Origin of the sequence: Arsenophonus endosymbiont of Crataerina pallida, assembly GCF_964020125.1 — a bacterium.
Classification (GTDB): domain Bacteria; phylum Pseudomonadota; class Gammaproteobacteria; order Enterobacterales; family Enterobacteriaceae; genus Arsenophonus; species Arsenophonus nilaparvatae.
On sequence record NZ_OZ026540.1, the window covers coordinates 1309900 to 1367570 of the forward strand.

General features: G+C 39.7%; 42 protein-coding genes and 6 pseudogenes (2 of these 48 only partly in view). 13 read left to right on the forward strand and 35 right to left on the reverse strand.

All coding sequences use genetic code 11. The features are described from left to right. The 16 genes from menD to AACL31_RS06905 form a co-directional block, all read right to left on the reverse strand. Positions 1-1024, reverse strand: partial view of a 2-succinyl-5-enolpyruvyl-6-hydroxy-3-cyclohexene-1-carboxylic-acid synthase gene (gene menD, locus AACL31_RS06830; RefSeq protein WP_339053881.1) — the 5' portion only. Its footprint begins 542 nt before the window's first position; 1024 of the gene's 1566 nt are visible here — the first part of the coding sequence; its start codon is at positions 1022-1024; its stop codon lies beyond the left edge, outside the window. 116 nt (positions 1025-1140) lie between these two features. Then, the gene (gene menF, locus AACL31_RS06835) at positions 1141-2373 is read right to left on the reverse strand and encodes an isochorismate synthase MenF (RefSeq protein WP_339053992.1); all 1233 of its coding nucleotides are present in this window, start codon (positions 2371-2373) and stop codon (positions 1141-1143) included. A gap of 285 nt (positions 2374-2658) precedes the next feature. Continuing rightward, positions 2659-4113 carry an NADH-quinone oxidoreductase subunit NuoN gene (gene nuoN, locus AACL31_RS06840; protein ID WP_310511401.1) on the reverse strand — a complete coding sequence of 485 codons (1455 nt, stop codon included), beginning with the start codon at positions 4111-4113 and terminating at the stop codon, positions 2659-2661. Between the two features lie 6 nt (positions 4114-4119). Then, positions 4120-5640 carry an NADH-quinone oxidoreductase subunit M gene (nuoM, locus tag AACL31_RS06845; RefSeq protein ID WP_310511402.1) on the reverse strand — a complete coding sequence of 507 codons (1521 nt, stop codon included), beginning with the start codon at positions 5638-5640 and terminating at the stop codon, positions 4120-4122. Between the two features lie 19 nt (positions 5641-5659). Then, positions 5660-7507 (reverse strand): NADH-quinone oxidoreductase subunit L, encoded by a 1848-nt coding sequence (gene nuoL / locus AACL31_RS06850; RefSeq protein ID WP_310511403.1) that lies wholly within the window; start codon positions 7505-7507, stop codon positions 5660-5662. Then, the gene (gene nuoK / locus AACL31_RS06855; protein WP_310511404.1) at positions 7504-7806 is read right to left on the reverse strand and encodes an NADH-quinone oxidoreductase subunit NuoK; all 303 of its coding nucleotides are present in this window, start codon (positions 7804-7806) and stop codon (positions 7504-7506) included. The genes nuoL and nuoK overlap by 4 nt, the downstream gene beginning before the upstream one ends. Then, on the reverse strand, positions 7803-8336 hold the full coding sequence (nuoJ, locus tag AACL31_RS06860; RefSeq protein ID WP_032114671.1) for an NADH-quinone oxidoreductase subunit J: 534 nt from the start codon (positions 8334-8336) through the stop codon (positions 7803-7805). Before nuoJ ends, nuoK begins: the two co-directional genes overlap by 4 nt. 12 nt (positions 8337-8348) lie before the next feature. Then, positions 8349-8891 (reverse strand): NADH-quinone oxidoreductase subunit NuoI, encoded by a 543-nt coding sequence (gene nuoI, locus AACL31_RS06865; protein WP_310511405.1) that lies wholly within the window; start codon positions 8889-8891, stop codon positions 8349-8351. A gap of 17 nt (positions 8892-8908) precedes the next feature. Further along, the gene (nuoH, locus tag AACL31_RS06870) at positions 8909-9883 is read right to left on the reverse strand and encodes an NADH-quinone oxidoreductase subunit NuoH (RefSeq protein ID WP_032114673.1); all 975 of its coding nucleotides are present in this window, start codon (positions 9881-9883) and stop codon (positions 8909-8911) included. Further along, entirely contained in the window at positions 9883-12615 is a 2733-nt protein-coding gene (gene nuoG / locus AACL31_RS06875; RefSeq protein WP_310511406.1) for an NADH-quinone oxidoreductase subunit NuoG, read from the reverse strand. The genes nuoH and nuoG overlap by 1 nt, the downstream gene beginning before the upstream one ends. Positions 12616-12701: 86 nt before the next feature. Beyond that, the gene (gene nuoF, locus AACL31_RS06880; protein ID WP_310511407.1) at positions 12702-14057 is read right to left on the reverse strand and encodes an NADH-quinone oxidoreductase subunit NuoF; all 1356 of its coding nucleotides are present in this window, start codon (positions 14055-14057) and stop codon (positions 12702-12704) included. Then, positions 14054-14548 carry an NADH-quinone oxidoreductase subunit NuoE gene (gene nuoE / locus AACL31_RS06885; RefSeq protein ID WP_310511441.1) on the reverse strand — a complete coding sequence of 165 codons (495 nt, stop codon included), beginning with the start codon at positions 14546-14548 and terminating at the stop codon, positions 14054-14056. Before nuoE ends, nuoF begins: the two co-directional genes overlap by 4 nt. Positions 14549-14604: 56 nt before the next feature. Further along, positions 14605-16404, reverse strand: coding sequence for an NADH-quinone oxidoreductase subunit C/D (gene nuoC / locus AACL31_RS06890; RefSeq protein WP_409013904.1), 1800 nt, complete (start codon positions 16402-16404; stop codon positions 14605-14607). Between the two features lie 82 nt (positions 16405-16486). Next, a complete protein-coding gene (locus AACL31_RS06895; RefSeq protein WP_026822049.1) occupies positions 16487-17161 on the reverse strand; it encodes a NuoB/complex I 20 kDa subunit family protein in 675 nt (224 codons plus the stop codon). A 20-nt stretch (positions 17162-17181) separates the two neighbouring features. Then, positions 17182-17622: an NADH-quinone oxidoreductase subunit A gene (locus AACL31_RS06900; protein WP_290608619.1), complete on the reverse strand. Its 441-nt coding sequence runs from the start codon at positions 17620-17622 to the stop codon at positions 17182-17184. 771 nt (positions 17623-18393) lie between these two features. Beyond that, positions 18394-19311 carry a LysR substrate-binding domain-containing protein gene (locus tag AACL31_RS06905; protein ID WP_310511408.1) on the reverse strand — a complete coding sequence of 306 codons (918 nt, stop codon included), beginning with the start codon at positions 19309-19311 and terminating at the stop codon, positions 18394-18396. Between the two features lie 742 nt (positions 19312-20053). Here AACL31_RS06905 and AACL31_RS06910 point away from each other — a divergent pair. Together AACL31_RS06910 and yfbR are read left to right on the forward strand one after the other, a co-directional pair. Next, positions 20054-21268, forward strand: coding sequence for a pyridoxal phosphate-dependent aminotransferase (locus tag AACL31_RS06910; RefSeq protein ID WP_310511409.1), 1215 nt, complete (start codon positions 20054-20056; stop codon positions 21266-21268). Positions 21269-21384: 116 nt separating this feature from the next. Further along, positions 21385-21966: a 5'-deoxynucleotidase gene (gene yfbR / locus AACL31_RS06915; RefSeq protein WP_032114680.1), complete on the forward strand. Its 582-nt coding sequence runs from the start codon at positions 21385-21387 to the stop codon at positions 21964-21966. 65 nt (positions 21967-22031) lie between these two features. Here the strand turns inward: yfbR and AACL31_RS06920 are convergent, their stop codons facing one another. From AACL31_RS06920 to yfbV, 4 genes and pseudogenes are all read right to left on the reverse strand, one after another. After that, positions 22032-23861, reverse strand: a complete 1830-nt coding sequence (locus AACL31_RS06920) for an SLC13 family permease (RefSeq protein WP_310511410.1) — start codon at positions 23859-23861, stop codon at positions 22032-22034. Positions 23862-23956: 95 nt separating this feature from the next. Continuing rightward, entirely contained in the window at positions 23957-24622 is a 666-nt protein-coding gene (locus tag AACL31_RS06925) for a sugar phosphatase (RefSeq protein ID WP_310511411.1), read from the reverse strand. A gap of 18 nt (positions 24623-24640) precedes the next feature. After that, positions 24641-25121: pseudogene (locus AACL31_RS06930) on the reverse strand (YfbU family protein). Positions 25122-25302: 181 nt separating this feature from the next. Then, positions 25303-25758 carry a terminus macrodomain insulation protein YfbV gene (gene yfbV / locus AACL31_RS06935; protein ID WP_032114684.1) on the reverse strand — a complete coding sequence of 152 codons (456 nt, stop codon included), beginning with the start codon at positions 25756-25758 and terminating at the stop codon, positions 25303-25305. A 418-nt stretch (positions 25759-26176) separates the two neighbouring features. On the opposite strand from yfbV, the gene AACL31_RS06940 reads away from it, so the two are divergent. Both AACL31_RS06940 and pta read left to right on the forward strand, forming a co-directional pair. Beyond that, entirely contained in the window at positions 26177-27379 is a 1203-nt protein-coding gene (locus AACL31_RS06940) for an acetate kinase (RefSeq protein WP_310511412.1), read from the forward strand. Between the two features lie 73 nt (positions 27380-27452). Continuing rightward, positions 27453-29591, forward strand: a complete 2139-nt coding sequence (gene pta / locus AACL31_RS06945) for a phosphate acetyltransferase (RefSeq protein WP_310511413.1) — start codon at positions 27453-27455, stop codon at positions 29589-29591. A gap of 181 nt (positions 29592-29772) precedes the next feature. On the opposite strand, the gene AACL31_RS06950 is transcribed toward pta, so the two are convergent. Both AACL31_RS06950 and AACL31_RS06955 read right to left on the reverse strand, forming a co-directional pair. Next, positions 29773-30549, reverse strand: a complete 777-nt coding sequence (locus AACL31_RS06950) for a DUF4832 domain-containing protein (protein WP_310511414.1) — start codon at positions 30547-30549, stop codon at positions 29773-29775. Beyond that, positions 30509-31234 carry a DUF4874 domain-containing protein gene (locus AACL31_RS06955; protein WP_310511415.1) on the reverse strand — a complete coding sequence of 242 codons (726 nt, stop codon included), beginning with the start codon at positions 31232-31234 and terminating at the stop codon, positions 30509-30511. Before AACL31_RS06955 ends, AACL31_RS06950 begins: the two co-directional genes overlap by 41 nt. An 883-nt stretch (positions 31235-32117) precedes the next feature. Between AACL31_RS06955 and AACL31_RS06960 the strand changes: the two genes are divergently transcribed. From AACL31_RS06960 to AACL31_RS06985, 6 genes and pseudogenes are all read left to right on the forward strand, one after another. Then, positions 32118-32594 carry a hypothetical protein gene (locus AACL31_RS06960; RefSeq protein ID WP_310511416.1) on the forward strand — a complete coding sequence of 159 codons (477 nt, stop codon included), beginning with the start codon at positions 32118-32120 and terminating at the stop codon, positions 32592-32594. 27 nt (positions 32595-32621) lie between these two features. Then, complete coding sequence (locus AACL31_RS06965) at positions 32622-33500, forward strand: hypothetical protein (RefSeq protein WP_310511417.1); 879 nt, start codon at positions 32622-32624, stop codon at positions 33498-33500. Then, positions 33496-34047, forward strand: a pseudogene (locus tag AACL31_RS06970) (phage tail tape measure protein); the annotation flags it as partial. The gene AACL31_RS06965 and the pseudogene AACL31_RS06970, both read left to right, overlap by 5 nt. A gap of 184 nt (positions 34048-34231) precedes the next feature. Continuing rightward, positions 34232-38572: pseudogene (locus AACL31_RS06975) on the forward strand (SpvB/TcaC N-terminal domain-containing protein). Between the two features lie 42 nt (positions 38573-38614). Then, positions 38615-40672, forward strand: a pseudogene (locus tag AACL31_RS06980) (RHS repeat-associated core domain-containing protein); the annotation flags it as partial. A 515-nt stretch (positions 40673-41187) separates the two neighbouring features. Next, on the forward strand, positions 41188-41487 hold the full coding sequence (locus AACL31_RS06985) for a hypothetical protein (protein ID WP_310511419.1): 300 nt from the start codon (positions 41188-41190) through the stop codon (positions 41485-41487). Positions 41488-41678: 191 nt separating this feature from the next. On the opposite strand, the gene yfcD is transcribed toward AACL31_RS06985, so the two are convergent. After that, on the reverse strand, positions 41679-42233 hold the full coding sequence (yfcD, locus tag AACL31_RS06990) for an NUDIX hydrolase YfcD (RefSeq protein WP_310511420.1): 555 nt from the start codon (positions 42231-42233) through the stop codon (positions 41679-41681). 852 nt (positions 42234-43085) lie between these two features. On the opposite strand from yfcD, the gene AACL31_RS06995 reads away from it, so the two are divergent. Continuing rightward, a complete protein-coding gene (locus AACL31_RS06995) occupies positions 43086-44006 on the forward strand; it encodes a TIGR01777 family oxidoreductase (protein ID WP_310511421.1) in 921 nt (306 codons plus the stop codon). On the opposite strand, the gene AACL31_RS07000 is transcribed toward AACL31_RS06995, so the two are convergent. The 11 genes and pseudogenes from AACL31_RS07000 to AACL31_RS07050 all read right to left on the reverse strand — a co-directional run bounded on the left by AACL31_RS07000 (position 43999) and on the right by AACL31_RS07050 (position 54483). Continuing rightward, positions 43999-44571 (reverse strand): UbiX family flavin prenyltransferase, encoded by a 573-nt coding sequence (locus tag AACL31_RS07000; RefSeq protein ID WP_310509439.1) that lies wholly within the window; start codon positions 44569-44571, stop codon positions 43999-44001. The two genes, AACL31_RS06995 and AACL31_RS07000, sit on opposite strands and share 8 nt — an antisense overlap. Positions 44572-44666: 95 nt before the next feature. After that, on the reverse strand, positions 44667-46178 hold the full coding sequence (purF, locus tag AACL31_RS07005; protein ID WP_310511422.1) for an amidophosphoribosyltransferase: 1512 nt from the start codon (positions 46176-46178) through the stop codon (positions 44667-44669). Between the two features lie 14 nt (positions 46179-46192). Then, on the reverse strand, positions 46193-46696 hold the full coding sequence (cvpA, locus tag AACL31_RS07010; protein ID WP_310511423.1) for a colicin V production protein: 504 nt from the start codon (positions 46694-46696) through the stop codon (positions 46193-46195). A gap of 191 nt (positions 46697-46887) precedes the next feature. Further along, entirely contained in the window at positions 46888-47505 is a 618-nt protein-coding gene (locus tag AACL31_RS07015; RefSeq protein ID WP_310511424.1) for an SPOR domain-containing protein, read from the reverse strand. Beyond that, positions 47495-48796 (reverse strand): bifunctional tetrahydrofolate synthase/dihydrofolate synthase, encoded by a 1302-nt coding sequence (gene folC / locus AACL31_RS07020; protein WP_409013906.1) that lies wholly within the window; start codon positions 48794-48796, stop codon positions 47495-47497. The genes AACL31_RS07015 and folC overlap by 11 nt, the downstream gene beginning before the upstream one ends. Before the next feature lie 4 nt (positions 48797-48800). Next, positions 48801-49754: an acetyl-CoA carboxylase, carboxyltransferase subunit beta gene (accD, locus tag AACL31_RS07025; RefSeq protein WP_310511425.1), complete on the reverse strand. Its 954-nt coding sequence runs from the start codon at positions 49752-49754 to the stop codon at positions 48801-48803. 103 nt (positions 49755-49857) lie between these two features. Continuing rightward, complete coding sequence (locus AACL31_RS07030; RefSeq protein WP_310511426.1) at positions 49858-50538, reverse strand: DedA family protein; 681 nt, start codon at positions 50536-50538, stop codon at positions 49858-49860. 58 nt (positions 50539-50596) lie between these two features. After that, positions 50597-51412, reverse strand: coding sequence for a tRNA pseudouridine(38-40) synthase TruA (gene truA, locus AACL31_RS07035; protein WP_310511427.1), 816 nt, complete (start codon positions 51410-51412; stop codon positions 50597-50599). Next, positions 51412-52422 (reverse strand): annotated as a pseudogene (locus AACL31_RS07040) (aspartate-semialdehyde dehydrogenase). Before AACL31_RS07040 ends, truA begins: the two are co-directional and overlap by 1 nt. Before the next feature lie 33 nt (positions 52423-52455). Beyond that, positions 52456-53586, reverse strand: a complete 1131-nt coding sequence (gene pdxB, locus AACL31_RS07045) for a 4-phosphoerythronate dehydrogenase PdxB (RefSeq protein WP_310511428.1) — start codon at positions 53584-53586, stop codon at positions 52456-52458. Between the two features lie 111 nt (positions 53587-53697). Beyond that, complete coding sequence (locus tag AACL31_RS07050) at positions 53698-54483, reverse strand: AraC family transcriptional regulator (RefSeq protein WP_310511429.1); 786 nt, start codon at positions 54481-54483, stop codon at positions 53698-53700. Between the two features lie 113 nt (positions 54484-54596). Here AACL31_RS07050 and AACL31_RS07055 point away from each other — a divergent pair. Beyond that, a pseudogene (locus AACL31_RS07055) lies at positions 54597-55390 on the forward strand (DMT family transporter). A gap of 86 nt (positions 55391-55476) precedes the next feature. Here the strand turns inward: AACL31_RS07055 and fabB are convergent. After that, complete coding sequence (gene fabB / locus AACL31_RS07060; RefSeq protein WP_310511430.1) at positions 55477-56697, reverse strand: beta-ketoacyl-ACP synthase I; 1221 nt, start codon at positions 56695-56697, stop codon at positions 55477-55479. 205 nt (positions 56698-56902) lie between these two features. Here fabB and mnmC point away from each other — a divergent pair, with 205 nt between their 5' ends. Next, positions 56903-57671, forward strand: the beginning of a protein-coding gene (gene mnmC, locus AACL31_RS07065) for a bifunctional tRNA (5-methylaminomethyl-2-thiouridine)(34)-methyltransferase MnmD/FAD-dependent 5-carboxymethylaminomethyl-2-thiouridine(34) oxidoreductase MnmC (protein ID WP_310511431.1). It continues 1262 nt past the right edge of the window; only the first 769 of its 2031 coding nucleotides appear in the window; the start codon lies at positions 56903-56905; its stop codon lies beyond the right edge, outside the window.

Sequence of the window (57671 nt, forward strand, 5' to 3'; positions counted from 1 at the left end):
GTGCAAGTTGATGAGCAATAGCGGCCTCTGAAAATTGTTGAGTAAACTGTTTACTGACCGTGCGATGAACGTTATTAACAATTTCTGTCAATGCATGCGCCCAAGGCAAACAGCTAATTGGCGGATGCGCAATTAACCAGTCAGATACGGTACTAACCAACCGCCTACCACGATGATGAGTCGGATCTAAACGACCGGGAATGCTATCAATAATCCAATATTCCTCTGGTTGGCATTGTGCTTGCCATTCTAATAAACGTTTACTGGTTAAACTTGAGCCAAACTGGACGACTAGCTCTACATTTTGCAGAATGTTTTTTGCCTCTGTTACGGATAGCCAGAGATCAGCGCATGGTAAAGGTTGCCCAGTTTGTGATAAAACATGCCAATCAACAACTAATGCTAGTGAGCTGGATCTGGAACCTATCAACCAGAGTGTCGAAGATTGCCACCAACTAGCCAGTGAATTTTGCCAGTCAATTTGTGCTGAGCTGTCCCCATATAAAGGTTCAGCAAATGGGCAATTGATATGCAAAGTGCCGTGAGAAAGATTATTCATCGCATTGTCAATAGTACTCACCAACCATTGTGCATTGATAGCTTGTGTTGGGCTAGGCAATGCTAATGTTTGTGCCGGATGATCAGCAAAAATAGCCGTTTGTCGGATAGCCTGATTAGCACCACAATCAATTAATTCAGCAGGTCTATCGGCGGTTAAAAAAATGATATTTTCACCGGTCAAGCCGGCTTCTATTAAAGCAGGATATAAGTTAGCTACTGCGGTACCAGAAGTGACAATAACCTCCACCGGTTTACTAATAACTTTAGCCAAGCCTAAAGCAAAATAGCCCAACCCTCGCTCATCATAGTGAGTATGGCAAATTAATTTACTATGTGCCGCAGCTGCCAATGTCAATGGCGTAGAGCGAGAACCTGGCGCAATACAAACATGACTTAAACCATGTCTGGTTAATGCTTCCAAAATGACTTCCACCCATTGACGGTTAAAAACACTATGCGACATATATTACTCAAAGCAGAAATAAGAAATAAAATAATAGCAATTTTAAGTAAAATTACGTGATTTTCCTTATTCCAGTTCAATAAAATGACGCTAAAAAATTATTTTTGTTGTTAATATCAACTTTCACAACAAAATATTTCTCTATTTAGCAATGTTTGTAAACCTGCGGCCTTATTTTCGACTTCCAGCCATTCTTGCCGCGGATCTGAATCCTTAACAATACCGGCGCCGGCATAAAGCCGAAGATGATCATAATTGATATGTGCACAACGCAAAGAAACCACAAATTCACTTTGATTTAGTGATAAATAACCGGCACTACCTGCGTACCAACCGCGGCAAATAGGCTCATTTTGCTGTAAAAAATGCTTGGCTATTTTCCTCGGTACACCGGCAACCGCAGCGGTTGGCTGTAAACGGTATAGACAGTCGCTATCGCTAGCATGATGTAACGTGACATGGATAAGACGACGCAAATGCTGAATTTTACGTAATAAAATAATATCAGGTGGGGAAACATCAATTTTTTCACTATTATTGTGCAATCTTTGGCAAATATCCTCCACCACCAGTAAATTTTCATGTTGATTTTTATCATCATGCATTAACCAATCGGAATTGGTTTTTCTGACTATGGGGTCTGATGAATTAACTACTGTTCCAGCTAACGCTTCAGTGTAAAGTTGTTGAAATTTACGATAATAAAGTCGCTCAGGGGTTGATGATAAAAAGGTATGTTGAGCGTTAAAGGACATCATAAAATGATAACATTGACCATTAACCGCTTTACTTGCCGACAGTAGACTTGCCAGATTTAACGGTTTGGTTAATTGAATATCCGTTTGACGGGCAATCACAACTTTATCCATAACCCCACTATTGATCAATTCTACTGCCTGAGTGGTTAAATCGTGCCATTGTTGATATTCAGGAAGGTGTTGAATTCGCTTAATACGGCTATTAATCGGCAAGATGGATTTGACTGATTGCAATTTGGATAAAAATTGCAGGGCATCTGGCAGATCTTGTTGATCAATAATATTGATAGCCAATATCCACTTTTCCTGACAATGACGAAACTCAATTCGTGGTAAAAACAAATAGCTATCATTACCAACAAAATCGGCATAATATTCATTATCCGGCAGTGGCTGCCAAGCGTTCAATCCCCAGATCCGCATGGTTGGTATTGCTGTTTGTTGCTGTAAAAATTGTTCAGCATCAGCAATGTTGCTAAAATGTTTTACCTCACCGAGTAAAACCGCTTCTTCATGACCATCGCGATGATACCAATAAAATTGAGGATAAAATTGCTGACTGGCTAACCAATCTAAAGCAGGAAATGTGATATCAGCGGGTAAAGGGAATTAATATTGTCGCACACTTCCTGCATCGATTTGTTGTTCAGATAAAAATTGATGAACACTTGCCATAAACTCGGTAATATTAACCACTATTACTATCCTCTTGACTTACCATCCAATAAATCATTTTATCAAGCCAATTGGCTAACCTCGTATTTATTCTGCTATTTGTATCTTTAGCAAACCATTGGTTAGTTTTTTCACTTTTGATAACATTGAGCGTAAAAAACCCAGCGATATTAGCGCTGGGTTATTAACGTATACTGATATTTATGCCGCCAAGGCAGCAACCGCAATCTCAAACAATGGTTGTGGCCATATTCCCAATAAAATTGTAATAACAGCACACAAGAGCGCAAATAAAGTTGCTAAATTAACATTTGACTGTTTGTCAGATTGATTATTTGTTACTGGCTGACGGCTATATAGACTGGCCATAAAACGTAAATAATAGTATAAACCCATCGCACTACCGACAATAACGGCAGCCGTTAGCCACCACAGCTCGGCATTGATAGCGCTAATGATGAGATAAAATTTACCAATAAAACCTAAAGTAATCGGTATGCCAGCTAACGACAACATCATGATAGTCAAAATAATCGCTAGAACCGGTTGGCGCCAATATAATCCCCGATAAGCACTAATATCGTCTTTATCATCGCCACAATAAGGACTAGATAGAATACTTACCACGCCAAAAGCCCCTAAACTAGCGAATAAATAGCCAATAAAGTAGATTGACACTGTAATTTGTGCTGCAACACTATCAGTCTGTAAAGCAATTAACGGTAGTAGCAAATATCCCATATGGGCAATAGATGAGTAGCCTAACAGACGCTTAATACTCTGTTGTGAAATAGCCATCAAATTACCAAACAGTATAGAAGCAATGGCAATAACGCTGAGTACTGACAATAATGCCTGACTTTCTGCTAGGGGTGATGTCATCAGTAGACGCATTAAAACCGCAAAAATAGCGATCTTGCTGGCAGTTGCCAAAAATGTCGCAACTGGTGCAGGCGCACCTTGATAAACATCCGGCGTCCATAACTGGAATGGGACAAAAGAGAGTTTAAAACCAATACCAACCAACATCATGCCTAAACCAACCATAAGGACTGGATAGTGAATAATATGCTCATTTAGGCTTGAACCTAATTTGGCAAAGGCTAAACTGCCTGATTCAGCATAAAGTAATGCCATACCGAACAATAAAAATGCAGAAGCAGCGGCGGATAGTAACATATATTTAATGCTGGCTTCTAATGAACGCTTTTGAGTAAAGGCATAACCAACCAAGCCAAATAATGGCAATGAAATCAATTCAATACCAATAAATAAGGTTGCTAAATGATTAGCCATTGATAACAGTATCCCGCCCGTTACCGCAATACTTAGTAATAAATAAAACTCTTCTTTATTATCCGTATACCCTGCAAGCCATCGATAGGCATAAATTGCTGTGCCAATACCGGCAATCAAAATCAGTGTGCTATAGAAAAGTGAATATTTATCGACATAGATTAATGGCGTCACTTCAATCGGCAACCTATCTCCAATTAACAAGCAAGATAGCAGGGCAATAATAAAACCGGTTATTGTTAATGTGACATTGATTAAATGATGGCGTTGCCAGGCAATGGATAACATCACATTCACCACTAATAGCCCAACGATCAAAAGTGGTGACAATGCGATCAATTGTTCAAAAGTTATGGTCATGACGAATTATGGCCTTAATGTTGAAAATGAAATGGAATATAAACTGTGGAGTGATTCCATCACATTTTTTGAAGTATCTAACACCGGTTGCGGATAAAAACCTAATACCACTAATAACAGTGCTAATGTCAATAAAACCAACACCTCGCGACCATTTAAAGCAGGCAGTGCTTTTTCCGATTTTGCAGTACCATAATAAACTTGTTGCATCATCCAAAGTGCATAAATAGATGCAAATACCACACCGAATACCATAATAATGGTCACCAATTTAAATTGGCCAAAAGTACCAAATAGGATCATAAACTCACCGACAAAATTTCCGGTACCCGGCATTCCTAAGGTTGCAACCGCAAAAAATAGTGATAGCGCAGGCAGCCACATGATCCGTTTCCATAATCCGCCCATCATGCGCATATCACGTGTTCCGGTGCGTTCATAAAGTTGACCACTAATAATGATCAAAGCCGCACCTGATAAACCATTGGCTATCATCTGTAACACAGCTCCTTGGTAAGCAAGAATGGAGCCTGCATAAATGGCGACGGTAACAAACCCCATATGCGACAAACTACTATAAGCCACCAGACGTTTGATATCTGTCTGTTTAAATGCTAACCATGCACCATAAAATATACTGATCACACCTAACGTCATGGCGATAGGGGTAAATTGAATCGATGCTTCAGGAAATAGCGGTAAAGTGAAACGCAATAAACCATAAGCGGCCGTTTTCAGCATGATACCTGAAATATCAACGGAGCCGGCCGTTGGGGATTGTTCCTGCGCGTCTGCCATCCATCCATGAAAAGGTACCAAAGGCATTTTTACCGCAAAAGCAATAAAAAACCCCAGCATCAATAAATACTGTGTCAGCGCTGACATTTTGGTATTTAACAGATCGTGATAGGCAAATGACCAATCACCCGATAATTGATAATGAATCAATGCCAATGCCACAATCGCCAGCAACATAATCAAGCCACTTGCTTGGGTATAAATAAAAAACTTAGTTGCAGCATTAACATGTGCACGTTCTTCTGAGCCTTTATGTCCCCAATTAGCAATTAGAAAATACATCGGGATCAACATCATTTCCCAGAAGAAAAAAAACAAAAACAGATCCACCGCCATGAAAATTCCCATCACGCCGGCTAAAATCCACATCAAATGGAAGTGATAAGCACCCTGATTAGGTTGATTTTCACTCCACGAACTCAATATGGAAAAAATCCCCATAATAGCCGTTAGCACTATCATTAGTAATGATAAACCATCAATGGCTAGGGCAATATTAATACCTAATGGCGTGATCCATGGCATGAAAAAGATCGCCTGCCATTGGGGTAATGCCAACGTATCAGGCAACGAATAATTTCCCTGCAACCAAAGTAATACAGAGAGGAGCAGTGTTAACCCCATCACAAGCAGTGCCAAATAGCGTGGTGCCCATTTATTGAATCGTTCGGACAGCCAACATAAGACACCACCGATGAAGGGGAGAAGTATTAGCCAAGGTAATAGCATGGCGCAATGTGTCCCATAATTAAACCAGAAGTAACAGTGCTAACATCAACACTGCCCCTAACCCCATAGAAGCCAAATACCAACGGATCTGCCCATTCTGGCTTAACGTTAAGCCTTTATTGCCCCAACGTGACATCACAGCGGGAATATTCATTAATGAATTGACAGGATCATTTGCCAATAATTGAGCAATTGCTTTAAATGGTTTTACAAAAATAAGGTTATAGAGTTGGTCAAATCCCCAAGCCTGATACCACCAAACAGTAAAGAAACGCCCTGCTGCGCTTTTAGCAATTGATTTAACAACCTTACGTTTGCCTATATAGAGGAATACCGCCAGTGCCAACCCCAATAATGCAACAATTGCTGAAATTATTTCCAGCCTAACTTTACCCGACTCATTGATTGTTTCATTGACAGGAAATATGCCCGCTAACGGTTGAACAATCTGTGCACCAATAACCGTAGATAAAACTGCTAATACAGCTAACGGCAGAGTATGACTAATACCGCCGACAGTTTGAGCTGAGGTCTGTTTTTTGCCATGGAAGACAATAAAAATCATACGGAAGGTATAAAGTGCGGTCATAAATGCACCAACTATACCAGCCCAGAGTAAAACTGTTTCTCCTTGAAGGGCTGCTCCCCATAAGATATCGTCTTTGCTATAAAAACCGGCAGTAACTAGTGGTATTGCCGCTAGCGCGCCACCGCCGATTAAAAAACAACCATAAACAAAAGGTAACGTTTTACGTAGACCACCCATCTTGAATATATTTTGTTCATGGTGACAGGCAACAATCACTGAGCCAGCGGATAAAAAGAGTAAAGCTTTAAAGAAAGCGTGGGTCATTAAATGAAAAATAGCCGCATCCCAAGCCTGAACACCTAAAGCTAAAAACATATAACCTATTTGACTCATCGTCGAATAAGCTAATACGCGCTTGATATCTGTTTGTACTAAGGCCGCAAATCCAGCCAATATTAGGGTGACTGCACCAATAATAGCGACTAAGTGCAATATTTCCGGCGCCATCAAAAATAGGCTATGCGTGCGAGCGATTAAATAAACTCCAGCAGTTACCATTGTTGCTGCATGAATAAGCGCAGATACTGGAGTTGGTCCCGCCATTGCATCGGCTAACCAGGTCTGCAAAGGCAACTGAGCAGATTTACCGACTGCACCGCCAAGGATCATTAGCGTAGCCCAATTAATCAGCGAAGAGCCTGCACTAATTTGTTGTGGTACCAGTATGCTCAATTGATGGAAATTAAGGGTGCCAAATTGGTTATAGAGAATAAACATGCCAATAGCTAAAAATACATCACCAATCCGCGTGACAAAAAAAGCCTTCATGGCTGCTTTGCCATTTTCTGGATTGGTGTAATAAAAACCGATTAGCAAGTAACTACATAACCCGACGCCTTCCCAACCCAGATACATTAGCATCATGTTATCAGCCAAAACTAAAACAACCATACTGGCAATAAACAAATTGGTATAAGCAAAAAAACGAGAATAACCTTCTTCACCACGCATATACCAAGAAGCGTATAGATGAATTAAAAAGCCGACGCCTGTCACAACTGCCAACATGGTTAACGATAAACCGTCAAGTACCAGTGTAATTGGGATGTTAAAGTCGCCTACTGCTATCCAGTGCCACAATGTTTGACGATAAGCATAACCACCGTCAGCATTATTAGCGCAAAAATCAATCGCTAGCCAAAATGTTACCAGTGCTGCCAACCCTACCGAACCAACCCCGATGATAGCGGACACATTTTCCGACCAACGTCCGCGAGAGAATGCGAGTAGTAGAAATCCCAATAGTGGCAGCAGAATGGTTAAATAGAGTAAATTCATCCGCGCATCTCACTGACTTCATCAATATTAAGGTTCTGGCGATGACGATGAAGTTGCAATAACAACGCCAATCCTATACTTGCTTCCGCGGCAGCCAAGCTAATCGTTAGAATATACATGACTTGGCCATCAGCTTGTCCCCAATAACTACCCGCCACCACAAAAGCCAATGCGGCTGAGTTAATCATTATTTCTAATCCAATTAACATAAAGAGAAGATTGCGCCGGATCAGCAGACAACTTAAACCTAAAACAAATAAAATTGCCGCTAAAATTAAATCGTGTTGCAGAAGGATCATACTTGTTCCTCCACATCCGAATGACTATCCAGAGAGTTAAGCCGCTTTTCACGCCCAATATGGAATGCCACGACAAGACCCGCCAATAACAGTAAAGAAATCAGTTCAACGGCCAATACGTAAGGACCAAATAAGCTCATACCAACCTCCTTAGCACTAATCATCTGACCTTTTATCTGGCTATGTTTTATTGAAACAATGGCATAGATAATCACGCTAAGTAAAACTGCTGAAAGGATAGCTGGGCCAATCCATGCTTTTGGTTGTAGCCAGGCACGCTCCTGATCAACGACTGATTTACCTAAATTAAGCATCATGACCACAAACACAAACAGCACCATAATAGCCCCGGCATAGACGATAATCTCTAAGGCACCGGCAAAATAAGAACCAACCGAGAAGAAAACGATCGATAAAGCTAACAGAGAAACGATCAGATACAACAGCGCATGTACTGGATTGGTATGTGTTATTACCCTAAGCGTCGCCAAAATAGCCACCAATCCTGCGACATAAAATGCAAATTCCATAAACATCGCTCCTTATGGCAACAAATCTTTAACATTAATAGGCTTAGCTTCATTATCCGCTTCACCTCTATCTTTACCACTAATCGCCATACCCGTTTTGTGATAAAAATTATAATCTGGATATTTACCTGGCCCTGAAATCAACAAATCTTGTTTTTCATAGACCAGATCTTGGCGTTTATATTCCCCCATTTCAAAATCAGGCGTTAGTTGAATAGCGGTAGTCGGACAAGCCTCTTCACATAAACCGCAGAAAATACAACGGGAAAAATTGATCTGGAAAAATTCTGGATACCAACGGCCATCTGGCTGTTCCGCTTTTTGTAATGAAATGCAGCCAACCGGACAAACTACCGCACATAAATTACAAGCCACACAACGTTCTTTACCGTCAGGATCTCGGGTCAATACAATACGCCCGCGATAACGAGGAGGTACATAAACCGGCTCCTCCGGGTACATTTTCGTTTCACGTTTATGAAAGGCATGTAGCCCGATCATACAAATACTACGTATCTGGGTGGCCAAACCAACCACTAACTCTTTTAATGTCATGGCTCAATCCTCCCTTATTAAGCGTTGCATAGAATAACTGCTGCGGTTGCTAACAGATTGATCAACGTCAATGGCAAACACACTTTCCAACCAAAAGCCATCACTTGATCATAACGCGGACGTGGTAATGAGGCGCGAACAAGAATAAACATCACCATGAAGAAAGCTGTTTTTAATGCAAACCAAATAAAGCCAGGTAAAAATGGGCCAAGCCAGCCGCCGAAAAATAAGGTCACAATTAATGCAGAAACGGTGACAATACTGATATATTCGCCGACGAAAAACAGACCAAATTTCATACCGGAATATTCAATATGATAGCCATCGGCCAGTTCTTGTTCTGATTCAGGTTGATCAAATGGATGCCGGTGGCAAACAGCAACACCCGCGATGACAAAGGTTAAAAAGCCGAAAAATTGTGGAATAATATTCCATAATCCAGCTTGCGAATTGACAATATCAATTAAGTTAAAGGAGCCAGCTCGGGCAACGACCCCCATTAATGAAAGGCCGAGAAAAACTTCATAACTTAACGTCTGAGCTGAGGCGCGCATCGCGCCTAATAAAGAGTATTTATTATTACTTGACCAACCTGCAAACAGTACCGAATAAACCGCTAAGCCAGCCATCATGAAAAAAAACAGCAGACCTATATTAAGATCGGCAACATACCAAGTTGCGCTAACCGGAATAATGGCAAATACCAATAACATGGAACAAAAGGCAATTACTGGTGCCAACATAAAAATGCGCTTATCTGAAAATTGTGGGATCCAATCTTCTTTAAATAACATTTTAATCATATCAGCAGCAATCTGTAATGAGCCTCCCCAACCTACCCGATTAGGTCCATAACGATTCTGGAACAGTGCCAATAAACGACGTTCGCCAAAACTCATTAAAGCACCGCAAATAACCACCACCAGCAAAATAACTATTGCTTGTAGAACAGCAATAATCGCTGCGGTGACTTCAGCAGAAAATAGGGTCATTATGTCGCCCTCCGTAAATTTTTCACCGCCATACCTGCCATCGTTGGTGCAATCCCAGGCATACCTAAAGGTAAACCAATCTGTCCTGGCGCCAAATGATAACTGAGACGAACTGGCAATCGATAAATTTGCCCACCATAACTGAATTCAAGCACTGTCCCAGCTTTAACAACCAGGTTTTCAGCATCCTGAGTATTGAGCATAATGTAAGCTTCTGGCATACGTTGTTGTATTGCTTCAGCTCGCTGTGAGGTTTCATCGCTACCAAATAAATGATAGTAAGGTGCTATCGTCCATTGGTTATCCTGCCGCTGCCAGGCAAGCGGAATAGCAGTAAAATAATCTAAGCGACTATCAGTTGAATCAAATAATCGGATCCCCGGATCGCCAAAACGTAAATGGCCACCGACTTCAGCTTGAAACTTATTCCACGCTTGAGGTGAATTCCAGCCTGGCGACCATGCAAACGGAATTTGCTGGCGAATAGCGGTGGGGCTATTGTTACCTTCCATCGAAAAAGCAAATGGCGTATCAATGTCACATGGTTGACCAGGTTCACTGACCTCTATATCAGCCAATATTGAGGTACGTCCACTATAACGCTGGGGCGAACGGGCTAATTTTTGTCCATGAATACGGAATGTGGCATTAGGTGCCGCATCGACAATAGCCGCAAACTGCGGCATAGCGGTTATACAGGCCTGGATAACATGATCTAACTGTGACCAATCGATTTGACGTGTTTCGAGCTCTGCCTGCAATGAATGTAACCAACGCCAACTTTCATTAATGGCAATATTAGGTTGGTAATAAGTCGGATCAAACACCTGAAAATAACGTTGCGCCCGACCTTCATTATTAATTAATGTTCCACTGCTTTCAGCAAAGCTGGCAGCGGGTAAAATCAGATCCGCCTGATCCATAATAGTAGTATGTTGATGATCCGCAACAATCAATTTATTCAGCTTTTTCAGAGCATTATTAACACTATCAACATTACTATGCCGATAAAGATCATTCTCCATTACTACCGCAGTATCAACTTCACCGGATGAAATACGCTCCATTGCGATATCTAACGATTGAGCATTCATTAAAGCCAAGCCAAAGCTATTAGCTTCAGCTGCAATATAGCTAATTCCAACTTCGACATTTTTCGCTTTTAATGAAAAAGCAATATTAGCTGCAGCCTGGATAAGTGCTTCACTACCAGAATTACTACCACTAATAATAAGTGGCTTTTTGGCCTGCAATAACGCTGCAGCAACTAATTCAACGTTTGCTTTAATATCCGCTGGCAAATCATCCACAGCTGGCGCCTTGCTGTCCAAAGCATGGGCAATAGCAAAGCCAAAGCGAGCTTGATCATCAACCGGCGCGCGATAATTTAATGCAGCAATATCATCTAAACGGCTATCATCAATATTAGTGATAAATAATGGGTATTTAGCTCGTTGGCCAATATTTAACACGGCGGCGATTTGCCAATTTGCCACTTTTTGTGCTTCAGCTATTGCCCTTGCTTTACCTTTAACCGCCTGACGAACCGCTAATGCTATACGAGCTCCAGTTTGGGTTAAATCCTCCCCCAAAACCAGCACCGCGTCATAATTTTCAATTTCACGCAATGTCGGCGTATAAACGCCTCCTTTTTGCAGAATATTAACCATTAGTTCGAGATGACGTTGTTCTGCTGTCGATATACCTGAATAAAAATTTTCTTCGCCAACCAGTGCCCGTAATGCATAATTGCTCTCGATACTAGCTCTTGGTGACCCAATACCGATAGTCTTAGTTGCTTGGCGTAAAATTTTGGCACCCGTTTGCATCGCCTCCATCACCGAAATAGTGTGTCGTTTTGCTTTTTTAACTAATTGAGGCTGACGAGGTCGATCTTTGCGATTAACATAACCGTAACCAAAGCGGCCACGATCACATAAAAAATAGTGATTTACCACCCCATTATAACGGTTTTCAATCCGGCGTAATTCACCATAACGTTCACCAGGACTTGTATTACAACCAATACTACACTGTTGACATATTCCTGGCGCAAATTGCATATCCCACTTGCGATTGTAACGTTCAGAATGGGTTTTATCAGTAAAAACCCCCGTTGGGCAGATCTCAACTAAATTGCCAGCAAATTCACTCTCTAGCGTACCGTCTTCCACCCGGCCAAAATAGACATGATTATGGGCGCTATAAACCCCCAGATCGGTGCCATCAGCATAATCTTTGTAATAACGAACACAACGATAGCAAGCGATACAACGATTCATTTCGTGACCAATAAATGGACCTAGATCCTGATTATGATGTGTTCTTTTGGTAAAACGATATTTACGCATTGTATGACTAGTCATCACCGTCATATCTTGTAAATGGCAATTGCCGCCTTCTTCACAAACTGGGCAATCATGTGGATGATTTGTCATCAACCACTCAACAACACTTGCACGAAACTGTTTGGCTTCATCATCATCGATGGAAATATAGGTTCCATCAGAAGCCGGTGTCATGCAAGACATTACCAGACGACCACGTGTGTCGTCAGCATTTTGATATTGCTTAACTGCGCATTGACGGCAAGCACCAACACTTCCTAACGCTGGGTGCCAGCAAAAGTAAGGGATATCCAGACCCAGAGAGAGACAGGCCTGCAATAGGTTTTCAGCCCCATTTACATCATATCGTTTGCCGTCTACATATATTGTAGCCATAGTCAGCATGCTTCCTAATGGCCTGCTTTTTCAGCAGGCGTTAATCAAAAATTCAGTCGACTTAAATATGTTTTTATTCAGCTTAGCGTAAGTTATCACCAACGCTGCTTTAACAAATTTGGTTGAATGCCAGTAATTGGACTCAAGTTGGTAAAATTCTGTTGGCTGATGCCCGCTTCAAATTCAGCACGAAAATATTTGATAGCACTCTGCAAAGGTTCTACCGCACCGGGTGCATGAGCACAAAAAGTTTTACCTGGCCCAAGAAAGCGACAAAGCTGCTCTAATGTTTCAATATCGCCTGGTTGTCCTTCACCACGCTCTAACGCCTGTAGAATTTTCACACTCCAGGGTAAGCCATCCCGACACGGTGTACACCAGCCACAGGATTCGCGAGCAAAAAATTGCTCTAAATTGCGAGTTAAAGAAACCATATTAATTTCATTATCAACCGCCATGGCAAGCCCGGTACCCAGACGGCTACCTGCTTTAGCGATACTGTCGAAATCCATTGCTAAATCGAGATGCGCTTCGGTTAGAAAGTCGGTACCAGCCCCGCCTGGTTGCCAGGCTTTAAGCGTTAAACCTTTACACATTCCACCGGCATAATCTTCCAGGATCTCGCGAGCAGTAATACCAAAAGGTAATTCCCACAACCCTGGATTATTAACCCGCCCGGAAAATCCCATCAGCTTAGTTCCGGCATCTTTACTTTTACCTTCGCTAAGGCCGAGATACCACTCTTTACCATGTTCAATAATCGCAGGCACGTTACAAAGTGTTTCCACATTATTGACACAAGTCGGCTTACCCCAGGCACCGGATGTTGCCGGAAAAGGCGGTTTTGAGCGCGGATTTGCCCGGCGCCCTTCAAGGGAGTTAATCAGCGCTGTTTCTTCACCACAAATATAGCGCCCAGCACCGGTATGCACAAAAAGCTCAAAATTAAAATCCGTACCCAGAATATTCTTACCTAATAAACCCGCTGCTTTCGCTTCCTCAATCGCTTTCCGCAAATGTTTGGCAGCTTCGATATATTCACCACGCAGGAAGATATATCCACGGTACGCTTTTAATGCAAAAGCGCCAATTAACATTCCCTCGATCAACAAATGCGGTAGCTGTTCCATTAAAAGACGATCTTTATAGGTTCCAGGCTCCATTTCATCCGCATTGCAAAGTAAATAACGGATATTCATGCTGTCATCTTTCTGCATCAAGCTCCATTTGAGGCCGGTAGAAAAACCAGCACCACCGCGACCTTTAAGACCAGCATCTTTAACTAAGCTAACAACTTGATCTGGCGACATACTTTTTAGGGCGTTTTTAGCACCTTGGTAACCATTTTTACTTAAGTATTCCTCTAACCAGACCGGCTGCTGATCTTCACGTAACCGCCAGGTTAATGGATGTGTCTGCGCACTACGGGTAATTTGTCGCTGTGTTGTCATGGATACTGCTCCAATAGCCGTTGAATATCAGATGGATTTACATGACTATGGGTATCCTCATCAATCATCATAGTCGGACCTTTATCACAGTTACCCAGACAACAAGTTGGTAATAAGGTAAACCGGCCATCAGTAGTTGTTTGGCCGGGCGCAATCTTTAATAATTTGATAATTTCAGCCTCAATACCTTGATAACCGGTAATATGACAAACCACACTGTCACAATAACGAATAATATGGCGACCAACAGGTTGGCGATAAATTTGACTGTAGAAGGTGGCCACACCTTCTACATCACTAGCAGGAATACCTAACAGATCGGCAATTGCATAAATAGCACCGTCTTCCACCCAACCGCGTTTTTTTTGTACAATTTTTAATGCTTCAATTGAAGCGGCTCTGGCATCTTCATAGTGATGTTTTTCTTGCTCGATCTCTTCTCGCTCTTCTGTCGTCAAGGCAAAATCATGTTTGGTGTGAGATTCTACCATGTTAGCGACATCGAGCCGCTTTTGCTGTTGATTGGGATTAAATTCATCTTGCATCATTAACGATCCACATCTGACATGACAAAATCAATGCTACCAAGGTAGACAATAAGATCAGACACCAGGCTGCCTCTGATCACCGCAGGAATTTGCTGTAAATGGGCAAAACTTGGTGTACGAACGCGGGTGCGATAACTCATAGTATTACCATCACTGGTCAGATAGTAACTATTGATCCCTTTTGTTGCTTCAATCATCTGAAAAGCCTCATTTGCAGGCATAACTGGCCCCCATGAAACTTGTAAAAAATGATTAATCATGGTTTCAATATGCTGTAAAGTGCGTTCCTTCGGTGGTGGAGTAGTTAGGGGATGATCGGCTTTAAATGGTCCTGCAGGCATATTATTTAAGCATTGCTTAAGAATACGTAGGCTTTGCCGCAGTTCTTCCACTTTTAACATCACTCGATCATAACAATCGCCATTGTTGCCGATAGGAACTTCAAATTCAAAGTTTTCATAACCTGAATAGGGTCGCCATTTACGAATATCGAAATTAAGGCCCGTCGCACGTAATCCGGCGCCAGTGACCCCCCAATCTAGTGCTTCTTTAGTCGTGTAAGCAGCGACACCAACTGAACGCCCTTTAAGAATACTATTGTGCAATGCTGCCTTGACATATGAATCCAATCGCTTTGGCATCCAGTCAAGGAACTCCTGCAATAGTTTTTGCCAGCCTTTCGGTAAGTCATGAGCAACACCCCCGATCCGAAACCAAGCTGGATGCATACGGAAACCGGTGATCGCTTCAACAATGTCATAAATTTTCTGACGATCGGTAAACGCAAAGAAAACCGGTGTCATGGCACCGACATCCTGAATAAAGGTACTGATATAGAGTAAATGGCTGTTAATACGGAATAACTCTGACAACATAACGCGGATAGTCTTAACCCGATCAGGAACGTCAATTCCTGCTAGCTTTTCTACCGCTAATACATAAGGCATTTCATTAACACAGCCACCTAAATACTCAATGCGGTCAGTATAGGGAATATAACTGTGCCAGGATTGGCGCTCGCCCATTTTCTCTGCACCTCGATGGTGGTAACCAATATCCGGTACACAGTCGATAATCTCTTCACCATCTAGTTGCAGTACAATGCGAAAGGCTCCGTGAGATGAGGGATGATTGGGGCCCAGATTCAAGAACATAAAATCTTCATGTTCGTTGCCTCTCGCCATTCCCCATTCTTCGGGTTTAAAGGTCAGTGACTCCATCTCTAAATCAAGCTTTTGTTTGGTTAAAACAAAAGGATCAAATTCAGTGGCCCTGGCCGGATAATCTTTACATAACGGATGTCCCTCCCAGGTCATTGGCATTAATAACCGTCGCAAATTCGGATGGCCATCAAATGTTATGCCAAACATATCCCATACTTCACGTTCATACCAATTAGCATTGGGAAATAAAGAAACGATAGAGGGAATATTAAGATCTTTCTCACTAAGCGCCACTTTCAACATAATATCGCGGTTACGCTCAATAGAAATAAGATGGTAAAAAACGGAAAAATCCGCTTCAGGCAAACCTTGCCGATATACTCGTTGCCGCTCATCAACCCCATGTAAGTCAAATAGCATTACATAAGGTTTAGGCTGTTTTTTCAAAAACTCTATTACGGCAAGAAGTTGTTCACGTTTGATCCATATAACCAACATTCCGGTACGAGTTGATTGAATGGTGAAAGCATCTGGACTGAATTGGTTACGCAGTGTCAAAATTATTGGATCATCACAATGATCATAAGTTTGCCATGCCGGCCTGACACTCTCTTGCGTTATCTGATCTGTTATCATTATGCACCACAACGCTTGATCAGGTTTATTACGACCGCAACACATTGCTTCTGTTACGCTGAATAGCTTATATTTTTAAGCCTTATATTTCATCGGGTGTTCGTAGCGTTTTGACCGCTATTCTTTCACCACGCTTACGCTCTTTTTCAGATTGCATATTGGCGCGATAAACACCCTGATCGCCGACCACCCACGATAATGGACGACGTTCTTTACCAATCGATTCTTGTAATAATAATAAAGCTTGCATATAAGCTTCAGGGCGTGGTGGACAACCTGGTATATAGACATCAACAGGAAGAAATTTATCAACCCCCTGTACAACAGAATAAATATCGTACATACCACCAGAGTTAGCACATGCCCCCATAGAAATTACCCATTTAGGCGCTAACATCTGATCATAAAGTCGTTGAATAACAGGTGCCATCTTAGTAAAACAGGTTCCGGCAACAACCATAAAATCAGCCTGTCGCGGTGATGCCCTTAGTACCTCAGCACCAAATCGGGCGACATCATGCACCGCAGTGAAAGAAGTCACCATTTCAACATAGCAACAAGAAAGGCCAAAATTGTACGGCCAGAGAGAATTCTTTCTGCCCCAATTCACCATATTATGTAAAGCATGCTCTAATTTACCCATATAAACACTACGATGAACATGCTGCTCTAATGGATCCCCGACAACTTGCTGTGTTTGCAAGGGATAACGGTCATTCTCACCATTTAAGTCAATGCGAGTGAGCGTATAATCCATCTTTGAATGCCTCAATTTTACTAGGGGTGACGATTGTTGGTTTTAATTATTTCACTCGGTTTTGCAACATGGCGACGTGAACGCTCTGGCGTCCAATTAAGTGCCCCAATACGAACCAAGTAGAATAAACCCACCAATAGCACCAAAATAAAAATACTTGCCTCAATAAAGCCTAACCAACCACTTTCTTTAATAGAGACTGCCCACGCATAAAGGAATAACGCTTCAACATCGAAAATAACAAAAAACATTGCAACCAAGTAAAATTTGGCTGATATACGCAAACGGGCACTACCAACAGAATTAATGCCCGATTCATAAGGGATATGCTTTGCTCTGGCTTGGGATCTACCACCGAGGTAATAAGCACCAAGTAACATTAAGGAACACAGACCAAGAGCACCGATAAGATATATTGCAAAAGCCCAATGATGAGCAAATACTTCAATAGATGTAGACATACTCGCTGCTTACTCATTATAAATAAAAACGGTGTCATTGCTTTGCTCTTGAATTAGCGCAATATTACACCACACTAACCATAATTAGATGAGAAGAAAAAATTACAACAGACAGAAATACATCAATTTTCTTCAACTTAATTCTTCTCACCACTATTTTGTTTATAGAATAACGCTCTCTTCACACCTTTTACCTTACAACTATAAATCAAAAAATCTCGCCAGCTAAAACGTGACAGCTCATTCAACTAATACTAATAGTTAGTAACTAGTGTAACTGATATTTCGTTTTTACTACACCATTATCTCAGGAAAAACCTGTTTTAAAACCGCTTCACTTCCGCTATTTTATGATCACGCGCACAATTCTGTTGAAAAAACTCAATTGATTATAAAACAATCAATTTTATTTGATTATATTAACGACTGTCATTTTTCACAAATTTATAAATAACCCTAATTATTAGATAAAACCCAAACCTTTTTAAGCCACAACAAATTTTTCCAAAATAAAATTTAGTTCCATTGATAAGAAATATTTAAATAATTTTTGTTAAACAATTCTTTTCTTTATCACAATAATAAAGAATATTTTATGTACTAATATTTTTAGCTATTGTCAGCTAAATAAAATAAGCTTCTCTAGGGAAAATAAAAATGCACTGCTATAACTATATAAAATAGAGAAACAGTGCAGGAATAATAGCAGCGCACGCGATATTTAACTTAAATAACAACGTTAACTAAAGCGTAATTTACTAATCGTCAGATTTATAATATTTCTTTATTAATTGTCTCGCTAATCGGCTGTACTATATAAGGTGTTTTCTTATTTTTAATTGCACCAAATACAGTTAAAATAGCCTCGTTTTGCTCATTAATATTACGGTATAACCAATAACGAATTTCGGGTAAACGGGGTAAACCATCACTTTCGCTTAGTATTCTTAAATCACCAGTCTGCATTTCTAGCGGACGCGCAGTGATACCGACTTCAGCATTAACCGCAGCAAGCACTGCCGATAACGAAGCTGCTTCATACGCAATACGCCATTTGATACCCGCAGCATTAAGGGTGCTTATCGCTATTTCACGAAATGGATTGGTTTCATCCATGACAACCAAAGGAATTGGCTCATTTAATTGATGCTGAAAATCAGGTGCACAATGCCAAAGGATCGGCGCAGAACGTAACAACGTACTTGGATATTGACTCAATTCTGTGGGTATTAGTGCTAAATCAATTTCACCATTATCCAGCATTTTTTTAATAAGATGGGCGCGCTTTATATAAATATCAACGGCCATACGCGGATATACTGATGCGATACGATTCAGCAGAAATGGTAATAAAGTATTGGTAGTGTCATCAGAAACACCAACTCGCAACTCACCTTCAGCATCATTATATGTTAGTGAAGCTGAAGCATCATCATTAGCCCGTAATATTTGCCGCGCATAACCTAATAACTGCAAACCATGATCCGTTAATAATTTATTACGGCCATGGCGTTCAAAAAGCTCACGACCCACTAACTGTTCTAAACGCTGCATTTGTTGGCTAACGGCTGATTGAGTACGACAAACAGCTGCAGCAGCTGCCGCAAATGTATTAAGATCGGCAACAGCAACAAAAGTCCTAAGTAAATCAAGAGCGAGATTCATAATTGGGCGATTTGAATTTATCATTTTATTCTCTTATATCATTTCTGATGTTTTTACGAATTCAATAGATATTAAAATCATTGATAGTTAAAGAAATAAAGATAAAACCTTACATATTAAAATTTATTTCTATTAATGCAGTATTTATTACTGTGTATACACTTTTATTAACTTAAATTGTTTAATAATAAGCATGTTTTACATATTGATAAACAAAATGCCAATGAGAATGTTCTTCTTCTCGTTTTTATTAGAATAATTTTTAATTCCAGTCCTATGCCAAAATAACGATTTTTCAAACAGCAAAAAAATAGGTTATTCTCAACAAAATAACTGTCAAAGATAATGCAGCTAGGAAAAACTATTAATTGATAATCAGCAACAAAACTCTATTTGCCCAGATACGGCAATAACATATTAACTTTAATTATATGTTATAAAAACAATATTTCTATCATGAAACCACCAATGGTTTGTAACAAAAAATGCACTGCCAAATCTATTCACTAAGTAATTTATTCTTTGTATACTAAAAATCATCTCACACCTAAAATATAAGACTAACTTATACGAGATTTTTGAATTTATTTATCTAATTAAGTTATATAAAAAGTTTATTTGACCTAATTTAATTATTTAAACCAACCTTTTCTACCAAAAATAAGCCTATATCTTCAAAATTTTTCCAACTAAGAGTAGAGTGTGAATATAAATATGCAGCAAAATTTCCTCATATTCTATTAACGTTGAGGTTCAAACAGAGTAAATGAATACAATAACTAAATCCAATAAATTGGATAACGTATGCTACGACATAAGAGGGCCTGTTCTTAAAGAGGCCAAACGTCTTGAAGAAGAAGGCCATAAAGTTCTTAAACTTCATATTGGTAATCCAGCGCCTTTTGGTTTTGAAGCGCCGGATGAAATTTTATTTGATGTTCTACGCAATCTTACTCACTCACAAGGTTATAGTGATTCAAAAGGAATTTACTCCGCCCGCAAAGCAATCATGCAACACTATCAGGCTAGAGGAATGCTTGACATTAATATCGAGGATATCTTTATTGGTAATGGTGTTTCTGAACTCATCGTGCAATCGATGCAAGCCTTATTGAATAATAACGATGAAATGTTAGTCCCAGCTCCTGACTATCCGCTATGGACTGCTGCGGTATCTCTTTCCGGTGGCAAAGCTGTACACTATAGATGTGATGAAGAACAAAATTGGTTTCCTGATCTAGATGATATTCGCAAAAAAATTACCCCTCGAACACGTGGCATCGTCATCATTAATCCCAATAATCCTACTGGTTCTGTTTACAGCAAAGCATTATTAATGAAGATTGTCGAAATAGCTCGTCAGCATCAGTTGATTATTTTTGCCGATGAGATCTACGATAAAATTCTTTACGATGATGCTGAGCATCATTCAATTGCCGCGTTAGCACCGGATCTATTAACCGTTACTTTTAATGGTTTATCAAAAACTTATCGGGTTGCTGGTTTTCGTCAAGGCTGGATGGTGCTTAATGGCCCGAAAGAAAATGCCAAAAGCTATATTGAAGGCTTAGAAATATTAGCCTCCATGCGGCTTTGTGCTAACGTTCCTATGCAACATGCAATCCAAACTGCATTAGGCGGTTATCAAAGTATTAACGAATTTATCTGTCCTGGCGGGCGATTATATGAACAACGTAATCGCGCTTGGGAACTGATTAATGAAATTCCTGGGGTATCATGTGTTAAACCGCAAGGTGATTTATATATGTTTCCCAAAATTAATATTAAAAAGTTCAATATCTCAAACGACCAAAAAATGGTACTTGATTTACTCTTACAGGAAAAAGTTTTATTGGTTCAGGGAACAGCTTTTAATTGGCCTGAACCCGATCACGTCAGAATTGTTACGCTACCTTATGTTGGCGAGCTTGAAGCTGCAATTAATAAATTTAGCCAATTCCTGCTAAAATATCGCCAATAGTTGTCCAATAATAGAACATTCTTAATCTACATTAAGGATGTTCTATTTTGTTATTTACTTGTTAATCTAATCAATCCACAATGCTTATCACTATAACAATCCCATGAGGACAATCTATGAGTTATTTTTTTGCTCATCTTTCTCGGATGAAATTAATTAATCGCTGGCCATTAATGCGCAATGTACGTACCGAAAATATTTCAGAGCATAGTTTACAAGTTGCCTTTGTCGCTCATGCCCTTGCATGCATTAAAAATCGAAAATTTAATGGCCAACTCAATCCTGAACGTATTACTCTGCTCGCTATGTATCATGACGCCAGTGAAGTGATCACCGGTGATCTGCCAACACCAATAAAATATCATAACCCACAAATTGCTAACGAATACAAAAAAATTGAAAAATACGCTCAGCAAAAACTTATTGCTATGCTACCAGAAGAATTACAACAAGATTTTCAGCCGATTTTGGATGATGAATATCATACTGAGGAAGAACGCGCTATCGTTAAACAAGCGGATGCACTTTGTGCCTATTTAAAATGCTTAGAAGAGCTATCTGCAGGCAATACCGAGTTTAATCTAGCTAAAATGCGACTTGAAAAAACACTTTCTGAACGTTATAGCGATGAAATGCAATACTTTATTGAAGTTTTTGTACCCGGATTCAGCCTATCTTTAGATGAAATCAGTAGCTAGTAAGTTATATAACATATAAATAGTATTATTATCTTACTGTTTGTTACATAAAATAGGCGATAACTTTAAAATGGAAACAATTGAGGAACAATAACAATAGTGATAGCCATAACTAAAACAGTAAAAGGAACACCAAATTTAACGAAATCACTGAATTTATAGCCACCAGGCGCCAAAATTAGAGTATTAACCGGTGAAGAAACTGGGGTCATAAAAGCCGCGGAAGCTGCAACACTTATCACCATAGCAAAAGGTATTGGCGAAACACTCATATGATTAGCAACAGCAATGGCAACCGGTGCCATTAATATTGCTGTTGCGGTATTAGAAATAAATAATCCAGTTACTGCACAAACAATAAATAGGCAAAGCAACATTATCCTTGGTCCCATGCCACCTGCAATATCCATTAGTAAATTAACAATCAAATCAATGCCACCGGTTTTTTGTAATGCCAATGCAAAGGGCATCATACCAACAATCAACATAATACTCGTCCAGTGTATTGCACGATAAGCGCTTTCCATATCAATACAGCGAAATTTTCCCATTAATAAACACGCAATCAGTACAGCAATAAAATTGGGAATTTCATCTATTGCCATCATAGTAACCATTAATATCAAACAAAAAATTGCATGTGGCGCTTGCGATGCAGCAGGAGCAACTACCTCTACCTCAGCGGCCAAATTTAACACAATAAAATTACGTCTATCAGTTGACAATAAGCGAATTAATTTCCAGTCACCCACGATCAGTAAAACATCACCTAAACGCATTGGCTGATCAATTAATTTATCATCGATAGTTTTTCCTTCACGGTAAATGCCAACAACATTAAGGCCATAACGCGTACGAAATTTAATTTCTCGCAATGTACTGCCTAATAAGTCAGATTGCGGCGCTAAGGAGAACTCAGACATTCCGACTTCACGCGCACGTGCGGAGAAATATTCACCTCTCAAAATCATTGGGGCCAATTTTTGTTCATGACAAAACTCATTGAGATCAACCTCACTATCCGACATATCAACTAATAACACATCATGTTCATGTAACTCTGTTGCAGCTGTTACACTTAGCATAAGTCGACGAAAACGATGCCAACGCTCAATACCAATAATATTCGCACCATAACGTGTGCGTAGATGTAACTCATCGAGTGAGTAGCCTATTAAGGGGGAACCTGGACAAATGGCTAAACAACGAGCACGACCTGTTAGCTTATAATCACGAATAAAGTCGTGAAATGTGCGCCGATGAGGAGCAGAACCCGCTGCAATTTCGCGGTTACCTAACCTACGACGAACCAGCCACATATAAATAATTGCCAGCAACAGCACCGCAATTCCAATCGGCGTAATGGCAAAAAATTTGAATCCGGCATAACCTTCTCTAACCAGTTCACTATTAACTATCATATTTGGTGGGGTCGCTACTAACGTCATCATACCACTGATAAGTCCAGCAAAGCCTAATGGCATCATCAAACGTCCTGGTGGGATTTTCATCTGTTTAGCAACATTAAGAACAACGGGAATGAAGATGGCAACAATGCCGGTTGAACTCATAAAAGCGCCTAGACCTGCGACTGTGATCATCAAAAAAATCAGCATCTTATTTTCATTATTACCGGCTGCACCAACTAACCAGTCGCCAACTTGATAGGCAATACCAGTACGGACTAATCCCTCACTAAAAACAAAAAGTGCCGCAATTAGCAGCACATTGGGATCACTAAAGCCGATTGCTGCTTGTTTAAGCGTCAGAGTTCCACTCAACACTAAAGCCACAATGACTAATAATGCAACAACATCCATACGGATCTTATTAGTCATAAAAAGAGTGACGACTATTAGTAGTAAAATTAATACCCATACCAGCTGGCTATTCAAAATGACCTCAAATTAAGTCTATTCATCTATTCATAGGGCTCATTTGCCATAAGTAGCGCAGATTTGCCGGCCTAATTTATGAAACTGACATATTTTTATCGCTGAGTCACCGTAACAATACCTTGATTATCTGGTTTTGAAATATTTAACTCAGTAAATGATTTGATAATTAATGAAATTTCTTCTCGCCGTGGCATATCTGCTGGCGCATGAACAGCGATAACCTGGCAACCCGCATCTAAAGCAGAATAGATCCCTGCCTGCGCATCTTCAACCGCAATATAGGCTTCAGGCGGTAAATTTAGTAGTTGTGCACCAAGCAAAAAAGGATCTGGCTGCGGTTTACCTTGTTCAACTCGTTCAATCGTGACCCAGTGTTTTGGTTCCGGCAAACCTGCCGCTTTACTACGATTAAAAGCAATTGGAACTGTGCCAGAAGTCACTATTGCCCATGGAATAGCAAATGTATTGAGTTGTTCTAATAAAGCAATTGCACCAGGTAGTGCTACAATACCCGAAGTATTGGCTGCTTCTAGGTTTTCCAGCCAATAAAAAATTTCATCAATTTCAGTTTCTGAGGCATTTGGTATAAAATGACGGATAGAACTGATTGCCGGTTTGCCATGAATATAGTGCAACACATCGCTTTCTGATACACCAATTCGACGGCTAAATTCTCGCCAGCAATGTTCAACATTAGGTAACGAATCAACCAGCGTGCCATCCAAATCAAATAAAAATCCCTTACATTTTAATACCATTGATGCTCCTTAGATAAGTCATGCATTAATGATTTGATTAATTTCTACTGCACAAAGATGATACTGACGCGGACAAGATGTCCAAACATTTAACATTCTTAGATCTTTATCCCACATAGGTGTCTGAGCATTAAAATCATCACTACCACTGACAAAATGACGGTAGCGACCCTCATTATTCACCAAAAAACGAACATAATTGAGATAATGTGCTTCCGTAACAGCATCAAAGCCTAAAAAGATAACTCTTCTGTCCGTAATATCGGTTTTAGACGACAAATTTTCCCAGGAAACTTGTAAGGCATGATACATTTCCATAATATCAATGATAGTCTGGCAACTCAGTAAAATTTTTCTCTAACTCCTTCATTTGCAAGCCAAAACCATTTTCAATGATAGTTTGACAGCGTTGATAGTGTTTGGCATTATCCGGATCAAGCTTGATCAGCATTTTATACTGGTTAGACAGAATTAAGCGTTGTGCATTAGTCATTTCCATTATGGTTCTCCTATACTTGGAAATTTGCTAAATCATCGCATTACCGCCCTTCTTTTTATAGTGATAACTTACCTTTTATTGATCTAAAAAGGCTTTTCAAACTTTAACCATTAATAATCTATTTTGTAATGCCTGTTATCTCTATTGCTGACTAGCTAACCCAATAACTATTCAAATTATGTTAAATACCATCAATAAAAGAGCGATCTAATTGTTTAAAAGCACGTTTTAACAATTCTGCTAATGCCTGATAAGTCGGTGTTCCTTTGACGGGTGTGATGGCAATTCCAGCTTGATTAAATTTTTCACGAATTTCATAAAACCAAGTTAGTAATGCCGACGGTAGTGGCGTAACTGAACGCTTACCTAACCACCATAATCCCTGCAAAGGTAAGCTACAAGCAAAAAGCCCTGTCGCCACAGCCGGTCCCAGCTGACCACCTAATGCAATCTGCCAGGTAAGGGTAAAAACAGCAACAGCAGGCATATAACGAATCGCAAAGCGACTAACTGTGATCACCCGATGTTCAGGAAAAATAGGCATCAAACATTTTTCTAACGGAAATGTCTTGGCATATTGCCGGCCTAGTTTCAACTTTTGTAAGAAACCTGGGGTCGTTTCTGGTGTCGTATTCATCAATACCTCACATGACTTCAATCAATTTCTCATGCAAAATTTAAAAAAAATGTATAAAGCATAAAATCTTTTTAGTAGAATTTATAGGGCAACTTTGGTTGCCTGAGGCCACGACTTCTATAATCTATAGAAAAAACTTATATCATATAAAGTTTATATTTGGTCTATTACTATGTTTTCAATCCATAATGTTAATATTATATTGCATCTTTAATATTAACATTGCAAACATAGTTATTTAGTCAATAAATACAGTTAAAATATCATAATATTGCATAAATATGATATTAATCATTCAGTATGATCCCAGGGATAAGCTAGGCTACTAGCATTCTATTGGATTGATGTTTATTAACCCTAGTCTTCCTGGTTAATCTGACAAAGAAGACTCCATGATAACGATATAGTAGGTAATTCCATGTCAAGTAAGCTGGTACTTGTCCTCAACTGCGGTAGCTCTTCCCTTAAATTTGCTATCATTGATCCGATTAACGGCGAAGAACAACTATCTGGTTTAGCAGAATGTTTTCATCTACCAGAAGCCCGTATTAAGTGGAAAATAGATGGCACTAAAAACGAAGCTGCTTTAGGTTCAGGCGCTGCCCACAGTGAAGCGATGGCTTTCATTGTCAATCAAATTCTCACCGCAAAACCAGAATTAGCGCAAGCCATTTCGGCTATTGGCCATCGTATTGTTCATGGTGGTGAAAAATTTACCAAATCGGTTATTATCAATGATGAAGTCGTTGAAGGCATTAAAGCTTCTATTCCATTTGCACCATTACATAATCCTGCTGGTATTATTGGACTTGAAGAAGCTAAAAAAGCATTTCCACATTTAAATGACAAGCATGTCGCTGTATTTGACACCGCCTTCCATCAAACCATGCCGGTTGAAGCTTATTTATATGCTCTACCTTATAATCTTTACAAAGAGCATGGTATTCGTCGTTACGGTGCGCACGGTACCAGTCATTACTATGTTTCCCAGCAAGCTGCCAAAGAATTGAATAAATCGATCGATAAACTGAATGTGATCACCTGTCATTTGGGCAATGGTGGATCAGTTACCGCGGTCGTTAATGGTCAATCTGTAGATACTTCAATGGGTCTCACACCGCTAGAAGGCTTAGTAATGGGAACCCGCAGTGGTGATATCGATCCAGCTATTGTGTTCCACCTTCACGACGCCTTGGGTATGAGTGTTTATCAGATCAATACATTATTAACCAAAGAGTCTGGCATACTTGGATTAACTGAAGTTACCAACGACTGTCGTTATGTCGAAGACAATTATGACACTAAAGCAGATGCAAAACGAGCGATGGATGTCTATTGTCATCGTTTAGCCAAATATATCGCCGCTTATTGTGCATTAATGGAAGGACGCCTAGACGCTATTATCTTCACCGGTGGTATTGGCGAAAATTCAGCTTTAGTACGTGAATTAACCCTTAAGAAGCTATCTTTAATTGGTATTAAATATGATCACGAGCGCAACTTAGCCGTCCGTTTTGGCAAATCAGGCAAGATCACAACTGACGATAGCATTCCTGCTCTGGTTATTCCAACAAATGAAGAGTTAGTTATTGCACAGGACGCGAGCCATCTAACGGCATAAATAGATTAGAAACTGTCAGTCTACTGATTGGCAGTACTGAGTTGAACATCTTGCAATTGTTAAAGAGGTACTTGTGTCCCGTACAATAATGTTAATACCGACTGACATTAGTGTTGGCTTAACCAGCGTCAGTTTAGGGGTCGTTCGTTCAATGGAGCAAAAAGGGGTTAGTCTAACGGTTTTTAAACCCATTACTCAACCCCGTTTTGGTAATAGAGATCAGACAACTGAAGTATTACGCTCCCACTCTAGTGTTCAGGTCGCTGAACCACTAAAAATGAGTTATGTTGAATCCCTACTGGCTAATGATCAAAAAGATGTTTTAATGGAGGAGATTGTTGCGCGATACCATGACAATACGCAGCAGGCTGAAGTTATTCTGATCGAAGGTTTAATGCCTACCCGTAAGCCCCCTTTTGCCCAATCGCTGAATTACGATATCGCTAAGACACTGGGGGCTGACGTTATTTTTGTCACCGCACTGGGTAACAATACACCAGAACAGTTAAAAGAGCGCATTGAGTTAGCCCGCGCAGAGTTTGGTGGTGGACAAAATAAAAATATCACTGGAGTAATTATCAATAAACTCAATGCACCAGTGGATGAGCATGGCCGTACCCGTCCTGATTTATCAGAAATATTTGATGAATCAACGAAAGCCACAATCGCAAAAATTGACAGTAAAACGTTAGCTGACAATTGTCCGCTACCAATTTTGGGTTGTATTCCGTGGAATTTTGATCTGATAGCCACCCGTGGTATCGATATTGCGAATCATCTGAATGCCGCTATCATCAATGAAGGCGCATTACAAACCCGGCGCATAAAATCGGTTATTTTCTGTGCCCGCAGTGTGCCCAATATGGTCGAGCTGTTTCGTCCCGGCACATTGCTGGTGACCTCTTCTGATCGTCCTGATGTTATCGTATCTGCCTGTCTAGCTGCCATGAATGGCATCGAAATTGGCGCGTTACTGTTAACTGGCGGTTACCCTATTGCCAAGCCGATACACGATCTCTGTCACCGTGCTTTCGAAACGGGTTTACCGGTGCTGATGGTAGATACCAATACCTGGCAAACTTCATTAAGTCTACAAAGTTTCAGCTTAGAAGTGCATGCGGATGATCATGAGCGGATTGAGAAAATACAAAATTATGTTGCTTTACATATCAACCAAAAATGGATCAATTCACTGACTGCTGATTCTGAACGACCCAAACGGTTATCACCGCCGGCTTTCCGTTATCAATTAACCGAGCTCGCACGTAAAGCTAATAAACGTATCGTGCTACCGGAAGGTAATGAACCCCGTACGGTAAAAGCAGCGGCTATTTGCGCTGAAAGAGGTATTGCCACCTGTATTCTGCTAGGTGAACCTGATGAAATAAAACGGGTTGCCGCCGCGCAAGGAATTGAATTAGGCGCGGGGATCGAAATTGTGGCGCCTAAATCAGTACGGAAAAATTATGTTGAGCGTTTGGTTGAGCTGCGTAAAAATAAAGGCATGACTGAAATTGTTGCGCGCGAACAGTTAGAAGATAATGTGGTGTTAGGCACCATGATGCTGGAAAAAAATGAGGTTGATGGTTTAGTTTCCGGCGCAGTTCATACTACCGCCAATACTATCCGCCCACCGTTGCAACTAATCAAAACTGCGCCAGGTAGTTCAATCGTCTCCTCGATATTCTTTATGCTGTTACCTGAGCAAGTATTAGTTTATGGCGACTGTGCAATAAATCCAGACCCAACGGCCGAACAATTATCGGAAATTGCCATTCAGTCAGCCGATTCTGCCAAAGCATTTGGTATTGAACCACGCGTGGCGATGATCTCTTACTCTACCGGTAACTCCAGTGCCGGCAGTGACGTAGACAAGGTACGTGAAGCAACCAGTTTGGCACAAGCGAAACGGCCAGATCTGGTGATCGACGGTCCACTACAATATGATGCCGCCATTATGGCCGATGTAGCTAAATCTAAAGCACCAAATTCACCGGTAGCCGGTCAAGCCACAGTGTTTATTTTCCCTGATCTCAATACTGGTAACACCACTTATAAAGCGGTACAACGCTCAGCTAATCTGGTTTCTATCGGCCCAATGCTACAAGGGATGCGTAAACCGGTTAATGACTTGTCCCGTGGTGCGCTAGTTGATGATATCGTTTATACCATTGCGCTCACCGCTATTCAGGCAACACAAAATCAAAAATAATGGATTTTTCTCACTAGTGAAAAAGCTGAAACACGATGTGTTTCAGCTTTTTTATTCATTAAACACTTAATTAATAACTAACTTTAATCGATGAAATTAAGTTTTACTAACCGCTAACTGAATGGAGAAAACACATTAATAGCTAAAAACTGGCTAACGCCCTCAATTTACTAGCTGAGTTTTATTCAATAACTGGTATGGTAGCGAAAACATTAAAACGATGTTTATCGGTAACGATTAAACTGAAATTACTTCCCCCATTTGCCAATTGTATATCATATTTGGCATCATCTCTTAACATAGGACTTTCATCGGGTAACCATAACGCTAGCAAATGTTTTCCGCTTTTTATATTAATAACCTGACAGGAAATACTAAATGTATATCCCCTACCCGCAGCACACATCTCAGCACCAGCAGGCAAAAAAAGCTGCCATTTGATCTCATGTTGCTCATCGAGTAACACAATAGCAATTGGCCTGACGTTTACTGGTCGGGCAAAACCATAATTTTTTAGGCTAAACTTTAAATCAAAATAATCACCGACTTTAACAAACAATGGGTAAGTCGCTTCTTCAAGTGTCAACCTATAGCCAAGATGATCTCTAATATATTCAAAGGCACTTCTTGTGGTATAACTTTCCTTTGTTTGATCCCCAAAATAATCCCGGTCACAGATAAATCCTGCATTTTCAAACCGTTTTAAATTCATAACCGCTTTGTGTAAAGCGGCTATACATAAATTTAAATTATGTATAATACTAAAAGTTGAAGCGCCTAATTCAGTAAAGCGCCAAATCGTTCCCCAGCCAAAATCAGCAGGAATAGCATTAAGGCACCAGGTATCACGGCCATCATCGCTGTAAGGCATTTCAACGTCATAGATAGAATTTACGCCAATTTTTTTCAGATCGTTATTATACTGCACTTTGCCAAGTAAAGTCATTGCCAGTAGCATATTTATGCGCATCTAAGGTATAGTAATCATTATTAAAACCAATACGAAATTGGTCATTAAACTGTAATGGGCCAAGTGAGTTAATCAACATATCTCGATTAGACTTATAACGCATGGTTACTTTTCTATTTGCCGGCATAAAATCGGTATAAAATGTACGGTAGATTTGACGCTTTTCCTCATCTTGATAACAGCTACCGTGTTGCTCACCCCAGGTACCAATCCAACCAAATTGAAAGGCATATATTACGCCATTGGCCAATAGTGGCTTTAATTGCTGCATATGTTGTTTTACTTTTTCTACCTCGGGCTCCAGAATATGGTTAGCATATTTATAGACAAATCTAACCAGCAGCTTAACACCGGCTAATTTCGCTTGGCAAAAGACATAATTAATCAGCTCAATAGCTTTATCATCAAGATCTTTATTTATATATTCTGTTAGATATATATATTGCTGAACAATTTGATAACATTCATCGGCAATTACTTTTTTATATAATTCGAATAAAACATTTCCATTTTGCTTTTCACCGGAAAAGGGATTTATTAAATCTTCATTTAATAAAATCATATTTTCATATCTAAAACCTCGCTCCGGATTCATTATTATTACTTTGCCATTCTCGTCTGATGGATAGCATCCTCGATAGCTTGTCTGCTGATATTGCATTGTGTTTTTCATTATTATTCCTTTCTAATGCTATATTTAATGTTAATTAACGGATTTATTTCCAATTAAAAAATTATAATTACTTATAAGAAATAAAATTAATTATTAAAAAATCAGATGATATATTTTTATAATTATTATTTAATTCCAATAGCTAGAATTAAACGTTTAATTTATAAATTTTAAAATAAAATCAAATTAAAAAATATACACAGAAGTTGCTAATAAAAAATTAGCACAACTAAATGTTATAACCTGAAACGTTTCAATAGAAAAAAATTCCTAGCAAAAAAATAAAAAGATTAAAAATCAACATGATAAAAAACAATAATAGTGAAAAAACATAGCGAAATAAACTTATATTTTATAATTATATAGGTGACGAAATTTAATCCTGAAAAAATAAAAATTTATAAAATTAATAACAGGATTTATAAATAATTTACTCAATTAAATATTCAGAATCAACAAATAGCTATGCAAAAAAACTTTATTAGATTAATCGTTTCAACTAATGATAAAAAATCATCTATTAATTTTAATTACAATTAGAAATTATTAACCAAAATCAACTTAACCTTTGCTTATTATTAAATGCTCATTTCTAATAAAAATGAACTCCCGCGATAATTTAAAATAGAAATAATCACCAAGCTAAATTCATGAAGCACATAATTAACTGATTTTACTAAAAAATATTTATTATAAATTTAAATAAAAAATACTAGCTTTAAAAATAAAGTATGTTATGATTTTTTTTAAATTTAATCCTAATCAATAAAAATAAATTAAAAGATATGAATATAAATAATCACATCTGATTTTTATATTCCATCGAAAGATATTCCTTTTCTTTAAAACAACGATAGAGCCATCTAATATAAGTGGGGGTTTTATGTCATACCAAATTAACGAAAATTCCATTAAGAATATTATTAATAAATTAAATATTAAATCATTCAGTGAGCTAGCTGATTACGCTAAAGAAGAACTTTATCAAGTTGCCGATAATCAATTAAGTTTGCAGGATTGTGACCAACTGTTAGCCCAAGCCAAAAAGATCCAGGCAAAAAATAATGCTCAATACCGGCAACAAATCACCCGCCAAGCCATTCCAAAACAATCAACACATCTGGTCGCGACTCAATTACAGACAAATTTTAGCAACGCAAAAGCGCAACAACTGCAGTATGACGAAGCCATGTTTTACAGTAACGATTTTATTCCCAATCGTGATAGCGATTTTGTCAATCAAGGTGATATCGCGTCCATGTTTTCACCAGCCGCTTATCTGGTAAAACTTTATCGCGAAGCACAAAAACTGCATCCGGTAAATTCACCCTATTTTATCGACAATCGTCGCCCTGACTAAGCCGATCTGGTTTTGAGTCAGGACAATATGGATACACCAGTAAGCACGCTAACCTTATCCAATCAAATACTAGCGGCCCAAATTGGCAAAAAAATCGGTGATAACGATAAACAAAAAATTCTCGACGCGTTGGCTAAAGATACGTTAAATCCTGATGGCCCCTATTATTATTACACCGATGTTATTCAGCAGGTTTTACAAAACCATAATGTCATGCTGGCGCAATTTATTCAGCCGGAAAATCGTCCGGCCAATACCGATGAAACCTTTATCTTATGTACCGATTTAAAAATATCACCGCCGATTTACACGCTATTAACCACGGAAATTACTCCAGATAATCTTGACGCTGAATACCAAAAAGTGTTTGGCACCATTCCACCACAAACCCTCACCACAGCGGTTGCACTGGCAGAACGTTACGATTTAGCGCCTGATTTTTTTGAACTATTACTACCTAATAAAGATGCGACGGAAAAGCAGCTTAAAGAACATTTACTAAAAGTGCATAAAATTGTTTTATTGCACAAAACCACTCAGCTGACGCCACTTACGCTGTCTGAATTGGTTGAAGAATTCAACAATCATATTAATAAATATTTTCTGGCTAATATTTTGCTTATCAAACAATATGAACAATTTTTCAACTTGGAAGAACAGCAAGCGCGCATTTTGGCTGGTTTAAAAATCAGTCAAACCGCCATTAATGGCCAGCTCAGCCAATACGACCAACTGTTTAATAATCCACCTTTATATGGCCAAAAATTCTTTCCAGACGATAAAGATTATGATGTAGCACCTGAGGCACAAAACGTCTTTAAATCAAATCTGAAGCAAGCATTTGGCATTAATGACCAAGAGCTATATCAAATATTTCTGCTATTGAAGGGGGATGATAATACTTGATGTTGACCGTACCGTGTCTTTGGCTGAATTCTATCTGCATATGCCCAACGGGTTTGATTTACGAGACACCATTCGAAAACTGATCAATGGCGAAAGTAGCGGCCCTATCGGCAATGACGATAATAAAGTCAGTCTGGAGCAAAATACCTTATCTGCCACCATTAAAATTGCCGATCTAAAACTGCCGGAAGATTACCCCACTGATCTCAAGCTTGGCAACGTGCGACGCATCAAACAAATTAGTGTGTCGTTACCCGCTCTGCTTGGCCCCTATCAAGATATTCAAGCCGTGCTGGAATACACAGGTAATTTGCAACTGAGTAATGGCTGTAAAGCCATCGCTATTTCTCGCGGTGTTAATGATAGTGGCCAATTCCAACTTGATTTTAACGACAGTAAATACCTGCCTTTTGAGGGGATCCCAATCGAAGATCAAGGAGGATTAACTTTACAATTCCCGAATGCGACCGAAAAACAAAAAGCCTTATTAAATAGTCTAACCGATATCATCTTGCATATTCGCTACACCATTCGTGATAACGGTTAATCACTATTTTGTATCGTTTAATTAATTTCGTTAGGCCCTGTTTAGGGCCTTATGGGAGTTTAAAATGCCTGATAATCCAAATAATCAAGATAAATTATCCATTGCGCCCCTTTCCTTACCAAAAGGTGGCGGAAGCTTACAAGGCATGGGAGAAACCGTTGGCACACCCGGCCCTGATGGTATGATGCATATTACACTACCTTTACCTATTTCCAGTGGACGTGGTTATGCACCTGCATTGAGTTTAAATTATAATAGTGGCTCCGGTAACAGTGCCTTTGGCTTGGGATGGGATACCCCTTTACTCACTATTCGTCGCCAAACCAGTCATGGCCGGCCGCTTTATCATCTAGACGATACTTTTATTGGTGTAGATAATGAAGTATTGGTTATCGCCGTTGATCAAGCAGGTCAACCGATCCGTTATCAAAAAGATAGCTGGCAAAATATAAAACTAGCCGAAAATTATCAAGTAACTCAATATCAATCACGTATCGGTACGGGTGCCGAACGGATCGAATATTGGCAACCAGTAGCAACTGAATCTTCCCAAATGCCTTTTTGGTTAATCTACTCACCCGATGGACAGATCCACTGTTTAGGTAAATCGGCTAATGCCAGAATTTTTGACCCTAAAGAACAGCAACACATTGCCGTATGGTTACTGGAAGAGTCGGTTTCACCGACCGGAGAACACATTCTATATCAATATCAAGCGGAAAATGACCAAGGAACGTCTGAGCAGGAGCGGCTACAACATCCATCAGCAACAGCACAACGATATTTGACGACGGTAAGTTACGGCAATCTTAGCGCCTATGCAGCACCATATAGCTTAACCGACACACTACCACCAGCAACAGATTGGTTATTTTACCTCATATTCGATTACGGAGAACGCAGTAATCAAATCGAACAAACACCTGAATTTCTGCCCCAACAAGCCTGGTCTATGCGACAAGATCCTTTTTCCCGCTTCGAATATGGCTTTGAAATCCGTACCCGCCGTCTGTGCCAACAAGTATTAATGTTTCATGACCTACAAAGACTACAAGGCTTACCAGCCGAAAACACCTCACCCACGCTGGTTCGTCGTTTACAGTTAGACTATGACCAACAAGCAATTGTCAGCCAACTCATCAGTTGCCGGCAACTGGCTCATGATGAAAATAATTCTCTAACACTACCACCACTTGAATTTGATTATCAACCCTTTCGTCTGCCACCTAATGGTAATTGGCAACCCTTAATCGAATTTAATAGCATGAAAGATCAACAACAGTACTATCTGGTTGATCTCTATGGTGAAGGTATTGCCGGCATTCTGTATGAAGATAATTATGCCTGGTACTACCGTGACCCAATACGCGGCCAACCGCAAACCGATGAAATTCGTTATTCGCCAGCACAGCGATTACCTAATATACCCACCCTGCTCAGTGGTGGCACTTTAATGGATATTAACGGTGATGGACGGCTGGAATGGTTTTTCAGCCAGTTCAATATTGGCGGTTATTATGCCCAACAACCAGATAGAAGCTGGAGTGACTTTATTCCACTACAGGCTATTCCTACCGAATTACAAAATAACCAAGCCCAATTTGCCGATATTACCGGTGCGGGATTAGAGGATATTACTCTCATTGGCCCTAAAAGTGTGCGTTTTTATGCCAATCAGCGGATAAGTTTTGCCACGCCAGTCAACTACCCGCAAGCCGCGTCTGTCGAGTTACCGATTATTGGCAGAGATGAGCGCCAATTGGTCGCCTTCAGTGATCTATTAGGATCAGGCCAACAACATTTGATAAGCATTCGTCATAATGAAGTAACCTGCTGGCCTAATCTTGGCCAGGGTCTATTTGGTGCCCCGATTCAGCTCAGTGGCTTTCAACAACCGCAAGACAGCTTTGATCCAAAACAACTGTATTTAGCCGACCTGGATGGCTCCGGCACCACCGATATTATCTATTTAATGTCCGATCATCTGATGATTTACATGAATCAGTCAGGCAATAGCTTCGCCTCACCGATAACCATACCGCTGCCAAACGGTGTGGCTTATGATGATACCTGCCAATTGTGGATTGCAGATATCCAAGGCTTAGGCGTCGCCAGTTTGATCTTGAGTATACCGCATATGGAGCAAAAGCATTGGCGCTATGATTTAGCCAACCAAAAACCTTACCTCCTCAATCAACAAAATAATAATTGTGGCACCGATACCACTTTTTACTATCGCAGTTCGGTGCAATTTTGGCTGGATGAAAAACAGCAAGCAATTCAACAAAATAAAAGCTATGCCAGCCACCTCCCTTTCCCGATTCAGCTGCTCAATAAAATTAACCAACTTGACGAAATTACCATGAGTTGTTTTAGTCAAAGTGTTGATTATTTGCATGGTATGTATGATGGTATAGAGCGCGAATTCCGTGGCTTTGGCCGACTTGATATTATCGATTCAACTCAAGATGCAAAAGGCAATACCGACCAACGTAGTATGCCGTCATTATTAAGACAATGGTTTCATATCGGCAATATCGATGACCAAGCAGCTTATGCGTCAGAATACTGGCAAGGGGATAAACAAGCGTTTCCAGCCGGTAAAACCCGTCTTACCCAATACCAGCAAGGCCAGGATGTGCCAATTATCTCTCCGGATGAACAGCAACGATTCTGGGCTTATCGATCATTAAAAGGCAGTCCACTGCGCAGTGAACTTTATGGTTTAGATCAGGCCGCTGACGCCAAAAATCCTTACACCGTTACCTATTACCGTTATCAGGTTAGGCAAATTCCGGCGGTGACAACGAGCAAAACCGGCTTAGCAATGGCCCCCATGTCATTAGAGCAATGAGATTACAATTATGAACGTATTGCTGAAGATCCGCTTTATAGCCAAAACGTTAATCTCGCGTTTGATGATAATGGGGCAATAATACATAATGTTGCCATCAACTATCCACGTCGAGCCATTAGTATAATTCCTCTCTCCATCTGGTTGCCAGACGGTGCTTTTGAGCAGAGTTACGATCCACAACAACTACTATTACGCATTAGCGAAAATCAAATCCGCTATCACAATTTAAAAACACCAGAACAGTGGCGATTAAATATTGCTGATATACAGCGGACAGATATGATCACCTTACCTGCCAGTAATCTGCCAGCTGAAGGATTTTCGCTTGAATCGCTGTTAAATCCTGATGGTATTTTGAGTGAAAACACACCGCGAGAATATGCCGGACAAAGTAAAATTTACTACCTGGAGGGTGGCGATAATAAACTAGTAGAAATCCCGACAATCCAAGCTTTAGTCGCTTTTACTGAGCAGGCCGAACTGGATGAGCAAAGTTTGCTCGCATTTGAACCAGTACTTAGCACAAGTCAAATTGAAGCATATTTAACCAATGCGGGTTATATCAAAACCAAATACCTGTTCCCACGTCCAGGGGAAGAAACTGCCGATATCTGGGTAGCACGACTTAACTATAGTGAATATTATGATGAAAAGGCTTTTTATTATCCTTATCGTCAGCGACACTCATTATTAACCGGCGCAACCAATTATCAATGGGATAAATATTACTGCGTCGTAATAAGTACTACTGATGCCGCTGGTTTCTATACGCAAGCGGATTATGATTACCGTTTTCTTATGCCTTATCGTATTAAAGATATTAATGATAATATCAGTTATGTCGATTTTGATGCCTTTGGGCGCATCTCTTCCAGTCGAATATGGGGTACAGAAGAAGGACAGCCAGCCGGATTTCCGCCTCCCGATGAAGTTCCTTTTATGCCACCGGACACAATTGACGCGGCTTTAAGCATGCCAACACCACAGCCGGTTGCACAATTTTACTTCTATGCGCCAACAGCGTGGATGAAACCAGCAACCAAAGATTTTGTCTCAGCAGTCACCAATTCACGGCATCAATATAACCAAGTTGTCAATGAGCTAGGTTATGTTAATGTTATTGGCTACCAACGTTGGTTACGTGATAGCAATACGCCAGTCGACAAAGTACAGTTAGCAGATGATGCTGAAAGGCAACCGCCCTATATTTTAACTGTCACTACCGATCGTTATTATCCTGATGAGCAACAACAGCAGAGACAACAGATCAACTTTATTGATGGCGCAGGCAGGTCTCTGCAAACTGCATTACGGGTACCCGCTGGTGATGCTTATATTGTGACCAAAGATGGTCGTTTAGCCAAAAATAAACTCGGTAAGGCAAAACAGGCTCTCACCAGCTCACGATGGGCAGTAACCGGTCGAGTAGAGTATGATAACAAGGGCTTAGTTGTCCGCCAATATCAACCTTTTTTCAGTAATAGCTGGCATTATATTCTCGATGATAGTGGTCGTGATAGCTACTATACCGACACCCATTATTATGATCCGCTAGGGCGAGAAACAAGAACGGTTACCGCTAAAGGCTATCAGCGACGCCAACAATACTATCCTTGGTTGACGGTTAGTGAAGATGAAAATGATACGGCCGCAGATTTAACATCTTAAGATAGAGTCTGTGATTGTATAAAACACCTATAGGAGAACAATATGAATACGTCACTATTCAGTAAAACCCCGACGATAACAGTTCTCGACAATCGTCGTTTAACCATTCGTGATATACAATACTATCGTCATCCAGACTTACCAGATCATACGGAAACACGTATTACCCGCCATCAATACGATGCCCATGGCTTTCTAATCCAAAGCATAGACCCTCGACTATATGATATTCAGCAGGTAGATAGCGACATCAAACCAAACTTTACCTACCAGAACACATTGAGTGGTAAGGTCTTGCAAACAAAAAGCGTGGATAGTGTTAATACTATCACCCTAAATGATGTCACCAACCGATCATTTCTGAATATCAATGATTTTAATGATGATGACAGTACTAATATCCTATCTCGTACTTGGCAGTATGAGGATGCTTCCTTACCGGGCCACTTATTAAGTGTCACTGAACAGGCTGCGGATGGAACATCACGCATTACCGAGCGCTTAGTTTGGGACGGTAATAGTGAAGCAGAAAAAGAGCAGAACTTAGCTAATCAATGCACTCGCCATTATGATACTGCTGGATTAGATAAAACGAATAGTATTGCCATAAGTAGTATGTTGCTATCTATCACTCGCTGCTTACTAAAAAACGCAAATGACATAGCAACAACCGTTGATTAGCAAGGTGAAGATGTTTCGGACTGGGACAACTTGCTGGACGAAAAGCAATACACTACTCAAACTACTGCCGATGCAACGGGTAAAATACTCACCAGCACAGATGCTGCAGATAATATACAACGGATGGCCTACGATGTAACCGGTATGCTAAAAAGCAGCTGGGTAACACTTAAAGAAAATACCGAACAAGTCATTGTGAAATCAATTGCCTATGCTGCTAATGGACAGAAAGCGATAGAAGAACACGGCAATGGCGTAGTGACTACCTATAACTACGAGCCAGAGACACAACGGCTTATTGCAATTAAAACTGAGCGTCCCGCTGGGCATCCTGCCGGTGCCAAAATCCTGCAGGATCTACGTTACACCTATGATCCGGTAGGCAATGTTGTCAATATCAGCAATAATGCCGAAGAAACCCGTTTCTGGCGTAATCAGAAAGTCGTACCTAACAGCATTTATAGCTATGATAGCTTGTACCAGCTGGTTTACGCGACTGGACGTGAGATGGCTAATATTACGCAGCAGAGTATGACCCGTTTTCCATTAGCAGATGATGCTGTATACAGCAACTATACACGCACTTATAGCTACGATAACGGCGGTAATCTATTTCAAATAAGACACACTGATCCAGCGACTAATAATAACTACACCATAAACATCACCGTCAGTGATCGCAGCAATCGAGCCTTGCTGAGTACATTGACAGAAAATCCAGCCGATGTAGATGCACTATTCACGCCGAGTGGATATCAAAAACAGCTACAGTTAAACCAAAATCTACTCTGGACATCACGAGGCGAACTACAATTAGTAACCCCAATTACCGATGACGGAATTGCTGATGATAATGAAAGCTATCGCTATGATGCCAACAACCAACGGGTACTAAAAACCGCCGTAATAAAAATAGCAAACCATTTTTAATCACAGTCTGTGCTTTATCTGCCAACACTAGAGTTACGTACTACACAAAATGGGGAAGAACAAAAAGAAAATTTACACGTTATTAAAATCGGCCAAGCAGGACGAGGTCAAGTGCACGTACTGCATTGGGAGAAAGGAAAACCGACGGTTATCAATAATAATCAAATAAGGTACAGTTACAATGATCTTATTGGTAGCTCAATACTAGAAGTAGATAATGCCGGCAATATTATTAGTCAGGAAGAGTATTATCCATATGGCGGAACAGCAATCTGGTCAACCCGCAACCAAACTGAAGCGGACTACAAAATTATTCGCTACTCAGGCAAGGAACGTGATGCAACAGGATTATACTACTATGGTTATCGCTATTACCAACCATGGGCGGGCCGATGGTTAAGTGCTGATCCAGCAGGAACAGTAGATGGCTTAAATCTATACCGGATGGTCAGAAATAATCCAGTGACACTGCATGATATTGAGGGCATGGCGCCTACTTATCAAATGCAGCTAGAAAAAACTGTATCTATCTTTCGTGAACATGGACATCAGGAAGCTGCACGGATATTCTCTTTACCTAATAATAAGCAAAATAGAATATTACCACCACTGCCGTCATCTGAGGAACTGGGATTAACAGCTCAAGAAGTATCAGCCGTAAAGCTATATACAGCTCATAGTTATACCCTTATCAATCAGTATGCCAGAGGAACTTTAGAGTCAGGCGAAAGTAAAAAGCTACAAAAAGTACTTAACAAAAATAAATTCTTAAAAATCGGTTTTATCGGCAAAGAGTCACTGGAAACCGGAGTAGCAAAATTTAATACCACTCTCGAATCTTCCCGAAAAAAACATCCATCAAATGAAAATTTTGGCAACGTAGTTTTTCGCGGAGTAGGTTTTGATTACCCAGGCGGTGCACAGGATGAAACCCAATATACCACCATTGGTAGAGTGTTATTGAGCAGAAAAGTTATACCAGCACAACCGTTAGCAGACCATTTTTGAACACCCATCTTTTAATTTTGCAAGCTCACGATTTGGATGATGGTCGCTGGATTGCGCCATCAGCCAGCTTTCCAGGAGAAGATGAAGTGCTTTTTGCACCCAATACGAAATTCGTCATTAAAGATGTAGTTGCCAGTGATGAATTTGATAAAGCTAGATTTATTAGTTCAAATTATAACAGTCAGTTTCATGTATCACAAAAAATAGAAAATTCCCGTCAATATCAGACGTTATACAGAGCACATAAAATAGATCATTATATTAAAAAATATATTTATGGTGAGATTATTCCTTGAGCTTGATGTAGTTAAAAAATTTAACTAATCAATTAAAACCCTTGGTGCAATTTCATTGCATCAAGGGATATTTTATTAATATCGGCTTTATCAGTCACATCTAAATAAATATTATGCTAATACTAGCCTTAAATGACAAAATTTTATGTATTTTAGCTTGTAACCAACAATAATGATTGCTAATAAAATAGCTAATCAACTTTCTGGCATAACTTGGTTTTTTGCGATTCATTATTATTGCGGGTTAACCAAAGTGACAAGGCTTTCAGTGAATCAGGGGTAAATTCATGACGACGGGCATTAATCTCGTCTGGCGTCAACCAAAAAACCGATTCCACTTCCGCTTCCTGTAATGCAAACGGGCCATGACTGACACAGCTAAACAAACCACCCCACACCCGACATTGTGTTGTTTCATAATAAAAAAGCCCATGCTCTGCAAAAGGTACATCGGCAATCCCCAACTCTTCTTCTGCCTCTCGCCTGGCTGCTGCCAGCATACCTTCACCACTGGTAACAACACCGCCAGCGGTTGCATCAAGTAAACCAGGATAAATATCCTTCATTTCAGTACGACGTTGGATCAAAATTTTACCCATACCATCATGCACAATAATATAAGCTGCACGATGACACAAATTCTCTGCTCTCATCTGCTGGCGTGTCGCCTGAGCAATCACTTTATTTTTATCGTCAACAATATCAATCCATTCTGCATTGACTACTTCGCTTATTACTCGTCCCATCTTGAACCTTTCTAATTTTTAAGCGGTCATCAATCTGTTTACTTGAGTCTAAACTCAGTAACTTGCTGATGCAAATTAAGTCTTAATTAGATAGCCATTGGCGCACTTTTTGCACCCTGTTTTTTTACTACAGCTTAAATAAGCATAGCCTGTTATTAGCAGATACAAAAGGCTTTACGCTGAGCCTAGGGATAGTTGAAATTAACAGTTAAATTACTCATAAAATCACATCAATTCTTTTTATAATATAAAGCAAAAATGATAATAAGGATTAAGTTAGCAAAATATAAAAACAAGATATACTAATTTTAGCCGCAAATAAAACGATGAAAATTTACTGATATATATTAGCCATTTTAATATTAATTACTTTTATCTAGCGGCTGGTTTTTTTATAAATAACAACTAACATCAACAATAATTAATAAAATATTGCTATTATCCTACCTTTACTTTTAATATATTAACAATCTGTAAAATAACAACTTATTGTTACAATTAATTTATTGATGAATATAAATCTCTTTTCATAAAAAATTAAAATAAATAAGCTTAGCTAATATGATTTTTAGCATTGATTTAACAGTCTTACAAGAAATATAAATACATGATTATTATATAACTCACTATTTCATTTTTTAATTTTAATTAATCAATGAGCTAACCAAAAATTAACATTTAAAGTGTTAAATAACATTAATTAGCCATATTTAATGAAATTTTTTAAACAACAAATCGGCGACAATTTTACTGGCCAGTTTATTGATTGTATTCACAGTCTAATGATCTGCTGTTTCTTTAAATATCAATACTATAATTACTTATATCATTATCGAAAACCACGGAGTGAGAATGCGGATTTTTATTACTGGCAGTACCGGCTTAATTGGCTCAAAACTTGTTCAACAACTGGTTATACATTCCCATACTATCACCGTATTGAGTCGATTATGCCAAAAAGTTTACACCCTATTTGGTCGACATGTTGATTGTCTGACAAGCTTAAATGAGATTAATAATCTTGATGGTTTCGATGCCATTGTCAATCTTGCCGGTGAACCTATTGCAAATAAACCATGGACTAAGGAACAAAAAATAATTCTGTGTGAAAGCCGCTGGAAAATGACAGAACGCTTAAGCCAACTGATCAAAGACAGTAAAAAACCACCAAAAACGTTTATTTCTGGTTCAGCAGTTGGCTATTATGGTGATCAGGGACAAAGCGTTGTCACTGAATCCGATATGCCACATGCCGAATTCACTCACCAACTATGCCAAAAATGGGAATCATTGGCATTAGAAGCAGAAAGTGATAAAACACGCGTTTGTTTGCTACGAACCGGTGTGGTACTAGCGAAAGAAGGCGGTGTACTGAAGAAATTGTTACTGATATTTAAAGCCGGATTAGGCGGGCCAATCGGCAAAGGCAAACAATATATTCCCTGGATCCATATTAATGACGTCGTCAATGCGATTAATTACCTGCTTGAGTCACCTTCATTATCCGGTGCGTTTAATATTACTTCACCCTACCCTGTGCATAATGATCAGTTCAGTGCAATACTGGCCGAAGTACTTAATCGTCCGGCACTGATTAGAACGCCAGAATTTGTTATTAAATCGATTATGGGCGAATCTGCAGCATTAATGTTAGGTGGGCAACAAGCGATTCCAAAGCGTCTTGAAGAAGCTGGATTTAAATTTCACTATATTGAATTAAAAGAAGCATTAGAGTCATTACTGTTAACTACGTCGCAAGAGACCATTACTTAACACCTTGCCAACGAGTAAATAAGGTTTGTGGTAAGGTGATACCATATTGATCTAATATTCGATTGACAGTTTGATCGACAATGTCCTGTACGGTTTCTGGCTGATGATAAAAGGCCGGCATCGGTGGAAAAATTATCGCGCCAATCTCTATGACATTCATCATTAATCTCAAATGGCCTAGGTGCAAAGGTGTTTCCCTGACACCCAAGATTAATTTACGCTTCTCTTTTAAAACCACATCAGCCGCCCGCGTAATTAATGTATCGTTATAACTATTGGCAATACCAGATAACGTTTTTATTGAACACGGCATAATAATCATACCGGAGGTAATAAATGAACCAGAAGAAATCGCCGCAGCAATGTCTCTATCTTCATAGACAACATCAGCCATTGCTAGAACATCGCGTAGGCGATAAGAGGTCTCCAGCGCTATAGTCTGCTTAGCTGCTGCACTGACAATTAAATGTGTTTCAACCTCAGCAACAGAACGTAAAACTTCAAGTAAACGAATACCGTAAATTGCACCACTAGCGCCTGTCAATCCGATAATTATTCTCTGCATCATTTTTGCTCAATAATAACGATAAAATAGATTTCAGTATTGTCAGCTTAACGATATCCGTTAAAGTCTAACTTAATTCAAACGATAACAACAAATTAGCCTTCGTTGTAAATTTCCAAATTTTCAATCTCATTATGTTCTTTTAACTGATCGTCCTTACGCAGATTTTCCAGATAATCCAAGTAAGCTTGATCAATATCCTTGGTAACATAAACCCCATTAAAAACCGAACACTCGAAAGTGGTGATATCGGGATTTTCCTCCCTGACTGCGGCAATTAGATCAGTAAGATCCTGAAAAATTAAATCATCAGCACCAATAAGTTGACAAATTTCATCCACTTCACGCCCATGGGCAATCAATTCATTAGCGGACGGCATATCAATACCATAAACATTCGGAAAACGAACTTCTGGTGATGCCGAAGCAAAATAGACCTTTTTGGCCCCAGCTTCGCGTGCTAACTCAACAATTTGTTCAGAGGTTGTTCCGCGCACAATAGAGTCATCGACTAATAAAACATTTTTACCACGGAATTCGGCTCGATTGACATTCAGTTTACGACGTACCGACTTGCGTCTCTCCTGCTGTCCCGGCATGATAAAAGTGCGTCCCACATAACGATTTTTAACAAAACCTTGGCGATAGGGTTTACCCAAAATATAAGCTATTTCCAGTGCGCTATCACAAGATGTTTCAGGGATTGGGATCACAACATCAATCTCTAAATCCTGCCATTGACGGGCAATTTTGGCGCCCAATTTTTGCCCCATCCGCAACCGAGCTTTATTAACCGATATTTTATCGATAAAAGAATCTGGTCTGGCTAAATAGACAAACTCAAACAGACAAGGGGTTAATTGTGGATTTTCTGCACATTGCCGACTATAAAGCTCTCCCTGTTCAGTAATATAAATCGCTTCACCAGGCGCGACATCACGCAAGAACTCAAAACCAAGGGTATCTAAAGCGACACTTTCCGAAGCAACCATGTACTCATTTTGACCGTCTTCCAATGTGCGCTTACCCAGCACCAGAGGGCGGATACCAAATGGGTCACGAAACGCCACTAAACCATGGCCAATAATCATTGCAACACAAGCATAAGCGCCACGAACTTTGTTATGCATCGCAGCAATAGCGGTAAAAATATTTTCTGCAGTCAGCGGAAAATGATCAAATTGATCCAATTCATGGGCAAGCACATTGAGCAAGATTTCTGAATCTGAAGAAGTATTTACATGACGACGGGCCGTTTCAAATAACGTTTTTCTTAATTCATGTGCATTGGTCAAATTACCATTATGGGTCAATGTAATACCAAAAGGAGAATTAACATAAAAAGGTTGCGCTTCGGAAGCGCTGGAGCTACCCGCGGTTGGGTAACGCACATGGCCAATTCCCATTTTACCCCGCAAACGCAGCATATGGCGGGCAGCAAATACATCTTTTACTAAGCCATTCGATTTACGTAGGCGAAATTGTTTATTTTCATCAATTGTTGCAATACCTGCAGCATCTTGCCCACGATGTTGAAGCACTGTTAGCGCATTATAAATTGATTGGTTAACTGGTGTAAAACCAGCAATACCGACAATACCGCACATCTACTTTTTCCTCATCAACCAAACGGAGTGATATTTTCAGGTAAAAAACTTGACGCATTTTTTAAATAATCAAAAAACCATCTAATAATATGACTAAATTGGGGTATCAATTTAGAACGTTGCCAATCTTCACTTTTTGGCAAGGGTGTAAAAGTATCCAGGAAAAACAGGATTGCCGACACAATTAATATACCACGTAATACACCAAAACAGACGCCTAACACGCGATCAGTACTTGATAATCCTGTTCGCTCAACTAACGAGCTAATCACATAATTGACTACCGCACCCACAATTAAAGTGGCGATAAATAAAATTGCAATCGCAATACCATTTCTAATCAGCGTGTCATCGAAGCGGGTGAGATAAGTCGCCAGATAAGGATAAAATTGGCTGGCAACAAAAAAAGCACAACCCCAAGTAATAAGTGACAAAGCTTCTCGTACAAAACCTCGAATTAAACTAACCAAGGCCGAAAAGCAAATAATGGCGATAATAGCGTAATCAATCCAAACCATAATTTTAATCCAAAAAATTAAACATTCAGCATGGTCGAACGCATTCTAGCAGAAAACGAAAACGTTTGCGTTAGATATTTTGCTGAAAAGTAGCAATAAATTGCGGCGAAAAGATAAATCATGATCGCCGCAGGAATAATTAATATAACTGTTTAATATCAATATGTTTTATCTATTAGTACATACCCATTTTACGGTTTATAACCGCGTATTTGCCCCTGTAAGCCGGTTAAATCTTTCAATTCCGACAAACTGGATTGCAATTTATCTCTCGAAGCATTTGGGCCAACAAAAATTCGAGTTAATTGACCATTAATTGGTAATGATGGCTCGGTATAAACCTGGTAGCCAGATAAACGTAATTTGGCAATAATTTCTTCCACTTTTGCTGCATTTTTCAGTACTGCCAACTGAATAACATAAGCCCGCGCCTGCGGTGCTTGAGTTTTCTCATTTGACTTAGTGATATGTTCTGCCACTAGCGCGGGTTTTTCAACTTTGACAGCTGGTTTAGACTTTGCTTGTTGCTGAGCGGACAGACTATCTGCTGATTTGGCCTTCGAATCAGAAGTGGCCTCAGAAATCATGGCTTCTGCAGCGCTCGCTGAAGATGTCGCTAGTGGTTTCGGATTAATCGGCGCAATAGGTTCAATTTCATATTCATCGCTGGCTTTAGGCACCAAAGGGATCGCTGCAAATTCAGTCTCATTATATTTCTTATTACCATCCAATAATATGGGTAATACAATAACACCAACTGCAACAATAACAATCGTTCCCACCAAACGGTTTTGAAACTTACTGGCCACTTAAACTTTCCTCTTTTGTCTGCAGTTCCATAACCTCTGCAACAGTATGAAATGAGCCACAAACCAACACAATGTCCTGTTTGTCAGCCTCGGCCATAGCCTGCAACCAGGCATCTTTGACCGTCGCAAATTGGTATGGTGATTCAACATACTGCGCTAATTGCGCTGCATCGGCACCGCGTATCCCACTTAATGAAGCGAGATACCATTTATCAACCTGCGCAGCCAAATAAGATAAAGTACTTTTTATATCTTTATCGGCTAACATCGCTACAACGGCATGAACTTTAGTATTTTTCTGCCTGGGTAAGCGAGCTAGTCTATCGGCTAAATAAGCTGCCGCATGGGGATTGTGCGCAACATCTAAAATTACACAAGGTTGCTCGCAGATAATTTGAAAACGTCCTGGTAATTTCGCCTTAATCAATCCCTGCTGAATAGCAGACAATGATATCGCCTGCCCAATGGCATCACCCTGTTTGATTAAACAATCAATAATTGCCAATGCGGTTGCAGCATTGGCCAGTGGGACATTTGGCACAGGTAACTGTTTAAAATCGTGATCATGGGATCGCCAATGCCAATGATCATTTTGTAGCTCAAATTGCCAATCTACCCCACAACGAAATAACTTTGCCCCTAAGGTTTGAGCCACTTGATTAATCGACTGCGGCATATCCGGTTCACCCACAACCGCATAGCGCCCTGAGCGAAAAATACCGGCTTTTTCGTAGCCAATCTGTTCACGATCACCACCAAGCCAGTCAATGTGATCCAATGCAATGCTAGTGATGGCAGCAATATCCGCATCGACGATATTGGTTGCATCTAACCGTCCACCCAAACCAACTTCTAAAATAACCACATCAAGTTTAGCTTGTTTAAATAACTGTAAAGCAGCTAAGGTGCCATATTCAAAATAGGTCAGCGTTGTTGTGCCGCGTTTCGATTCAATATCGGCAAAAACCCGACAAAATTCAGCTTCAGCTAACATTTTACCCTGGATCCTAACGCGCTCAGTATAATCTAACAGGTGAGGAGAACTATAAACGCCGACTTTTAATCCTGCTTCGATTAAAATAGATTCCAATGTATGGCAAGTCGTTCCTTTACCATTAGTGCCAGCAACAGTAACGACTTTCGGGGCGGGATATAAAAGATCCAGCTGTCGAGCGACGACACCAACCCGCTCAAGCCCCATATCGATAATTTTGCTATGCTGCTGGGTTAAATAAGTTAACCAGGTAGCTAAAGAAGAGGTTACCCCTGGTATCATCAAGGGTTCAGATATCTTCTCATTTTTGATCTGATTTGTTGTCAATTTCGGGTTTCTCACGATAGGGTGGCTCCAGATCATCGTCAACTAAGGTAATAACATCAATTTGACTTGCATCTTGAACGGTTTGATGAGTGAGCATTGCCAGTATTTCGGCTAATTTATCCCTCATTTCAGGCCGTCTGACAATCATATCAATCGCACCTTTTTCAATCAGAAATTCACTGCGCTGAAAACCTGGTGGTAATTTTTCACGTACCGTTTGCTCAATAACCCGAGGACCAGCAAAGCCGATTAACGCTTTAGGTTCGGCAACATTAATATCGCCTAACATGGCTAAACTTGCTGATACACCGCCCATAGTTGGATCGGTAAGTACTGAGATATAGAGAAGCCCTCGTTCCTGCATCTTCGCCAGTGCCGCACTGGTCTTTGCCATTTGCATCAAGGACATTAATGCTTCTTGCATGCGAGCACCGCCACTGGCAGAAAAACAAACTAACGGACAATTATCTTCCAGTGCTTGCTCTACCGCACGCACAAAACGTGCACCAACAACTGAAGCCATTGAGCCGCCCATAAAAGCAAATTCAAAAGCGGCTACAATGACCGGCATACCTTTAAGCGAGCCTTTCATCACGATTAAAGCATCTTTTTCATGTATCGCTTTTTGTGCTGCTGATATGCGATCTTTATATTTCTTGGAATCACGAAATTTTAAAATATCTTTCGGCTCTAATTCGCTACCTAATTCAGCCGTGGTTCCTTCATCAAGAAAAGAGGCCAGACGTTGACGGGCCGAAATACGCATATGATGATCACATTTTGGACATACGGCTAAATTACTTTCTAATTCAGTGCGATAGAGTACTTGCCCGCAGCTATCACATTTTGTCCAAACCCCTTCAGGGATACTCGCTTTACGGGTCTGGCTAATATTGCTTTTATTAAGAATCTTTTCAATCCAGCTCATTAATAGACCTTTCTGTCTGAAATTACATTATCAGTATTATGTTAATCATTAAACCACAATGACAAAGCATAGTGGATAAAAAACTGATCAAACCTGCTAATGACTATCTATTTTTTGGTTTAACAACCTGTTTTTCTTTTATTGATGATCGACGATAACGCCAAATCTCAATAATACCCGGCAGAATAGAAATTAAAATAATTGCCACAATTAATAATTTTAAATTCTGCTGAACAATTGGCAAATCACCAAAAAAGTAACCCGTGTAAGTAAATAATAGAACCCATATTAAAGCCCCGGCCACATTATAAAAAGCAAAATGCCGATATGACATTTTTCCCATCCCTGCGACAAATGGAGCAAACGTTCTAATGATAGGTATAAATCTAGCTAAAATAATCGCTTTACCACCATGTTTTTCATAAAATTGGTGTGTTTTTTCCAAATAAACCCGTCGAAAAATTTTTGAATTAGGATTGCTAAATAGACGCTCGCCGAATAAACGACCAATAGTATAATTACCCGCATCACCAATAATTGCTGCAATAATTATTAATACTACCATTAAATGAACATTAAGATCATTGCTCTCCAGTGCCGTTAATGCCCCAGCAACAAATAATAGGGAGTCACCCGGTAAAAAAGGCGTAACAATTAATCCAGTTTCACAAAATACTATCAAAAATAGAATGGCATATAGCCAAATTCCATATTCAGCAACCAGCTCAGCTAAATGAAGATCGATGTGTATAATAAAATCAATAATAAAAGTAATAAATTCCATAAAAAATCCAACAGTTGACAGCTTCAGCGCTGTGTAATTAAACGCAAAATTAAATTCATTATTCTGGTAAAAAAAGCGGTCCTACGATCGTTGTAGGTAATTTATATTTTGCCGGATAATCGACAGCAACTAAATAGAGCCCCTCTGCTTTTGCAGTCGCCGCCGCTTTTGTTCTATCTTTCAATGCTAAAAGCTCTGCTACCCAACTAATATCCTGATCACCACACCCTACTGCCAGCAAACTACCAACAATATTGCGTACCATATGATGAACAAAGGCATTAGCTTTAATATCAACCACAATATAGTCACCATAACGGTTGACATGAACATGCTTTATATTACGCCAAGGTGATTTAGATTGACACTGAATAGCCCTGAATGAAGTAAAATCCTGCTCCCCAACCAATGCCTGAGCGGCAAGATGCATTTTTTCCGCATCTAAGGGGGCATGGTAATGCGTTACGCCTGCGGCTAATATCGCAGGTCTAAGTCGATGATTGAAAATAATATAACGATATCGACGCGCGGTGGCAGAAAAACGAGCATGAAAATCTGGCTCAACAATTTTGCACCACTGTACTGCAATGTCGGATGGTAAGTAACTATTAACCCCCATCGTCCAGGCAGAATCTTTACGTATGACAGATGTTTCAAAATGGATAACCTGACCAGTCGCATGCACACCTGCATCAGTGCGCCCAGCGCAATAAACGTGGATAGATTCATTGGCAACTTTTGTTAGCGCGAACTCCAAACAAGCTTGAATACTTTTTACCTGTTGTTGACGCTGCCAGCCATAATAATGGCTACCATCATACTCAATGCCTAACGCAATTTTGGCCATCGACAAAGGGGGTTGCTTCTCCAACATTAATAATATTGCTCCTGCACTAATCGCTCCGCAGTTTCTATTAACATTCGAGCACCACCAAATCTGGTATTATCGGCAACCGACCAAAACTGTAATATCTCAGGTGCACCATAATCATTATGCATACAACCAATACTTAATCGATCACTACCTGAAGCATCGGTTACTTGAGTTGGAAAATCATCTTCGCAAACTAGCTCAATATCATCAAATTGAGCAATTTCTTGCCAGGCTTCTTGTACAGTCATTGGACGTAATGTTTCCACATGAACCACTTGTGCATTGCCATAAAAAACCGGTGCTTGTAAGCAACTGACAATAATGGATAACCCATCATTTTGTAAAATTTTACGCACTTGATCAACTAAACTGCGCTCCTGTGGTGCAGAGCCTTCATCATCACTTAATAATGGTAATAGATTAAATGCTAGCTGCTTAATAAAACGTTCATTATCAACGGGTAAACCGTTTAATAATCGGGCACTTTGACCCGCCAATTCATCCACTGCACTTTTGCCATGCACCGAAACTGAAAACAGATTGGTTAAAATTAAACGATGAATGCCGGCAACATTAATTAGCGGTTTAACGGCGACTAACAATTGACTGACATAGCTATCAGCAACGGCAATAATATTACGGTTACGATAATTAGCCAAGAGATGGGGATTAACACTCGGTACCACTAATGGAATATCTGGCTCCAGCGCAAATAAACCACTACTATCAATGACAATACAACCATCTTGCGCTGCTTGCTCTGCATAACGAGCGGACGCTTCCTTACCAGCAACAAAAAAAGCTAATTGCACCTGTGTCCAGTCAAATAATTGAGCATCAATAACCGTATATTGCTTGCCATTAAAACGAATGCTTTCTCACGCACTATTTTCACTGGCCAATAGAAATAACTCACCAACAGGAAACTGACGTTCTTGTAATAAACTCAATACGGCCTCTCCGACCGCACCAGTAGCACCTAATAGTGCAATATTCCAACCTTCTGTCATGTTGGTTTTCTCCAATTTCATTAGCATGTTTAATCAAATTAATTTGGTATTGAAGCCTAGCATTTTTAGTGCATTCGCGGCATCCACATCATTACAACTCACTCTAAGAGATGACCATTCACGGCGTTCTGGATAATATTTACGCAGATGATCAAACTGGCCAGCAAGATGGGCAATTTTTCTTAATGGCGCATCATCACGACGGACATCATAAACTAAATGCACTAAACGTTTTAAACTTGCCTGCGTTAATTCACCGCTAAAAGTAATTTCATTAAACTCTGCACTAGGTAATAAATCAGCTAGTTTAATTTGCTGTTCTTGGCCTAAAAACTGGCTAAATGCGGTAAAAATCTGGCTGGTACCGCGTGCTTTACCTTCCAGAGAATAGCCAGCAATATGTGGCGTGCCAATTCTAGCTTTAGCTAACAAAGGTAGGGAAATAGAGGGTTCATGTTGCCAAACATCTAATATAACGTCGATTTTCTTACCATTTTCTAAGGCTGTTAACAATGCCTGATTATCAACAACTGATCCGCGGCTAGTATTTAGTAAAATACGTCCTGCCGGCATAGCTGCAAGCAACTCTTCATTTAATAAATGATAAGATGAATAACGGCCAGATTTATTTAACGGGGTATGAAAAGTTAAAATATCCGCCTGACTAACTAATTTTTCCAGTGGCCAAAATTGCTCACTATTATCGGCAGCGTCTGCACGAGGTGGATCACAAAGTAACGTATTCACTCCCCAAGCCTTTAAACGCGCATTAAGACGACTGCCAACATTACCAACCCCAACAATACCGACCGTTTTTTCTCGTAAATCAAAGCAATCACGTTCAGCCAGTACCAATAAAGCGGAAAAAACATACTCTACCACCGCTGTCGCATTACAACCCGGAGCGGCAGAAAAAGCGATGCCCGCTTGCGCTAACCATTGCCTATCAACATGATCAAATCCGGCCGTTGCAGTACCAACAAATTTTACCTTACTCTCTTTAAGTAATGCTTCATTGACTTGAGTAACAGAACGCACCATTAAAGCATCCGCTGTTGCTAGCTCTGACGATGAGATTGAACGCCCAGAAACTGCCTTGACTTCACCCATTGTTTGAAACAATTGTGTTGCGTAAGGCATATTTTCATCAACCAATATTTTCACTTATTTAATGCCCAATTATATTTATCAAAATTAACCCATCGTTTTTTACTATTCGATAAGGTAACAAGTTGCTATTTTGCCATGTTAATGAAATAAATCCTAACAACCGGTTTAGTCACCGTCACTTTTTTGTCGAAAACGTTCTGGTGTTGTGCCTGAAATCTGCTGAAACATGGTAATAAAAGCCGAGGAGGAACTATAACCGACATCAAAAGCCACCTGATGGACACTATTACCTTGTTCTAATTTCATTATGGCATGTAAAAAACGTAATCGCTGGCGCCATTCACTAAATGACATCCCCAGTTCCTGCTGACAACGGCGTGACAAGGTACGTTCTGAGGTATATACCCGCTTGGCCCATATAGCTAAAGCAGTATTATCGGCTGGATTTTGCTGTAATTGCGCTAAAATAGGTGCTAAAAATTTATCCTTACTGGCAGGTAAATAGGTTTTTTGAATAGGTGAACGTTTTAATTGATCAATCAAAACATTGGCTAAGCGCATATCTTCTACGGTGTTAGGTTGGCTTATCTGACGTGCATAAAAATCTAATAATATGGTATGAAAAATAGCTGTTTGACGAATAATACACGGTTTTTTACACAGAACATGACTAAGTGTCTGAGAAATATCTAATATATTAAACTTAACACTTTTTTTGTTGTAAGTGGCATGTTCAACACCGCTTGGGATCCAGATACAAAATTCCGGCGGAGCAATATAATGTTGAGCAGCAACTTGCATCTCTATAATGCCTTTAACCACATAAATTAATTGGCCAAAGTTATGGCGATGTAATTTACACTCAGTATCACCTAACAATTCATTATTACGAAAAACTATGGATTCTGGCTCAATAATATTTGGTTCAAGTATATATTTGATTTTTTCCATTACAGTAATATTGGCAGAAAGAACGGATCGTTTGTCTTATTATAAATATATGCAATAAATCAGACAATGCTAAAATAGCAAAATTATTACCAAATGATAGATATGACTAAATAATGAAAAATTTTCTTTTTCCCCTTTTTGCAGTTTTATTATGGTCAATTAATACAGTCGTAAGTAAAGCAGCTGCAAATGTTATTGACCCTGCGGCTATTTCCTTTTATCGCTGGTTATTGGCGTTTTTATTACTTACCCCTTTTATGATCAAAGGGATAGTCAAAAATCGCGCAGTAGTGATGCAATAACGGTGATACTCAGTATTTTTGTGCTACGCACTATTCCTACTATTGGTATTGTAATCGGTACCCTCTTATCCTTAATTGGGCTTATCTGGCTTATCAGTCAAGGTGATCCAATGATATTTTTTATGCAGGGAATGAATAGCGGGCAATTACTCATGTTTATCGCCGCTCTCTCTTATTCTCTATATGGTGTATTAACCAAGCATTGGGCAATCCCATTACCCAATTGGCAATCACTTTATATCCAAATTAGCTTTGCGGTGATCCTACTATTGCCTAATTTTTTACTGGCTAAAACAGTAGAAATTACCGCAGCAAATATTAATTTGATCTTGTTTGCCGGCATTGCCGCCTCGCTGATTGCACCTTACATATGGATCCAGGGTGTATTTCGACTTGGCGCTAATACAACTTCAATATTTATGAATCTGGCACCGGTATTTACTGCCATTATCGCTGTCCTATTTTTAAATGAAAAAATGCACAGCTACCATTTAATTGGTGGTGGTGTAGTGCTACTCGGTGTTATTTTAGCGCAGCAATTACGTACGCCACTGACGCAGCTTTTTAACCATCTCCGTTGTAACACTAATAAAAAAGAACAATAACTTATTAAATCAATTAATTATATCAAAAACAATAAAAAACCTACTGATAGATTATCAGTAGGTTGTTGTTTTTCTTGTTAAAATAATTATGAATGGTATTTACTCATTACCAACGACGCATTAGTTCCACCAAAACCAAAACTATTTGACATTACAGTATTTAATTTCTTATCAGTGGGTTGCGTAATAATATTCATTGCTTGCGCTTTTTCATCCAAATTATCAATATTGATGCTTGGAGCAATAAATCCATGCTCTAACATTAACAAACTATAAATAGCTTCATGTACCCCAGCCGCGCCCAGAGAATGGCCAGTCATTGCTTTAGTCGCTGAAATCGCTGGCGTATTAGTACCAAACACTTCAGTAATTGCTTCTAGCTCTTTTGTATCGCCAACTGGCGTTGAAGTTCCATGAGTATTGATATAATCAACCTGTTCGACATCTGCCAATGCCATTTTCATACACCGTACCGCACCCTCACCTGACGGAGCAACCATATCATAACCGTCTGAAGTCGCTCCATAACCAACAATTTCAGCGTAAATATGTGCGCCACGTGCCAAAGCATGCTCTAACTCTTCCACCACAACGATACCGCCACCACCAGCGATCACAAAACCATCCCGATCCTGATCATAGGTACGAGAAGCTTTTTCTGGGGTTGCATTATATTTGGTAGATAATGCTCCCATTGCATCAAATTCACAGGTTAATTCCCAGCTTAGTTCTTCACTTCCACCAGCAAAAACAACATCCTGTTTACCTAATTGGATCAATTCAACTGCATGGCCAATACAGTGGGCTGAGGTTGAGCAAGCGGAGCTAATAGAATAATTAACGCCCTTAATTTTAAACGGTGTGGCTAAACAAGCTGAAACACCAGAAGCCATTGCTTTAGTCACCATATAGGGACCAACACCACGCAATCCTTTGGCACGCATACCATCAGAACCAGCCACTTGATTACGGGGCGAACCGCCACCAGAACCAGCAACTAAACCGGTACGAATATTTGAGATCTGCTCTTCTGTCAGTTTAGCGTCCTGAATTGCCTCTTCCATCGCCAAGTAGGCATAAATAGAGCAATCACTCATAAAACGAAGAATTTTTCGGTCAATCTTTTGTTTAATATCATCTTCCGTCAGCTGAATATTACCCCAGACATGGCTGCGTAAACCCATTTCTTTAAATTCTTCTGAAAACCTGATGCCAGAACGACCCGCTTTCAGGGAAGCCAGTACCTCTTGCTGGTTGTTACCTATGCTGGAGACAATGCCCAGACCAGTGATGACTGCACGCTTCATTGCTTATATTACCTCATAGTCGAAATTCATTTACTGGGCGCTTAGCCTGTTACTTTAGCTTACACTTGTAAGCTGAACAAGTCCGATCAGGTAAAATTTTGTAGAAAATATTATCTTGGCTAACTTTTATATTTTGCGATAGCTAGCGCACTCAGGTTAAATTCGTTAAAATTGGCTGATTATTTAAAATATTGTAGATAATTTTGTGAATACAAATGAGATCAGCCAAGCTAAATTAAGCTGGAACGAGCAAGATATCCCTATTTCTGAACACTTTGGTGATGTCTATTATTCTAATCAAAATGGTTTAGAAGAATCGCGTTATGTGTTCTTAGCCGGTAATCAGTTACCGAATCGCTTTTTTTCTCACTCAGCAAAACAATATGTTATTGCAGAGACTGGTTTTGGTACTGGGCTAAACTTTATGGCAGTCTGTCAGTTATTTATTCAGTTTCGCCAACAAGCGCCTAACAACCAGTTACAACTTTTACACTATATCAGTTTTGAAAAATATCCTTTGTCCATTACTGATTTGCTAAGAGTTCATCAATGTTGGCCTGAACTCGCCACTTTTTCTAAACAAATTTGTCGACAATGGCCTCAGTCGTTACCAGTTTGTCATAGAATAGTTATGGAAAATGGGGCAATCATTCTCGATCTCTGGTTTGGCGATATAAATATACAATTACCTCAATTAAAATCTAATTTTTTCAATAAAATAGATAGCTGGTTTTTAGACGGTTTTGCTCCAGCTAAAAACCCTCAAATGTGGAGTGAACAACTGTTCACTACAATGGCAAATTGGGGACGTGATGGTTGTACTTTTGCTACCTTTACTTCTGCCGGTATCGTTCGCCGTGGTTTGGAAAAAGCCGGTTTTCAAGTAAAAAAAATTAAGGGTTTTGGCCGTAAACGTGAAATGCTAACCGGTCAATTACTAGCAAATCAGCAATCTGATCCACAACCCTGGTTCG

Bases quoted from the DNA above. Each gene is read 5' to 3' on its own strand.
- nuoN (WP_310511401.1), bottom strand. From the start codon at position 4,113: ATGACCATAACTTTTGAACAATTGATCGCATTGTCACCACTTTTGATC.
- nuoM (WP_310511402.1), bottom strand. From the start codon at position 5,640: ATGCTATTACCTTGGCTAATACTTCTCCCCTTCATCGGTGGTGTCTTA.
- nuoL (WP_310511403.1), bottom strand. From the start codon at position 7,507: ATGAATTTACTCTATTTAACCATTCTGCTGCCACTATTGGGATTTCTA.
- nuoK (WP_310511404.1), bottom strand. From the start codon at position 7,806: ATGATCCTTCTGCAACACGATTTAATTTTAGCGGCAATTTTATTTGTT.
- nuoJ (WP_032114671.1), bottom strand. From the start codon at position 8,336: ATGGAATTTGCATTTTATGTCGCAGGATTGGTGGCTATTTTGGCGACG.
- nuoI (WP_310511405.1), bottom strand. From the start codon at position 8,891: ATGACATTAAAAGAGTTAGTGGTTGGTTTGGCCACCCAGATACGTAGT.
- nuoH (WP_032114673.1), bottom strand. From the start codon at position 9,883: ATGACCCTATTTTCTGCTGAAGTCACCGCAGCGATTATTGCTGTTCTA.
- nuoG (WP_310511406.1), bottom strand. From the start codon at position 12,615: ATGCTGACTATGGCTACAATATATGTAGACGGCAAACGATATGATGTA.
- nuoF (WP_310511407.1), bottom strand. From the start codon at position 14,057: ATGACAACACAGCGACAAATTACCCGTAGTGCGCAGACACATCCATTA.
- nuoE (WP_310511441.1), bottom strand. From the start codon at position 14,548: ATGGTAGAATCTCACACCAAACATGATTTTGCCTTGACGACAGAAGAG.
- nuoC (WP_409013904.1), bottom strand. From the start codon at position 16,404: ATGATAACAGATCAGATAACGCAAGAGAGTGTCAGGCCGGCATGGCAA.
- AACL31_RS06895 (WP_026822049.1), bottom strand. From the start codon at position 17,161: ATGGATTATACGCTCACTCGCATTGACTTAAATGGTGAGAATGACCGT.
- AACL31_RS06900 (WP_290608619.1), bottom strand. From the start codon at position 17,622: ATGTCTACATCTATTGAAGTATTTGCTCATCATTGGGCTTTTGCAATA.
- AACL31_RS06905 (WP_310511408.1), bottom strand. From the start codon at position 19,311: ATGATAAATTCAAATCGCCCAATTATGAATCTCGCTCTTGATTTACTT.
- AACL31_RS06910 (WP_310511409.1), top strand. From the start codon at position 20,054: ATGAATACAATAACTAAATCCAATAAATTGGATAACGTATGCTACGAC.
- yfbR (WP_032114680.1), top strand. From the start codon at position 21,385: ATGAGTTATTTTTTTGCTCATCTTTCTCGGATGAAATTAATTAATCGC.
- AACL31_RS06925 (WP_310511411.1), bottom strand. From the start codon at position 24,622: ATGGTATTAAAATGTAAGGGATTTTTATTTGATTTGGATGGCACGCTG.
- yfbV (WP_032114684.1), bottom strand. From the start codon at position 25,758: ATGAATACGACACCAGAAACGACCCCAGGTTTCTTACAAAAGTTGAAA.
- AACL31_RS06940 (WP_310511412.1), top strand. From the start codon at position 26,177: ATGTCAAGTAAGCTGGTACTTGTCCTCAACTGCGGTAGCTCTTCCCTT.
- AACL31_RS06950 (WP_310511414.1), bottom strand. From the start codon at position 30,549: ATGCTACTGGCAATGACTTTACTTGGCAAAGTGCAGTATAATAACGAT.
- AACL31_RS06955 (WP_310511415.1), bottom strand. From the start codon at position 31,234: ATGAAAAACACAATGCAATATCAGCAGACAAGCTATCGAGGATGCTAT.
- AACL31_RS06960 (WP_310511416.1), top strand. From the start codon at position 32,118: ATGTCATACCAAATTAACGAAAATTCCATTAAGAATATTATTAATAAA.
- AACL31_RS06965 (WP_310511417.1), top strand. From the start codon at position 32,622: ATGGATACACCAGTAAGCACGCTAACCTTATCCAATCAAATACTAGCG.
- yfcD (WP_310511420.1), bottom strand. From the start codon at position 42,233: ATGGGACGAGTAATAAGCGAAGTAGTCAATGCAGAATGGATTGATATT.
- AACL31_RS06995 (WP_310511421.1), top strand. From the start codon at position 43,086: ATGCGGATTTTTATTACTGGCAGTACCGGCTTAATTGGCTCAAAACTT.
- AACL31_RS07000 (WP_310509439.1), bottom strand. From the start codon at position 44,571: ATGCAGAGAATAATTATCGGATTGACAGGCGCTAGTGGTGCAATTTAC.
- purF (WP_310511422.1), bottom strand. From the start codon at position 46,178: ATGTGCGGTATTGTCGGTATTGCTGGTTTTACACCAGTTAACCAATCA.
- cvpA (WP_310511423.1), bottom strand. From the start codon at position 46,696: ATGGTTTGGATTGATTACGCTATTATCGCCATTATTTGCTTTTCGGCC.
- accD (WP_310511425.1), bottom strand. From the start codon at position 49,754: ATGAGCTGGATTGAAAAGATTCTTAATAAAAGCAATATTAGCCAGACC.
- AACL31_RS07030 (WP_310511426.1), bottom strand. From the start codon at position 50,538: ATGGAATTTATTACTTTTATTATTGATTTTATTATACACATCGATCTT.
- truA (WP_310511427.1), bottom strand. From the start codon at position 51,412: ATGTTGGAGAAGCAACCCCCTTTGTCGATGGCCAAAATTGCGTTAGGC.
- AACL31_RS07050 (WP_310511429.1), bottom strand. From the start codon at position 54,483: ATGGAAAAAATCAAATATATACTTGAACCAAATATTATTGAGCCAGAA.
- fabB (WP_310511430.1), bottom strand. From the start codon at position 56,697: ATGAAGCGTGCAGTCATCACTGGTCTGGGCATTGTCTCCAGCATAGGT.